Source organism: Lysobacter arenosi (genome assembly GCF_016613475.2).
GTDB classification, from domain to species: Bacteria; Pseudomonadota; Gammaproteobacteria; order Xanthomonadales; family Xanthomonadaceae; genus Lysobacter_J; species Lysobacter_J arenosi.
Map to the genome: position 1 here is coordinate 53,580 of NZ_CP071517.1, position 56,101 is coordinate 109,680.

Sequence of the window (56,101 nt, forward strand, 5' to 3'; positions counted from 1 at the left end):
CTGCGGCAGACGCTCGGAAGCTGACGCGCTAGCCGCCCAGCTGCGCATCCAGCGTAGCCAACCGCTCCGGCGTACCTACATCGGTCCAGCGATCACGGTGATGTTCACCGCTGATCAGGCCGTCGGGCATCGCCCGCTTCAGGATCGGTGCAAGCCGGAAGCGCGGCGGTTCCTCAGCGATGCCCGGTTCGGCTGCAACCGCCTCGCGCCAGTTCGCGAGCAATGCAGGCCGATAAATTCCCAGTCCCGCGTACGTCAGCAGGTTCGAACCATCGGCGCGGACATGGCCGCTGTCGTCGAGCGCGAAGTCGCCGTTGGTGGCATGGCCGGGGCGGTCGACCATCACCAGGTGGGCGAGGCCTGCCGGTTCGCGCGGCAGGCGGGCGAAGTCGTAGTCGGTCCAGATGTCGCCGTTGACCAGCAGGAACGGCTCATCACCCAGCAATGGCAGCGCATGCAGCATGCCGCCGCCGGTCTCCAGCGGCGTGGTGCCTTCGTAGGAATAGTGCAGGCGCAAACCCCAGCGGCTGCCGTCGCCCAGTGCCTGCGGGAACTGGTCCGCCAGCCAGCTGGTATTGATCACCACGTCACGCACGCCCATCGCGGCGAGCTTCTCCAGGTGCCAGACGATCAGCGGCTTGCCACCGGCGACCAGCAACGGCTTGGGCGTGTGGTTGGTCAACGGGCGCATGCGTTCGCCAAGACCGGCAGCGAATATCAACGCCTTCATGCGCGCACTCCCGCCATGGCCGGGCGGATGCGCGAATCGAGCAGGTCACGCAACGGCGACAACTCCGGATAGCGCGGCAGCACTTCGTCGAGATAGGCGATGAAGCGCGGGGCGTCGTCGATGTAGTGCGACTTGCCATCGCGATGGTGCAGGCGGGCGAAGATGCCCAGGATCTTGAGATGGCGTTGGATGCCGAGCCAGTCGGCGTCGCGGCGGAACTGCGCCAGCGGCGGCACCGGCACGCCGGCCGCGAGCGCGCGCGCGTGGTACTGCGCCAGCCATTCGTCGACGCGTGCCAGCGGCCAGCTCAGGAAGGCATCCTTGAACAGGCTGATGGCGTCATAGGCGACCGGGCCGCTGACGCAATCCTGGAAGTCGAGCACGGCAGGGCCATCGGGCACCGGCATCAGGTTGCGCGGCATGTAGTCGCGATGGGTCAGCACGCGCGCCTGTGACAAGGCGTTGTCCATCAACTGGCGCTGCACGAGTTGCAGGCGTTCGGCATCGCCGCAGTCGAGCTCGATGCCCAGGTGCCTGCGCAGGAACCACTCTTCGAACAAGCCGGCATCACGCTGCAGCAACGCCTCGCCGAACTCGCCCATGCCCGACGGAGGCGCAATCGCCTGCAGCTTCAGCAACTGCGAGATGGCCGCCGCGAAGTGCGCATCGGCGCTGTCATCGTCGATGACCTTGGCGAGGGTCGGGCCGCCGAGGTCCTCCATCAGCAGGAAGCCCGCCTCGACGTCCTCGACCAGCACCTTCGGTACACGCACGCCGCCGCCTTCGAGCAGCGTGCGCATGCGCAGCCACGGACGGACGTCCTCGAGGTCCGGCGGCGAATCCATGACGATGCGCGTGCCGGCGGCGGTGCTGGCGCGCCAATAGCTGCGGAAACCGGCGTCGACGGAGGCGCGTTGCAGCACCAGGTCGGGATCGCCGCTCGCGGCGCGCGCCCAGGCCAGACGCTCGGACTCGCGATCGGGCGCGGCGCCGTTGGGTGAGTCGGGTACTACGGGCATGCATTCTCCGGGCGGCAGGCGCCGCATGCGCACAGCGTAACGGGCCTGTGCGCGCGGGGGAATGCGGGTGAGGGCGGGGCGGCGCTTCAGGCCGCCACCGCCTCCTTGCCTTCCAGTTCGTCCAGCCACTCGTCATCCGAGCCTTCGGCCACGCCCTCGAACAGGAACGTCGACAGGTAGCGCTCGCCGGTATCGGGCAGCACCGCCAGCAGCACCGATCCTTCCGGCGCGCGCTCGGCCACCTTCAGCGCCGCCGCGACGGTGGCGCCGGCGGAAATGCCGACGAACACGCCTTCCTCCGCGGCCAGGCGCCTGGCGGTGTCGCGCGCCAGTACGTCGTCGACCGGCAGCACCTCGTCGGCGATCGTGCGACTGAGCACCTGTGGCAGGAAGTCCGGCGTCCAGCCCTGGATCTTGTGCGGCTGCCAGGTGTCGCCCGACAGCAACGCCGCACCCGCCGGTTCGCTGGCGATGATCTTCAGGTCGGGGCGCGCGAGCTTGAGTACTTCGCCGGCGCCGGTAATCGTGCCACCCGTGCCCCAGCCACTGACGAAGTAGTCCAGGCGCTTGCCGGCGAAGTCGCGCAGGATCTCCGGGCCGGTGGTGCTGCGGTGATAGGCCGGATTGGCTTCGTTCTCGAACTGGCGGGCGAGGAACCAGCCATGCTTCTGTGCCAGCTCGGCTGCGCGACGCACCATGCCGCTGCCGCGCTCGGCCGCGGGAGTGAGGATGACCTTGGCGCCATACGCGCGCATCAGCTTGCGTCGTTCCACCGAGAACGTTTCGGTCATCACCGCCACGAACGGATAGCCGCGCGCCGCCGCCACCAGCGCCAGGGCGATGCCGGTGTTGCCCGAGGTCGCCTCCACGATCGTCTGCCCGGGTTTGAGCAGGCCCTTGCGCTCGGCGTCGAGCACGATCGCCAGCGCGAGACGATCCTTCACCGAGCCGCCGGGATTGAACGACTCGACCTTGGCGTAGAGCGTGACGTGCGCCGGCGCGATGCGGTGGAGGCGGACGATGGGCGTGCTGCCGATGGTGTCGAGGATGCTGTCGTACAGGGCCATGGGTTTGCTCCAGTGAAATCAGAAGGGATGGCGGGGCGCAGGAGTCAGGCCGCCAATGCCAGCGCCGTGTCGCCGAGAGGCGCTTGTCCGAACCAGTGCAGCTTTCCCGCCAGCGCGGCGACTTCGCCGATGATCAGCAGTGCCGGCGACTGCACTTCGTAGTGCCGTGCCCGCTCGGCCAGGTCGGCCAGCGTGCCTGTCACCACGCGCTGCTCCGGCCGCGAGCCGTTCTCGACCAGTGCGAACGGTGTCGACGAAGCGCGGCCGTGCGCGATCAGGCGGTCGCGCAGGCCATCCAGGCCCGCCACGCCCATGTAGACCGCCAACGTCTGGCGTTCCAGCGCGAGCGATTGCCAGTCGAGCGTGTCGAGCGATTCCTTGCAGTGCGCGGTGACCAGTCGCACCGACTGCGCATGCTCGCGGTGGGTCAGCGGCACACCGGCATAGGCCGCGCATGCCAGCGCCGCGGTGATGCCAGGCACGACTTCGAAGTCGATGCCGTCGGCTTGCAGCACTTCGAGTTCTTCGCCTCCGCGCCCGAACACGAAGGGATCACCGCCCTTGAGCCGCACGACGCGCTTGCCGGCGCGCGCATGCTCCAGCATCAGCGCATGGATCTGCTGCTGGGTGGTGTGGTGGTTGCCGGCCTGCTTGCCCACTTCGATCCGCTGCGCATCGCGGCGCACCAATTGCAGGACCTCCTTGCTGACCAGGCGGTCGTGCAGGATCACGTCGGCCTCGTTGAGCACGCGCAGTGCGCGCAGCGTCAGCAGTCCCGGATCGCCGGGGCCTGCGCCGACCAGTGCGACCGATCCGCGTGAACCAGGTTCATTGCTTTCGCTCAACGCCGCGCTGAACTCGCGTTCGGCCGCCAACTTGCGCCGCTGACGCAGCAGGCCCGGCAGCGGGCCGGCCAGCAGGCGTTCGAAGAATCGTCGGCGCTGGCCCAGTTGCGGGAACCGTGCGCGGATGCGTGAGCGCTCGCGGCCGAGAAGCTCGGCCAACTCACCGACGGATTCGTCGAGTTCCGATTCCAGCTTCTCGCGCAGGTGGCGGGCGAGCATCGGCGCGCCGCCGCCGCTGGAAATGGCCACCTGCAGCGGGCCACGTTCGATCCGCGCCGGGATCTGCACGCTGGACGCATCGGCATCGTCGACCACGTTCACCCAGATGCGCCTGGCATTGCCGGCCTCGGCGACAGCGCGGTTGACGGCGTCGTCGTCGGTCGCCGCGATGGCCAGCCAGGCGCCATCGAGCCAGTACGCCTGGAAGGGGCCGGCAAGGTGCTCGATCCGGCCCTCGGCGACATGGCGGGCGAGGGCGTCGTTCAGGGTGGGGGCGCCGAGACGGACCCGCCCACCGGCCTCGAGCAGGGCCTCGGCCTTGCGCTGGGCCACCGTACCGCCGCCGACCACCAGCACATCACGGCCGCGCAGGTCGGCAAATACGGGAAACAGTGGACTGGCCATGGTGTCGAATGCGGGACGGGGCGGCGATACCGTGAACCTACCCACGCCCCCGCGGTGGCGGAAATGACGCCGTCCTCTGGCGGTATGTCATTTCGGAATGATGGCCGCGGTGCTGGACAGCGGGTCCGCGCCGCGGTAGTTTCTTTCCATCCCTTTATTCGCATCGAGCGATATATAGCCGCTCCGCCATGACCCTCACCCAGCTGCGCTACCTCGTTGCCATCGCCGACTCCGGGCTCAACATCACCCTGGCGGCCGAGCGCGTGCATGCGACCCAGCCGGGCCTGTCCAAGCAGCTCAAGCAACTGGAGGACGAGCTCGGATTCCAGCTGTTCACGCGCAAGGGCCGCAGCCTGGAAGCGATCGCTCCGGCCGGCGAGCGCGTGCTGATGCACGCCCGTCGCATCCTCGAGGAAGCCAGCAACATTCGCGCCTACGCCGCCAACGAGCGCGGCCAGCACAGCGGCCGCCTGGTCCTCGCCACCACGCACACCCAGGCGCGCTTCGTGCTGCCGGAAGTGATTGCGTCGGTGAAGCGCGAGTTTCCGCAGGTCAGCGTGCACCTGCAGGCGGCCGCCGATGGCGAAGTGCTCGAGCAGCTTGCGCGTGGCGAAGCCGACCTGGCCGTCATCAGCACCGCCGGCAGCGAACCCGAAGGTGGCGTAGCGGTGCCGTTGTTCCGCTGGCGCCGCGTCGTGCTGGTGCCGTTGACGCATCCGCTGGCGAAACTGGATCGCGCGCCGACGCTGGCAGAACTGGCCGCGCATCCGTTGATCAGCTACGAATCTTCGACCAAGCCCGAATCCTCGCTGCATCGCACCTTCGCCGCCGCCGGACTCGAGCCGCAGCTGGCGATGACCGCGCGCGATGCCGACCTGATCAAGACCTACGTGCGTGCCGGCCTCGGCGTTGGCGTGCTGGCGGAGATGGCGGTGGGCGTGCGCGACACCGACCTGAAGGCGTTGCCGGCGCCGGACGCATTGCCCGAATGCATCACCTGGGCCGTGATCCCCCGTGCGCGGGTGCTGCGTGAGTACGCATTGGCGCTGATGCACGGCATTGCGCCGCAACTGGACCGTCGCGACCTGCGGCGTGTGCTGGAAGGCAACCTGGAACCAAGCTGGCCGCAGGCGCCGGCATGGCGCGAGCTGAGTCAGCCGATCACGACCTGATCGCCGCCGTTATCCCGGCGAGCGCCGGGATCCATCCTGACGTTGCAGCTGCTCAAGCCGCATTCGACTCGCTGTCGAAATGCAGCCCGCACTCACGCTTCAGGCCGAAAAAACGCGTGTCCTCCTCATTCATTCCGGCCTCCAGCGGTCGCGTGGTGTGGATGTCGCCGATCGACACGTAACCCTGGTGCCAGAGCGGGTGGTAGGGCAGGTCGTGCTGCTGCAGGTACTGCCAGACTTCGCGATCGCCCCAGTCGGCGATCGGATGCAGCTTCCAGCGGCCGTCACGCAGTTCGAGGAAGTCGATGTTGGCGCGCGTACGCGCCTGGCTGCGGCGCAGTCCGGCGATCCAGGTGCGCACGCCCAGCTCATTGAGCGCGCGCTGCATCGGCTCGACCTTGCGCATGCGGTTGTAGCGTTCGATGCCGTCCAGTCCGCCTTCCCACAACTTGCCCAGACGCGCCTCCATCCAGGCGATGCCGATCTGCGGCCGATAGACCTTCAAGTTCAGGCCAAGGCGCTCGCTGAGCTGGTCGACGAAGCGGTAGGTCTCCGGGAACAGGTAGCCGGTGTCGATCAGGATCACCGGCATGTCCGGTTGCTGCTGCGTGGCAAGGTGCAGCGATACGGCTGCCTGCGCGCCGAAGCTCGACGACAGCGCGTGCGTTCCGGCCGTGTTCTCCAGCGCCCACGCAACGCGATCGGGTGCGCTGAGCTGGCCCAGCCAGTGGTTGAGTTCCGCCAGCGCCTGCGGCGATTCGGCGGCGGTAATCGGATCGGGAGGCGTGCTCATGCAGCGTTCTCACTACGCAGATGCAACGAAATCGGGGGCCTGGGTGGTGCAATCACGGCCGTGCGGACGAGGAAGTCACCGAAGCCTTCGTCGGTGAGTCGCTCGCCGGCATAGCGCGCAAACAGGGGATCGAGCTCGGCGAGGATCTGTGCCTCGGCGATGTTTTCGCGGTACAGGGTGTTCAGACGCTGGCCGCGATGATCGGCGCCAAGCATCAGGTTGTAGCGACCCGGTGCCTTGCCGACCAGCGCGATCTCGCCCAGGTACGGACGCGAGCAGCCGTTGGGGCAGCCACTGATGCGCAGATGGATCGGCGCGTCGTGCAGGCCGTGGCCGTCCAGCAGTGCCTGCACTTTCCCGGTCAGTTCCGGCAGATAGCGCTCGGCCTCGGCCATGGCCAGGCCGCAGGTCGGCAGCGCGACGCAGGCCAGCGCATTTCGCTGCAACGGGCTCGCGGTGCGGTAACCGTCCAGCCCGTACTGCGTTGCCAGCGCGTCGATGCGCGTGCGCAGGTCGGCGGGAACGCCGGCGATCACCAGGTTCTGGTTCGGCGTGAGGCGGAACTCCGCCGCATTGGCCGCCTCGTCCAGCACGCGCGCGATCTCGCGCAGGCCACTGAGGTGGAGGATGCCTTCGTGGTCCCAGATGCGCCCGGCCACGGTCCGCAGCGTCAGGTGCGCAAGGCCCTCATCGCCTTCGATCCAGCCGAAGCGATCGCCGTTGTGGACGAACGAGAACGCGCGTGCCGGCAGCAGGCTGAACCCGGCGCGTCGTTCGACCTCGGCCTTGAACCAGTCCAGGCCATGGTCATCGATGGTGTACTTCAGGCGCGCGCGCTTGCGCACGTTGCGATTGCCGAAGTCGCGCTGCGCTGTGACCACGGCCTCGCCGACGGCGATGACCTGGTCGGGCGAGACGAAGCCGATCACATCGCCCAGGCGCGGATACGTCTCCGGGTCGCCGTGCGTCGCTCCCATGCCACCGCCGACGCTGACGTTGTAGCCGGCGAGGGCGCCGTCATCGTCGAGGATGGCGATGAAGCCCAGGTCCTGCGCGAACACGTCGACGTCGTTGTAGGGCGGGATCGCGAAACCGATCTTGAACTTGCGCGGCAGGTAGGTCGGGCCATAGACCGGCTCGTCCTCGCTGCCGCTGCCCGCCACGCGTTCCTCGTCCAGCCAGATCTCGTAGTAGGCGCGGGTGTTCGGCAGCAGGTGTTCGGACAATGCCGCCGCCTGTGCATGCACCGCCGCATGCGCCTGCGACAGCAACGGATTGGCGGCAACGGCGACGTTGCGGTTGACGTCGCCGCAAGCGGCGAGGGTGTCGATCAGCGCGGCGCTGATCGCCTGCATGGTCGGCTTCAGCTCGGTCTTGATCACGCCGTGGAACTGGAATGCCTGGCGCGTGGTGATGCGCAGGCCGCGTTCGGCGAAGCGCGTGGCGACCGTGTCGAGCTTGAGCCACTGCGCCGGCGTGACAACGCCACCGGGCGTGCGCGTGCGGATCATGAAGCTGTAGGCCGGCTCGAGCTTGGCGACGCGGCGCTCCTCGCGGATGTCGCGATCGTCCTGCTGGTAGCTGCCGTGGTACTTGATCAGCGTCTGGTCGTCGTCGGCGAGCGCGCCGGTGACCGGATTGGCGAGCGACGCCAGCAGCGTCCCGCGCAGGCGGGCGCTTTCGTGCTTGATGTCCTCGACCGAGTGGTTGCTCATCGGTTCATGCCTTCAGTACACATCCCGTGCGTAGCGGCCCTGCTGCTGCAGGTCGTTGAGGTAGTCGTTGGCGTCGTCCGCGGACTTGCCGCCGTGTTCGGCGATGGCTTCGAGCAGTGCGGCGTGCACATCACGGGCCATGCGCGTGGCATCGCCGCAGACGTAGACGTGCGCACCGGCCTCGAGCCAGGCGAACAGTTCGCGGCCGTGCTCGCGCAGGCGGTGCTGGACGTAGACCTTGCGTTCCTGGTCGCGCGAGAAGGCCAGGTCGAGGCGGTGCAGACGACCGTCCTTGAGTGCCTGCTGCCACTCGACCTGGTAGAGGAAATCGGTGCGGAAGTGCGGGTTGCCGAACAGCAGCCAGTTTCGGCCCGGCGCGTCGATCGCCGCGCGTTCCTGCAGGAAGCCGCGGAACGGCGCGACGCCGGTGCCGGGGCCGATCATGATGACGTCGCGCGACGCGTCGGCAGGAAGGCGGAAGCGCTCGTTGTGCTCGATGAACACCGGCAGCCGCGCGCCCTCGGCGCTGGCGGCAAGCTGGTGCGATGCCGCGCCCCAGCGCGTGCCGTGGCCGTTGTCGTACTCGACATGGGCGACGGTGAGGTGGACCTCGTCGCCAACCTGCTTCTGGCTGGACGCAATCGAGTACAGGCGCGGCGTCAGCGGACGCAACGCCGCAACCAGTTCTTCGCCAGTCCAGTCGGCGCGGTACTGCGTCAGCAGGTCGATCACCTGCTGCTCGGCAAGCAGGCGGCTCAGCTGCACCTGCTGGCCCGGCGCCAGCAGGCCATTGAGTTCGTCATTGCGCGCCTGCGCGGCGAGCGTGGCAACAAACGGACGCGCCAGCTGGGTCAGTTCGCGCTTGTCGGTCAGCCAGGTCCGCAGCGGCAACTGCTGGCCGCCGGCGCTGACCTGATCGTTGCCGTCGAGTTGCAGCGTGGCCAGCACCGCATCGACCAGCGCAGGCGGGTTCGACGGCCACAGTCCGACCGCATCGCCGGGCTCGTAGTGCAGGCCCGAACCTTCCAGCGACAGCTCGATGTGGCGCACGTCCTTGTCGGGGCCGGGACGACCGACGCTGCTGGCGCGCGTGACCAGGCGCTGGTTGAGCAGAAGTTCGGCCGCAAAAGGGGCGTCGCGGCCATGCGCCGGAGTTGCCGGCAGCGGTCGCAGCGGCGTCACTGTCGCCAGTGGCGCGGTCGGCTTCAGCGCTTCCTTGGCCTTGGCCAGCGCCTGCGCCAGCCACGGGGTGGCGATCGTCTCGATGTCGAGGTCGGCATCGCCGCGCGGCAGCAGGCGGGTCGCGCCGAGTTCGGCCAGGCGCTCGTCGAGCTTCTGCCCGATGGCGCAGAACTGCGGGTAGCTGGAGTCGCCGAGGGCGAGCACGGCATAGCGCAGCTGCTTGAGCTGCGGTGCGCGCTTGCCGGCAATGAACTCGACCAGCGCACGGGCATCGTCCGGCGGATCGCCGTCGCCCTGGGTGCTGATGACCAGGTAGAGGTTGCGTTCGTCCTTCAGTTCGCGGGTCGGGTAGGCGTCCGCGCGCAGCAGGCGGACGGCCAGTCCGGCGGCCTCGGACTGGCGGGCGAGCTGCTCGGCCAGGCGCTTGGCGTTGCCGGTCTGGCTGCCGTAGACGATGGTCAGGCGCCCCGCCGCCTGGGCCTCGGCGACCGGGTGGGCAGTCGCGGCCGCCGTCCCGGCGGAGCGACTGGCCAGCCCAGCGGCGTAGCCCGACAGCCACCACAGGCCGCTCGCATCGAGACCGTCGGTGACGCGCGCGAGCGCCGCCAGCCGATCCTCGGGAAGGGGAGAACCGAGGGAGCTGCTGGCAAGCGGGCTTGAAGGTGAAGCCGACATCGGCACGTGACTGGGCGGCGGGGACCATTGCAGGCTAGGCCCCGCCGTCGTCCATATGAAAGGACGTTGGGTAATGCGCTCATGCCGGGGGCTTATTTCCGGGGCGGGCCTCCGCCGCTCCTACAATGTGGTCAGATAGCCGCGACCGTCGATAGCCGGTAGCTCCCGGCCCTGACGCCCGCCACCAACTTGCTGACGATGACCCTGCCTGTCGACCTGAGCCACCTCGATCGCCTCGAAGCCGAGAGCATCCACATCCTGCGCGAGGTCGCGGCCGAGTTCCGCAACCCGGTGCTGCTGTACTCGATCGGCAAGGACAGTTCGGTGCTGCTGCACCTGCTGCTGAAGGCGTTCGCGCCGGCGCGCAAGCCGCCGATCCCGCTGCTGCACGTCGACACCGGCTGGAAGTTCCGCGAGATGATCGCCTTCCGCGACCGTCGCGCCGGTGAAACCGGCGTCGAGCTGCGGGTGCACACCAATCCCGAAGGCGTGGCGCAGGGCATCGGCCCGATCAGCCACGGTGCCACCGTGCACACCGACGTGATGAAGACCCAGGCACTGAAGCAGGCGCTCGACCTGCACGGCTTCGACGCGGCCATCGGTGGCGCCCGTCGCGACGAGGAAAAATCGCGCGCGAAGGAACGCATCTTCTCCTTCCGCAACGACCAGCACCGCTGGGACCCGAAGAGCCAGCGTCCGGAACTGTGGAGCCTGTACAACACCCGCATCCACAAGGGCGAGTCGGTGCGCGTGTTCCCGCTGTCGAACTGGACCGAGCTCGACATCTGGCTCTACATCTATCGCGAGCGGATTCCCGTGCCGTCGCTGTACTTCGCCGCGCAGCGGCCGGTGGTCGAGCGCGACGGCGCCTGGATCCTCGTCGATGACGAGCGCCTGCCATTGCGCGAGGGCGAGTCGGCGCAGCTGCGCCAGGTGCGCTTCCGCACGCTGGGCTGCTATCCGCTGACCGGCGCAATCGAATCGCAGGCCGATACGCTGGAGAAGATCATCGCCGAGATGCTGGTCGCCACGACTTCCGAGCGCCAGGGCCGGGTGATCGATCACGATCCGACCGCGTCGATGGAGAAGAAGAAGCAGGAGGGGTATTTCTGATGGGCGCTCCGACCACCACCTCCGAAACCGCCGCCTCCGAGGTCGCCGCCTACCTGCAGCGCCACGAAACCAAGGGCCTGCTGCGCTTCATCACCTGCGGCAGCGTCGACGACGGCAAGAGCACGCTGATCGGGCGCCTGCTGTTCGAAAGCCGCGCGCTGTTCGACGACCAGCTGTCGGCGCTGGAGTCCGACAGCCGCCGCCACGGCACGCGCAACGGCGAGATCGACTACGCGCTGCTGCTCGACGGACTGTCGGCCGAGCGCGAGCAGGGCATCACGATTGATGTTGCCTACCGTTTCTTCAGCACCGACAAGCGCAAGTTCATCGTCGCCGACTGCCCGGGCCACGAGCAGTACACGCGCAACATGGCCACCGGCGCGTCCACGGCGGATGTGGCCGTGGTGCTGGTGGATGCTCGCAAGGGACTGCTCGCGCAGACGCGCCGGCACAGCTATATCGCCTCGCTGCTGGGCATCCGCCACGTGCTGCTGGCGGTGAACAAGATGGACCTGGTCGGCTTCGACTTCGCCGTGTTCGACGAGATCGTCGCCGGCTACCGCGAGCTTGCCGCGCAGCTCGGCATCGCCCACGTGCAGGCGGTGCCGCTGTCGGCGCTGCAGGGCGACAACCTGATGCAGCGCTCGGCGAATACACCGTGGTACGACGGTCCGAGCGTGCTCGAGTACCTGGAGAACGTCGACGCGACCCGCGGCGCTTCCGGCATCGGCTTCCGCTTGCCGGTGCAGTGGGTCAACCGTCCCGACCAGGATTTCCGCGGCTTTGCCGGCACCGTTGCCGCAGGTTCGGTGAAACCGGGCGACGACATCGTGGTGCTGCCTTCGGGTCGGCGTTCGAAGGTCGCGCGGATCGTCACTGCCGGCGGCGACCTCGACCTGGCCGGCGAAGGCCAGGCCGTGACGCTGACGCTGCAGGACGAACTGGACATCAGCCGCGGCGACGTCATCGCCGACGCGCATAAGCCGCCGCAGGTGTCCGACCAGTTCGCCGCGCACATGCTGTGGATGGGCGACCAGGCGCTGCTGCCGGGCCGGCCGTACTGGTTGAAGATCGGCACGCGCACGGTCAGCGCCAGCGTCACCGAGATCAAGCACAAGATCGACGTGAACACCCAAGAGCCGCTCGCCGCCAAGCACCTTGAGCTCAACGAAGTCGGTTACTGCAATCTCTACCTCGATCAGCCGGTGCCGTTCGAGGCGTATGCCGACAGCCGCACACTGGGCGGCTTCATCCTGATCGACCGCCAGAGCAACGCCACCGTTGCCGCCGGCACGCTCGAGTTCGCGCTGCGCCGTGCCGGCAACATCCACTGGCAGCACCTGGACGTCGACAAGACCGCGCGCGCCCGCATCAAGGGCCAGAAGCCGCGCGTGCTGTGGTTCACCGGTCTGTCGGGGTCGGGCAAGTCGACCATCGCCAACCTGGTCGACAAACGCCTGCACGGGTTGGGCTACCACACCTTCATCCTCGACGGCGACAACGTCCGCCACGGTCTCAACAAGGACCTGGGCTTCACCGACGAGGACCGCGTGGAGAACATCCGCCGCGTCGCGGAGGTGGCCAAGCTGATGGCCGACGCGGGATTGATCGTGCTGGTCAGCTTCATCTCGCCGTTCCGAGCGGAACGGCGCATGGCGCGCGAGTTGTTCGCTCCCGGCGAGTTCGTCGAGGTGTTCATCGATACGCCGCTGGCGGTGGCCGAGGAGCGCGATGTCAAGGGTCTGTACGCAAAGGCGCGCGCCGGCCAGCTGCGCAACTTCACCGGCATCGACTCGCCTTACGAGATCCCGGAGGCGGCCGAGCTTCAGCTCGATACCGTCAGCGACCCGGCCGAACACCTGGCGCAACGGGTCATCGACTTCCTGCTGGACTGAGGGTTCGTCGCAGGCAAACAAAAACCCCGGCCTTGGCCGGGGTTCTTGTCTTGGCTCGGGCAATCACGCCGTCGGTTTGGCTGTCTTGCTGCGGATGAACTCGTAGACAAAGAGCAGGACTACCGCGCAGATGATCGAGATCAGGAAGCCGATGAATCCGCCGCCGGCATAGAGCAGGCTGCCGATGTAGGCGCCGGCGATGCCGAGCAGGATGGTGAGGATCCAACCCATCGGGTCGGCACCGGGTTTGAAGAAACGCGCCAGGATTCCAATAACCGCACCAATGATGATCGTATAGACGATGCTGCCCATATCGCTCCCTCCTGAGTGGTTGGGTGACGCGAGCGCATCCTAGCACCGGGCCCCGGTGCGCAATCCCTCCCCCCTGGCGGGGAGGGACACGCCGCCTATGGCGGCCAGAGGGGAAGGGGAGGGCGAGGCCCTCAGCAGCAACCGTGGTCGCCGCGCTCCTGCCCACCGGCCACCGCCGCCACGCCGGTGGTCTCGCCGCGCTGGCTGGCCAGGTGATGCTCGGCGATCACGCGCGAGACGCAGGCGGTGACGCGCTTGCCCATCGGGATGTGCAGGAATTCGTTGGGGCCGTGCGCATTGCTGTGCGGGCCGAGCACGCCGGTGATCATGAACTGCGCGCCCGGGAACTTCTCGCCGAGCATGCCCATGAAGGGAATCGATCCGCCTTCGCCCATGTACATCGCCGGCTGGCCGAAGAAGTCACGGCTGGAGGCATCGATGGCCTTGGTCAGCCACGGTGACTGCGCCGGAGCATTCCAGCCGCTCGACGACTTCTCCAGGTCGAGGGTGACCTGGGCGCCGTTGGGCGGGTTGCTGAGCAGGACTTCCTTGAGCAGCTCGCCGGCGCGCTTGCCGTCCAGGGTCGGCGGCAGGCGCAGCGACAGCTTCACCGAGGTGTGCGGGCGCAGCACGTTGCCGGCCGAAGCCAGCGGCGGCATGCCGTCGACACCGGTGACCGACAGCGCCGGCCGCCAGGTGCGGTTGAGCACCAGCTCGGTCAGGTCATCGGCCATGGGCTTCATGCCCGGCAGCAACGGGAACTTGTCGAAGATCGCCGTATCCAGCACCTTCGCCGCCTCGCGCGCCTGCGCCATGCGCTCGGCCGGCACTTCGACGAACAGGTCTTCGATGCGGATCTTGCCGGTGTTCTCGTCTTCCAGGCGCGAGAGCAGCTGGCGCAGCAGGCGGAAGCTCGACGGCACGATGCCGGAGGCGTCGCCGGAGTGGACGCCTTCGCTGAGCACCTTGACGGTGAAGTTGCCGCCGGCCAGGCCGCGCAGCGAGGTCGTGCACCACAGCTGGTCGTAGTTGCCGCAGCCCGAGTCCAGGCACACCACCAACGACGGCTTGCCGATGCGGCCAGCAAGGTGGTCGACGTAGGCGGGCAGGTCGTAGCTGCCCGATTCCTCGCAGGCCTCGATCAGGATCACGCAGCGCGAGTGCGGCAGCTGCTGTTCCTGCAGGGCCAGCACGGCGGTCAGCGAGCCGAAGATCGCATAGCCGTCGTCGGCGCCGCCGCGGCCATAGAGCCGGTCGCCCTTGATGACCGGGGACCACGGGCCGAACTCGGGATCCCAGCCGGTCATCTCCGGCTGTTTGTCGAGGTGGCCGTAGAGCAGCACGCAGTCGTCGTTGCTGCCGCCGTTGCTTGCCGGCACTTCGATGAAGATCAGCGGCGTGCGGCCTTCCAGGCGCACCACCTCGACCTTCATGCCGGGGATCGGCTGCGCCTTGGCCCAGCGCTCCATCAGCGTGACCGCGTCCTCCATGTAGCCATGCTTGACCCAGTCGGCGTCGAACATCGGCGACTTGTTCGGGATGCGGATGTACTCGACGAGCTGGGGAACGATCTCGTCATCCCATTTGTCGGCGACGAAACGGTCGACCTTGCTGGTGTCCATGAAGGGGCCTCGGAGCAGGGGAAGGTATAGGGGAAGGAACACGGGAAAGACGCCAGTTTACGCCTCCCGGGCGGCCGATCCGATGCGCATTGGGGCCGCTTGGCCGCGATCTGGCGGGTCTGGCTGCCGATTTGCCGCAGACCGTAGGCCTATCCCCACCGCCAGTAGCGGCGTGCGCCGGGCAGGCCGCGAAGGCCGTGGCGATAGGCCGGGCCGGTGCCCGCGCCGAGACTTGGTGCCCGCGTTGTCCCCAGCCAGGGGCCGACGCGGCAGGAACGGAATCAAAAACCAACCCAAGGAGCCACACCGTGAAATCAACCGGATGGAGGGGCGTACCGCTGCTGCTGACGCTGTTGTTGGCAGCCGCGGTCAACGCCGCCGAGAAGGTCAACATCAACACCGCCGATGCCGCGACCATCGATCGCGTCATGGTGAACATCGGGCCGGGCAAGGCGGAGGCGATCGTGGCCTACCGCAAGGCGAACGGTCCATTCCGCAGCGCCGAGCAGCTGGCACTGGTCAAGGGCGTGGGCCTGAAGACGGTCGAGAAGAACCTTGACCGCATTGTCTTCACCGGCGGCGCCGCTCCTGCGAAGGTCGCGGCAACGAAGCCGGCTGCGACCGGCAAGCCTGCAACCAGGCCCGTCGCCAAGCCTGCCGCACCTGCCAGGGCAGCCAGCCGCTGAAGTCTCCTGCCGCCACCGACTGCGCGGCGACGGCAGGCGAACCGGCACGGATGCCCGAAGGGAGTCAGGGGAGTATCCCGGGACAGGAAGTACTGCCACTCCGCTGCAACGGACTGCGACGGGGTGGCGCCTTGCCAGGTGGCAGCCGCCGCTAGACTATCGGCCACGAGACTCCGCACAGGCGACCTCACTGGTGATGGCACCCGAACGCAGCAGCCGGTCCTGGGTAATCCCGGCCAACGAATACCGCCGCGAGCGCTGGCGCAACCAGATGGGCTGGACGCGCGAGATCCTCGCCCACGTTCCCGTCGCCGGCGCACCCTGGGACTGGCGCCTTTCAATCGCCGAGATCGAGAGTGACGCTCCGTTCTCCGCGTTTCCCGGAATCGACCGCGAGCTGGTCCTGCTGGCCGGCAACGGCCTGCGCCTGCGCTTCGACGATGGCGAAGTGAAGGAACTGCTGCCACCGCACGATCGGATGCGGTTTGCCGGCGAGCGCGGCGTGACCGGCGAGCTTGTCGATGGGCTCACCCACGACTTCAACCTGATGTGGCGCCGCGACCGCGTGCGCGCGAATCTGTGGCACCGCCCGCTGGTCGGGCCGATGGTGTTGTTCGCCGATCCGGAAAGCACTTGGATCGTGCACCTGATCGCAGGGCAGGCGCGGTTCGCCGATGACTCCGGCCTGCCGCCGTTGGCGGCGCAGGACACCGCGATCATCGCCGCCGGGTCGCAGCGCGTGCGGCATGTCCTCGATGGCGGCGGCGAAGTCCTGCTGATCCGGATCGAACCGCTGCCCTGAGGCTTGGGTTCTAGTAGACGTCGCGGCAATAGCGACCGGAAGCGGCCATGGTTTCCAGCACGTCGAGCCCGACCGCTTCGCGCAGCACCGCATCGACGTCCGGCGCCATGCCTTCGAGGCTGCCGCAGACGTAGACCGATGCTCCTTGCGCAATCCACGTGCGCAATTCCTCGATCCGCTCGCGCAATAGATGCTGCACGTAGGTTCGCCGGGATGGGTCATCACGCGAGAAGGCGAGATCGAGTTCCTGCAGGCGCCCTTCGAGCAGCCAGCCTTCGATCTCGTCGCGATAGTGGAAGTCGTGCCCGGCCTGGCGCTCGCCGAACAGCAGCCAGTTGCGATGGTGGCCCGCGGCGATGCGTGACTTGAGCAGTGCACGCAGCCCGGCCAGGCCCGTGCCGTTGCCGATCAACACCACCGGGCGATCGTCGGCCGGCGGATGGAAGGACGTATTGCGGCGGATGCGCACGTCGATGCGCGCGCCCGGCTCGGCGTGGGCGGTCAGCCAGCCGCTGCCGCTGCCGAGGCGACCGTCCGGGTGGCGCATCTGGCGCACGAGCAGTTGCAGGCTGCCGTCGCCAGGCAATGAGGCGATCGAGTATTCGCGGTGCGGCAATGGCTGCAGGCTGTCCGCCACGGTCTGTGCACCCTGGCCCAGCACATCGTGCGGGGATGGAAGCCGTGACCGCGCCAGCACCGTCGACAGTGGCTCGACCGAATCGCCAGACTTGACCGCAACGTTGCCATCGAGCCGGCAGTTGGCCAGCCAGTCGGCGACTGCATCGTCAGGATGACGCGGACCGATCTCGGCGATGTCGCCCGCGGTCCAGTCAAGGTGGGCGGCGTCCTGCGGCACCAGTGCGACGTGGTAGGCGGGACCGCCAACACTGCCCTCGTTCAACCAGCGGCGTTCGGCCAGGCGCCACGACTGGTAGGCCGGTGCACTCCAGTCGGCGAAGTCGGCACGGCCACTGAGCTGCCCGAGTCGATGCTGCCAATGACGCAGTGCGCCCGCGTCGCCGGCGTCGACATCGATGCGATCGAACAGCGGCTTGGCCCCATGGTGGTGCAACCACTGGTCGAGGCGACGGCCGAAACCGCAGAACTGGTCGTAGGCGCGATCGCCCAACGCCAGCACCGCGTATTCCAATCCTTCCAGCGTGATCGACTGGTCGAGCACATGGCGGGTGAAACCGAGCACGTGGTCCGGCGGGTCGCCTTCGCCGGTGGTGCTCGCGATGAACAGCGCGCGTCGATGGCTGCGCAGCACGTCGGCATCGACGCGATGCAGCGGCAGCGCACGCACCGCCATGCCCGCCGCGCGCAGCGCCTCGACCGTGTGTTCGGCCAATTGCTGGGCAAACCCGGTCTGGCTGGCCCAGGCCAGCAGGACCGCATCGGCGCCGCTGTCGCCGTCGCCGGTCGATGCCGACCGTGCCTGTGTTCTCGCGCTGGAAACAATCGCCGCGCATAGCCCGAGGTATGCCAGCACCACCAGCGCGGCGAGCAACCAGCTGCCGAGGCGTGGCGATGCCAGCCACCATGCATCGGTCTGCCACCGGCCGAATGCGAGCGCAAGTACCAGCAGGCCAGCCAGCACCAGTGCGTTGCCAAGCCATGCCCGGCGATTGGAGACAACCGCACTCATGCCTGCAGCAACTCCGCGAACGCCGGTGTCATGCGCTCGTCCTGGCCTCCGCTGGCGGACACGACGAATCGCGCTGCCAGATCGTGCCTGCACGCGAATGCGTGACCATCTTCTGCGCCCATCACCGTCAGCGCCGTGGCCCAGCCGTCGGCGAGCATGGCGCTGGCGGCGGCCACGGTAACCGCGGCCGGGGCGCCCAGTGCCGGGCGACCACTGCGCGGGTCGATGGTATGGCTGTAGCGCTGGCCGTCGCGTTCGACACGGTGCCAACGATCGCCCGAAGTCGCCACGGCCAGCCCGTCCAGATCGATCACGCGCGCCTGGTTGTCGTCATCCTCGTCGCCGGAACAGGCCTCGACGATCACGCGCCACGGCGTTCCATCGGGCTTGCGGCCGCGTCCGTACAGCTCGCCACCGACTTCGACCAGTGCGCTGTCGATGCCGTCGGACTGCAACTGCGCGGCCACCGCATCGACGGCGAAGCCCTTGGCGATCGCGCACAGATCCAGCTGCGTACCGCCCGGCTGCAATACACGGCGCGTCTGCGCGTCGACGACCAGGCGCTGCCAGCCGACCGAGTCGAGCACGTCCGCCGGCACGTCCTGCGGCATGTCACGGCGACCGGAGGGACCGAAGCCCCAGGCATCGGCGATGGCGCCAACGGTCGGGTCGTACGCGCCGTCGCTGGCGCGTGCGATATCGAGCGCACATGTCAGCACCGTCCAGAAGTCGTCGCGCAGCGGGTGCCAGCTTCCGGCCGCGGCGGCATTGAAGCGGCTCAGGTCGGAGTGGGCGGTCCAGTTGCTCATCTGTGCGATCACGTCATCCAGTCGTGCCTGGATGCGTGAGTGCAACGCGTGCAGGTCGGTGTGCGGGCGCGCGACCAGCTTCACCGACCAGGTGGTTCCCATGGTGGCGCCGCCGAGGATGTCGACGGCACCACGATCGTTGCCTGCAGCTTGCATCGCGCTTGCTTCTTCGTCCTGCGTCGTCGCCTTACTGCGGCAGCACTTCCAGCGTGGCGACGTAACCGATGCGACGCTGCTTGGCCTGCGGCACCGTCGTCTTCTTGTCCTCGCTGGTGGCTTCCAGCCAGTACATGCCGGCTTCCGGCCAGGTCACGGTGAACTCGCCCTTCGCGTCGGTCTTGACCTTGATCTCGTCCTGCGCGTTGCGGTAACGCGTGTTGCCGCGGACGATCTCGACATCGATGCCGGCCGCCGGCTTGCCGTCGACCTGCATGCGGAACTTCGCTTCGTCACCGGCGAACAGGTCGTTGGGATGCGTCACCGGCACCAGCTCCAGGCCCTTGCCGCTGGGCTTGAGCGCGGTGTCGTTGGGCGAGCCGTTGGTGACGAAGGTTTCCACGCGGCTGATCGACTGCGAGACCTGCAGGTTCTTCGCGCCCTTGGGCACTTCGGTGGCGAACGCCGCGGCAGTGCCGCGCCAGCGCTTGGGCTTGCCGTCTTCGTCCCACTGGCCGACCACGTAGTCGTTGAGCACGCCGATCTTGTAGGTGCCGGTCTGCTTGAGCTCGACGTCGAACACCGTGCGGTACTTGCCGGTGGCGCTGTTCTGCGCGGCGACCTGGCTGCCGTCGGGCGCGGTGATGGCGAGGTTGTCGGTCTTCAGCGGCACATGGTTGAAGTAGAACAGGTCGTTGGACACCGCTGCATCGACGGTCACCCACGGGTTGTTGCCGGCGAGCACCGTCTGCGACGGCTGCAGCCATGCCTTGTGGGCCTGCGCGGCCAGCGGCAGGGAAAGTGCGAGTGCGAGTGCGGCGAACTTGAGGGTCTGCTTCATGGGGAACACTCCAGCGGATCGAATGGGGGTGGTGACTGCGCGCGGCTCAGTGGGCAATCAGGGCTTGCTGGCCAGCGTGACCAGGCCGAGCTCGCTGCTGCCCTGCGCGCTGCCGTCGCTGGCGCCGCGCCACTTGAACGGAATCTTGAGAAGTTCGCGCCCGCCGACTTCGCGTGCGGCTTCCACCACCAGCGTGTAATCGCCAGCCGGCAGCGAGGCCAGCTCGGGGTGGCGATCGGTGAACTGCAACGCGTGCTTGCCGACCGGACGGGTCGGACCGGTGACGCCGTCGACCGGCACCTTCAGGGTGCGGCCGCTGCGCCGCCACCACTGGCGCAGGTCCGGCAGCCACTTGGTGCCGGCGCCTTCATTGGTCGCCTTCTGCTGGTACCAGACAGCGAGATTGGCGGCCGCCTTCTGATCCGGTCCCTCGACCCAGATCGCCACGTACGGCCGGTGGTACTCGGCGACGTTGAGCTGCGGGATCTGCAGGTTGAGGTTGATCTCCGCCGAATAGGCAGGCAGGGCGAGCAGGCCGCTCAGCGCAATGGTCAGTTGGACACGCATGGGATCTCCGGGGGAGGCGGTGTGACGGTCGAATCAGTGGATGAAAAGCAATGCCAGCAGCAGCGGCACCACCAGGCCCAGCACCACGTAGGGCCAGGTCGAAGGCCGCTGGCGCGCGTGCATCTGCAGCAGGAACAGGCCGGTGATGCAGAACACCAGGCAGGCGATGGCGAAGATGTCGATGAACCAGCGCCATGCGGCGCCGGCGTTGCGACCCTTGTGCAGGTCGTTGAGGTAAGCGATCCAGCCGCGCGAGGTGCGCTCGTATTCGACCGCGCCGGTAGCGCGATCGATGCTCAACCAGGCATCGCCGCCGGGACGCGGCAGCGACAGGTAGACCTCCTGCTCCGACCATTCCGCCGGCTGCTCGCCGATGGCAACCGGCAGCACGTCGTTGAGCCAGTCGCTGACGCTGCCAGGCAACGGCGCGCTGCCTTCCTCGCGCTTGCCCAGCGCCTTCAACATCGAAGCCGGCATGTCGACCGTGCGGTTGAGCGTCTGCGGCTTGGCCTCGATGACGCTGGAGTGATTCAGGGTGATGCCGGTGACGGAGAACAGCAGCATCGCCACCAGGCACACCGCCGAGCTGATCCAGTGCCACTGGTGCAGCGTGCGCAGCCAGAAGCCGCGGCGCTGCTGGCGTGCGGCGATGTCGGGCGCGGCGGAGGAGGCGCTCATCGTCTCAGGTCTCTGCCCAGCGCCGCAGCAGGTTGTGGTAGACGCCGGTCAGCTGCACGAGGGCAGGGTGATCGGGAACGTCCTGGGTCAGGCGCCGGATCGATACGTCCAGGTCGAACATCAGCCGGCGCTGCGCGTCCTCGCGCAGCAGGCTCTGGATCCAGAAGAACGAGGCGATGCGCTCGCCACGCGTCACGGGCGTGACCCGGTGCAGGCTCGTGCCCGGGTAGAGCACCATGTCGCCGGCACGCAACTTCACCTGCTGCACGCCGTAGGTGTCCTCGATGATCAGTTCGCCGCCGTCATAGTCTTCCGGCGCGCTGAGGAAGAGCGTGGCCGACAGGTCGGTGCGGACCGGTTCGGCGCCACCGCTGCTGCGGTCGTAGCGCACCGCGTTGTCGACGTGGAAGCCGAACGACTGGCCACCGCTGTAGCGGTTGAACAACGGCGGGTAGATCCGCTGCGGCAGCGCCGCGGAGAAGAACGTCGAGTTGCGTGCCAGCGCTTCCAGCACCAGCGCGCCGAGTTCGCGCGCGACCGGATCGTTCTCCGGCAACTGCGTGTTGTCCTTGGCCTGCGCCGACTGGTAGCCGGCGGTGATGCGACCGTCGGCCCAGCCGGCCTGCGCCAGCCGTGCGCGGCAATGCGCGACCTGATCGGCGGTGAGGACTTGCGGGACCTGCAGCAACATCGGCTAGCTCCTTCAATGCGACCGCCCGGCCAGGGCCGGGCGGCGCGGCGGACCCGTGAGGGCGGCCCCGTCAGGGCACACCCGTCCGGGACGGATTAGAACCTGTAGGCGGCACTCAATACCACCGAGCGGGTATCGCCCGGCGTCGACCAGCCATTGTTGCGGACGCGGGTGTAGTACTCCTTGTCGAACAGGTTGTTGGCATTGAGCTGCAGGCTCAGGCGCTCGTTGATGTCATAGCCGACCATCGCCCGGTGGGTGGTGTAGCCCTTGATGTCGCCGGCATTGGCGCCGACGCCGGTGTAGTACTCGTAGCCGCTCTGGTAGGTGATGCCGTAACCGAAGGTCCACTGGCTGAGGTCGTAGGTCGTCCACAGGCTGCCCGAGCGCTCGGGCGTGCCGCTGATCGGACGGCCCTCGAGCGGGTCGGGATTGGCCGCAGTGTTGCCGCAGGCGGTGCTCGGGTTGGCTATGCAGTTGTCGGAGACACCCTGCAGCACTTCGCTGTCGAGCCAGGTGACGTTGGCGAAGATCGACCAGTCATGCGTGATCTGGCCGGCGACGCCGAGGGTGACACCGTCCACGCGCGCTTCGCCATCGAGCTGCTGCTCGCCGCTGGGGTTGAGCGGATTGCCCGGGTCGGCGACCTTGAACTCCTCGCGATCGTTGCGGAACACCGACGCCGTCAGCGCCAGGCGGCTGCCGATGTCCCACTTGGTGCCGATCTCGTAGTTGACCGCGGTTTCCGGGTCGACGTTGCAGTTGGCGGTGCCGGTGGTGCTGGTCAGCGTGCACGAGCCGTTGACCGAGGCCTTCGACGGCGTCTTGCTGTTGGAGTACGACACGTAGATCGTGCCGTTCTCGCGCGGCTTGTAGACCAGGCCGGCGCGGTAGGAGAACAGATCATCCTCGTTGGCGGCCACGGGCGCGCGGCCGAGGACCGCGCCGATGTTGGTGTTGTCCGGACGCGGGTTGGCCGCCGTCGGCGCGGTGTAGGTCTTGATGTTCCAGATGGCGCTGTCGCCCTCGTTGTGCTCGTAGCGGGCGCCGAGGTTCAGCATCCACTGCTCGTTGAACTCGAGCGTGTCGAACACGTAGATGGCCTGGTTGTCCTGGGTGCCTTCGGTGCGGCCGACCAGGAACGGATTGATCGGGCCGGTCCACAGCGAGTCGGGGTTGGTCAGGCTCATGATCGGCGGGGTCACCGGTGTGCCGTCCGGGGTGCGCAGCAGGTTGACCGTGTCGAGGTCGAAGCTTTCGTGCGAGAACGAGATGCCGGCGACCAGGGAGTGCTGGACCGAACCGGTGGCGAAGCGCGAGGTCAGGTCGGTCTGGCTGATGGCGATGCCGTTGCGGGTGTCGCGCGAATGGCCGCGCGGACCGCTGGGCTGGTAAGTGTTGGGCGTGAGCGGACGCGGGCAGGCCAGGCCGGTGGCGGCGTTGATGCCGCCTTCCAGGCACCAGGTGCCCTGCGGCGCATCGACCACGGAGAGCTGGTCGACCTGCTGGAACCGGGCCAGGCTGCGCAGCGTCATGCGGTCGCTGAAGTCGTGTTCGAACACGCCGGTGAGCATGTCGACATCGATCTCCTGCTTGTCGATGTTGCGGTAGCCGTAGTAGTTGGACGGGTCGACGCCCGGCAGCGGACCGCCGAAGGCGCTGAAGTAGGGCACGCCGTACTGCGGGACGTTGTCGTCGCTCTGGTGGAAGTAGCTGACGGTGAAGCGGGTGTCGCTGCCCAGGCCGAAGGCCAGCGACGGGGCGATGCCCCAGCGCTCGAAGGTCTCGACATCGCGGCCGGGCGCGTCGTTCTGGTGGACCATCGCGTTGACGCGGAAGGCGGTGCCGTTGTCGAAATCGGTGTTGCTGTCGAGGGTGACGCGACCGTAGCTGTCGGTGCCGGCACCGGCCTGCAGCACGGTGAAATCACCCGCGCGCGCGGCCTTGCTGACCAGGTTGATGTTGCCGCCGACCGAGCCGGCGCCGGAATACACCGAGTTGGAACCGTTGATCAGTTCGATCGCATCGAGGTTGAAGCTGTCGGTGCGGGTGTACTGGGCGCTGTCGCGGACGTTGTCGGTGGTGATGTCGCTGTTGGCGTTGAAGCCGCGCAGGATGATGCTGTCGCCGTAACCGCCGCCGCCTTCGCCGGCACCGAAGGTGATGCCCGGCAGGGTGGACAGGACGTCGCGCAGGCCGATCAGGTTCTGCTGGTCCATCACGTCCTTGGTGACGACCGTAATGGTTTGCGGCGTGTCGAGCAGCGGCTCGGTGTACTTCACCGACGAGGGCTTATCGACGTACTGGCCATGCACTTCGATCTTGTCGAGGTCCTTCGCTTGCGGCTCGCCGGCCGGGTCAGCCAGCACGGGGGAGGAGACGACCAGGGCGGTGATGGCCATGGCGACTGCGCCGGCGAGCGGCGAAACGGCGAACTTCCTGTTGTACATGGGGGATCCTGAGAGTCGGAGTGCGGCGCGCTGCCGCTGCGATCGACAATGGTAATGAGAGCGATTCCCATTTGCAACGAAAACTGAACGCGATTTCGGCCAGACGGTCGGCTTTGGGCCGTCCGGGCAGGGCAAACGCCATCGTTGGCTGAGGGGCGCGAGCCCCGGAGCCAGTCGGATCAGCCAGTCAACGCAGGGGATTTGAAGCAGTCGATCCGCGAGGCTCAGCCGCGGTCGTCGCGGGTCCAGATCCCGCCGTCCTCGACCTTGACCGGGAACTTCAGCACCGGTTCGTAGGCTGGCGCGCACAGCGGTCGGCCATCGCGCACGTCGAACTTCGCGCCGTGCAGGACGCATTCGATCGTCGCCTCTTCGCCGTCGAAGGTGCCGGCGGACAGTTCGAAGTCCTCGTGCGAGCACTTGTCTTCGAGCGCGTAGTAATCGCCGTCGTAGTTGAGCACCAGGATCGGCGTATCGCCGTCCCAGGCAACGGTCGATTCGCCCGGAAGCAGCTGCGAGGTGGCGCAGACGAATACCCAGTCGCTCATGCCTTACAGCGCCTTTTCCAGGATCTCGAAACGCAGGTCGTCGCGCTTGGGTTCGCCGAAGCGCGCGTCGCCGTAGGGGAACGGCTTCTTGATGCCGGTGCGGTGGTAGCCGCGGCGCTCGTAAAAGGCGATCAGCTCCTCACGCACGTCGATCACCGTCATGCGCATGGCGGCCATGCCCCAGTCCTCGCGGACCAGGCGCTCGGCCTCGTTGATGACGACCTTGCCGATGCCGCCGCCCTGCAGGGTCGGGTTGACCGAAAACATGCCGAAGTAGCCGGCGCCGTGCTCGACGGCGACGTGGGCGCAGGCGAGCAGTTCGCGGCGACCGTCGGCGGCATCGCGCTCGGCAATGAGGATCACGCTCCGCGGGCGATCGATGCAGGCCTGGATGTCGTCGGCGCCGGTGCGGCGGCCGCCGAGCAGGTCGGCTTCGGTGGTCCAGCCCTGCTTGCTGGCATCGCCGCGGTAGGCCGACTCGACCAGCGCGACCAGCGCGTCGATGTCGGCGTGGGTGGCGTGGCGGAACACGATGGCGGGCGCGGCGGCCGCCGAGGCTTGGAGGGCAGTCATGCGAGCAGTTTACGTACCTTGCGCAGCGCCGCAACGAAGGCCTCGACCTCGTCGTGCGTGTTGTAGAAGGCCAGCGAGGCGCGGCAGGTCGCGGCGACGCCGAAGTGGTGCATCAGCGGATGCGCGCAATGGTGGCCGGAGCGGATCGCCACGCCTTCCAGGTCGAGCAGGGTGGCCAGGTCGTGCGCGTGCGCGCCCTCGACCAGGAAGCTGATCACCGCCGCCTTCTCCTTGGCCTCACCGAAGATGCGCAGGCCCTCGACCTTCGACAGCTCCTCGGTGGCATGGGCGAGCAACGCCTGCTCGCGCGCCTCGACGTTGTGCATGCCCAGCGACGACAGGTAGTCGACCGCCGCGCCGAGGCCGATGAAACCGGCGATGTTCGGCGTGCCGGCCTCGAACTTGTGCGGCGGGTCGTTGAAGACCGTGCCTTCGAAGCGCACTTCCTTGATCATCTCGCCGCCGCCGATGAACGGCGGCATCGCGGCCAGGTGCTCGCGACGCGCCCACAGCGCGCCGGTGCCGGTCGGGCCGGACATCTTGTGGCCGGTGATGGCGTAGAAGTCGCAGCCGACCGCGGCGATGTCGAGCACGCGATGCGGCGCCGCCTGAGAACCGTCGACTACCGTGACGATGCCGCGCTTGCGGGCCTCGCGGCAGATCTCGCGCACCGGGTTGACGGTGCCCAGCACGTTGGAGACGTGGGCCAGCGACAGCAGCTTCACTTCCGGCGTGAGCAGCGCGTACAGGCGCTCGAGGTCGAGTTCACCGCGTTCGTTGAGCTCGGCGACCTTGATCGTGGCGCCGGTGCGCTGGGCCACCAGCTGCCACGGCACGATGTTGGCGTGGTGCTCCATGCGCGTGAGCACGATCGCATCGCCGGGCTGCAGACGCGGCAGCGCCCACGAATAGGCGACCAGGTTCAGCGCGAACGTGGTGCCGCTGCACAGCACCAGTTCGTCGCCGCGCACGTTGAAGAACTTGGCCAGCTTGTTGCGCGCGCCCTCGTAGGCATCGGTCGCCTCGGTACCCAGTGCATGCACGGCGCGGCTGACATTGGCGTTGTGATGGCGGTAGAAGTCGTCGACCGCGGCGATCACGGTCTCCGGCTTCTGCCCGGTGTTGGCCGAGTCGAAGTAGATCAGCGGCTTGCCGTGGACCTGGCGGGTCAGCAGCGGGAAGTCGGCGCGGACCCGGGCCCAGTCGATGGTGCTGTCGAGGGAGGCGTTCATGCGGTCTCCAGCGTTGCCAGCGCGGCATCGAGGCGGGCGGTCAGGGTCTCGCGCAGGACGCGATCCTCGAACACGGCCAGGGTCTCGCGGCAGAACGCCGCGGTCAGCAGAGCCCGCGCCTGTTCGGCCGGCACGCCGCGGCTGCGCATGTAGAACAGCGCGGTCGCGTCGAGCTGGCCCACGGTGGCGCCGTGCGCGGCCTGCACTTCGTCGGCATGGATCTCGAGCACCGGCTGGGTGTCGATCTCGGCGCCTTCGCTCAGCAGCAGGTTCTTGTTTGAGAGGTTGGCGGCGGTGCCGTCGGCGCCTTCGCGGATCAGGATGCCGCCATGGAAGGCGGCCTTGGCGCGACCGGCGCCGAGACCGCGCCAGGTCAGGTCGCAGCTGCTGTCACGGCCGACGTGGTCGATGCCCAGGCGGGTGTCGAGGTGGCGCTTGCCGGTGGCGAGCAGGACGCCGTTGGCATGCAGCTTCGCGCCGTCGCCGTGCAGGGCGACGTTGAGTTCGTGGCGCGACAGACCGGCGCCGAGCTCGAGGTCGAGGCGGCGATACTCGGCCGACTTCGCCATCACCGCATCGGTGCGCGAGATCAGCGTGGCGGTGGCGCCTTCGTCCTGCACGCGGGCATGGTTGAGCGTCGCGTTCGGACCCAGGTGCACGTGGGTCACGGCGTTGGCCAGGTGGCTGTGCGCACCGGCGCCGAGCTGATGCTCGACCACGGTCAGGGTCGCGCCTTCGCGCAACTCGATCAGGCTGCGCAGGTGCCAGGCGCGGTCGCCATTGCTGGCGGCGCCAATGAAAACGAGGTGCAGGGGCACCGCGGCGTGCGCGCCGGCTTCGGCACGCAGCACGATGCCGTCGTCGGCCAGCGCCGAGTTGAGGCGGGCGAAGATCTCGTCGGCGCGGTCGAAGCGGCGGGCGAGGAAGTTGGCATCGCGCGGTTCGCCTTCGCGCAGCACCTGCGAGAGCGGTTGCAGCGTGATGCCGGCGCCGAGCCCGGCGATGTCGCTGTGGGCGGTGTCGAGACGGCCATTGACGAAGACGATGCGCGGGGCCGGGATGCCATCGAGCAATGCGACGTCGTAGGCCGCCACGGTGGTGTCACTGGCGACGAAGCTGCGCCGCTCCAGCGAACGCAGTGGCGTGTACTTCCACGCTTCGACGCGGGCATGCGGGATGCCGTCGCGCATTGCCGCGTCGAGCGCGGCCTTGCGGCTTTCGCCGAGGCCGGCGGCGTCGCGCGCGGCCAGCGAATCGAAAGCAGTGGCGAAGGAGTCGAGCAGGGCGCTCATGTCAGACCGCCGCCTGCGGTGCGATGCGATCCTTGACCCAGGCGTAGCCGTGCTCTTCCAGCTGCAGGGCCAGTTCCGGTCCGCCGGTCTCGACGACGCGGCCGTCGGCAAGCACGTGGACGACGTCGGGCTTGATGTAGTCGAGCAGGCGCTGGTAGTGGGTGATCACCAGGAACGCACGGCCGGCGTCGCGCAGCGCGTTGACGCCGTCGGCGACGGCCTTGAGCGCGTCGATGTCCAGACCCGAGTCGGTCTCGTCAAGGATCGCAAGGCGCGGTTCGAGCAGGGCCAGCTGGAAGATCTCGTTGCGCTTCTTCTCGCCGCCGCTGAAACCTTCGTTGACGCCGCGATGCAGCAGCTCGTCCTTGAGGTGCAGGACGGCCAGCTTCTGCCGGACCAGCTTGAGGAACTGCATCGAATCCAATTCCGCCTCGCCGCGCGCCTTGCGCTGGGCGTTGAGGGCGGTGCGCAGGAAGTAGGTGTTGTTCACGCCCGGGATTTCGACCGGGTACTGGAAGGCCAGGAAGACGCCTGCCGCGGCGCGCTCTTCCGGCTCCAGCTCGAGCAGGTCGCGGCCGTCGAAGCTGACAGTGCCGGCGGTGACTTCATAGCCTTCGCGACCGGCCAGGATGTTGCCCAGGGTCGACTTGCCGGCGCCGTTGGGACCCATGATCGCGTGCACCTGGCCGGCCTGGACGTCGAGCGACAGTCCCTTGAGGATTTCCTTGCCGGCGACGGATACGTGGAGGTTTTCGATCTTGAGCATGGTTGTTTCCGGTTTGTTCTTGCTACTCCCGCCCAGCGGGAGAAGAGGGGCAGATGTCAGCCGACGGAGCCTTCCAGGCTCACTTCCAGCAGCTTCTTGGCTTCCACCGCGAATTCCATCGGCAGTTCGCGGAACACCGACTTGCAGAAGCCGTCGACGATCATCGACACCGCGTCCTCCGCGCCGATGCCGCGGCTGCGGCAATAGAACAGCTGGTCGTCGCTGATCTTCGACGTCGTCGCTTCATGCTCGACGGTTGCGGTCGGGTGCCTGACCTCGATGTACGGGAAGGTGTGGGCGCCGCATTTCTTGCCGATCAGCAGGCTGTCGCACTGGGTATGGTTGCGCGCGCCCTCGGCGCCACCGAGCACCTTGACCAGGCCGCGATAGGTGTTCTGGCCGCGGCCGGCGCTGATGCCCTTGCTGATGATCTTGCTCTTGGTGCGCTTGCCGACGTGGATCATCTTGGTGCCGGTGTCGGCCTGCTGGCGGTGGTGGGTCAGCGCGACCGAGTAGAACTCGCCGGTCGAGTCGTCGCCGAGCAGCACGCACGAGGGGTACTTCCAGGTGATCGCCGAACCGGTTTCGACCTGGGTCCAGGAGATCTTCGAGCGCGCACCGCGGCATTCGCCACGCTTGGTGACGAAGTTGTAGATGCCGCCGACGCCGTTCTCGTCACCCGGGTACCAGTTCTGCACCGTCGAGTACTTGATCTCGGCATCGTCCAGCGCAACCAGCTCGACCACCGCCGCGTGCAGCTGGTTCTCGTCGCGCATCGGCGCGGTGCAGCCTTCCAGGTAGGAGACGTAGCTGCCTTCCTCGGCAATGATCAGGGTGCGCTCGAACTGGCCGGTGTTCATGGCGTTGATGCGGAAGTAGGTGCTCAGCTCCATCGGGCAGCGCACGCCCTTGGGGATGAACACGAAGCTGCCGTCGGAGAACACTGCCGAGTTGAGCGCGGCGAAGTAGTTGTCGCCGGTCGGCACGACGCTGCCCAGGTACTGCTTCACCAGTTCCGGGTGGTCGTGGATGGCTTCCGACAGCGAGCAGAAGATCACGCCCTTCTCGGCCAGTTCCTTGCGGAAGGTGGTGCCGACCGAAACCGAGTCGAACACCGCGTCCACCGCGACGCCGGCCAGCTTGGCGCGCTCGTGCAGCGGCACGCCGAGCTTCTCGTAGGTGTCGAGCAGCTCCTGCGGCACTTCGTCGAGCGAGGCGTACTTGGCCTTGGGCGCGGAGTAGTAGCTCAGCGCCTGCAGGTCGATCGGGGCGATGTTGAGCTTGGCCCAGTGCGGCATCGGCATCGTCAGGAAATGCCGGTACGCAGCCAGGCGCCACTCGGTCATCCACTCCGGCTCGTCCTTCTTGGCCGAGAGCGCGCGGATGATGTCCTCGTTCAGGCCGGGCGGCAGGCTGTCGGATTCGATGTCCGTGACGAAGCCGGCCTCGTACTTGCGGCCGAGCTGCTCATGGATCTCTCTGTTCTGAGAGGATGTGGTGTCGATTACTTCGGTGGCCATTGGGCTGCCTACAGGATTCGTTGTTGCATGGCGGGCGCGGCCCGCTACGCGTTGGCCAGGCGCAGGTCGATGCGCTTGGCCGTTGATTCGGGAGGTGGTGGCGGCGCCAGCATCTGCGCCAGCGTCACGCCGCGCAGGGCGTCGATCACCACGTCGTTGATGCGGCGCCAGTTGGCGCGCACGCCGCACGACTGCTCGATGCCGCAGTTGCCGGCATGGACGCTGCACTCGGTCATGCCGAGCGGCCCTTCCATGGCGATCACGATCTCCAGCAGGCCGATGTCCTCGGCGCGGCGGGCGAGACGGTAGCCGCCGTTGGCACCGCGGAAGCCTTCGACCAGCCCGGCCTGGGCCAGCGGCTTGAGCACCTTGGACACCGTCGTGGCTTCGAGACCGGCGCGCTCTGCCAGTTCCGAGGCGCTGAGGACAGCGTCGGAACGGTGTGCGAGCACGGTCATGACGACCGTGGCGTAGTCAGTGAGCTTGGTGACGCGGAGCATGGGGGCAGGCCGGTCGGGTTAATCCGTACCGGAATTGTACGGTTTCGGCCCCGCGCAGCCAACAACCGGGGCGGAACGCTCAGGTTCCGCCCTTGGAACGCCCCATTCAGGCGACCCGCTCAGCCATCCCGTTCAGGATCCGCTGGCAGTCGCGCTCGCGGCCACCGGCGGCGCGGCAGGCAGCACCAGGTCGAAGTAGGGCGGCTGCGGGTTCTGTCCCGGCGGAATGAAGGCCGGCGCCGGCTGCCCGGCTGGGCCTAGCGAGCGCACGAACTGGTAGATCGCCCGGCGGTCCTCGAGGGTCATGTCGCGGAGGGCGAAATCGGGCATCAGCGGGCGCGTGCGCAGCTTGGCGCTGTAGTCCAGCCACTGCGTCTCGGTCATGGTCGACAGCTTCAGGCGCAGGTTGGTCGGATAGGTCGTGCCCCACGGCCCGCGGAAGCCGACCGGCGAGCCGACCAGCCACTGGGCCTTGTCGACCGCGCCCTGGCTCTCGGCATAGCCAGGCGTGTGGCAGTCGTTGCAGCCTGCCGTCCGGGCCAGGTATTCGCCACGTGCGAGCAGGTCCTTCTGCGCCGGCGCCTTGTGGTCAGTGCTGGCGTGGCGTGCGTGCTCGCCTTGCTGACAGGCTGCAAGGGACAGGAGGGCGGTCACTGCGAGGGCTGATCGGATCATCTTCATCGTTCGTGCACATCGGGAGGTGACCCACGCCAACGCAGCGATCGCCACGAACCGGCCAGGTGCGATGGCGCGACGCGACCGATCCGGGCCAGAATGTCCGCCTCCCGAAATGACTACCGGATTCCGCATGCCGCGCAAGATCGCCGCCCGTCGCTCCGCCATCCATGGCAACGGCGTATTCGCCGTCCAACCGATCGCCAAGGGCGAGCGCGTCATCGAATACAAGGGCCAGCGCCGCACCCACGAGGAAGTCGATGCCGGCGAGAGCGGCGACATCGACACCGGCCACACGTTCCTGTTCACGCTCAACGACGAGTACGTCATCGACGCCAACTTCAAGGGCAACGACGCGCGCTGGATCAACCACAGCTGCATGCCGAACTGCGAAGCGGTGCTGGAAGAGGACGAGGGCAAGGATCGCCGCCTCGACAAGGTCTTCATCGAGGCGATCCGCGACATCGCCCCGGGTGAGGAGCTGTCCTACAACTACGGCATCACGCTGGCCGAGAAGCACACCAGGGAACTGAAGAAGATCTGGGAGTGCCGCTGCGGGTCGCCGGGCTGCACCGGCACGATGCTGCAGCCGAAGTCGGACAAGAAGAAAAAGAAGCAGGAAAAGAAGAAAGAGAAGCTGGCTGGCGAGGCGAAGCGGGCAAAGTTGGCCTGACGTACCTTCGGGCAATGGTGCCTTGCCCGTTCGAGCGGCCACACTTGAGGCAACGCGCGCGACCAATACCGGCGCGCCCACCTGTATCCAAGGAGTCCCCATGAGCCTCGAAGGCAAGGTCGCCATCGTCACCGGTGCCGCCAGCGGCATTGGCAAGGAAATCGCGTTCGAACTGGCGCGTGCCGGCGCGGCGATCGCCATCGCCGATCTCAATGCCGATGGCGCGCAGGCCGTCGCGGCTGAAATCGCAGGCAAGGGCGGCCGCGCGCTGGGCCTGGCGATGGACGTCACCGACGAAGCCGCGGTCAATGCCGGCGTCGCCCGCGTGGTCGCCGAGCTGGGCGGTGTCGACATCCTGGTCTCCAACGCCGGCATCCAGATCGTCAACCCGATCGAGCAGTTCGCCTACGCCGACTGGAAGAAGATGCTGGCGATCCACCTCGACGGCGCCTTCCTGACCACCAAGGCCGTGCTGCCGCACATGTACGGCGCCGGTGCGGACGGCAAGTCGCGCGGCGGCACCGTGATCTACATGGGCTCGGTCCACTCGCACCTGGCCTCGCCGCTGAAATCGGCCTACGTCACCGCCAAGCACGGCCTGCTGGGCCTGTCGCGCACGCTGGCCAAGGAAGGGGCGAAGCACTCGGTCCGCAGCCACGTCGTCTGCCCGGGCTTCGTGCGCACGCCGCTGGTCGACAAGCAGATTCCCGAGCAGGCGAAGGAACTGGGGATCAGCGAAGCCGAAGTGGTGAGCCGGGTCATGCTCGGCAACACGGTCGATGGCATCTTCACCACCGTCGAGGACGTCGCCCAGACCGTGCGCTTCCTGGCCGAGTTCCCCAGCGCGGCGCTGACGGGCCAGAGTTTCGTGGTCAGCCACGGCTGGCACATGCAGTAACCCGGAAGGGCGGCCGGCCCGTGCGAAAGCGGGCCACATAGGCGTGATGCGCGTCGGGGAAATTTGGTTGCAATGACTTCCGCCAGTCTGGCGCAGGGCACGACTGCGTATAGGCTGTGCTCCGCTCGGGTACCACGGTGCCCTTGAACGAGCCCAGCAAGGACGATCTGGTCGGATGGCCGCCTTCGATGGCGGCGGTTGCGGCGGGGGATACCGAACTGGCAACCCCGACTTCCGAGATTCCCCCTGCATGCACGGCACGCGCGCTACGTTGACTTTGGCCATCCTCGCCGCCCTGGCTTTCCCGGTGATGTCCACCCCGGCAATGGGCGTGGAAATCGACGGTCGCATCGATCCGGCCGAGTGGCAGGGGGCGCGCGAGATCACCGACTTCCGCAAGGTGCAGCCGCTGAGCCGCGAGCCGGCGACGCTGCAGACCAAGGTGTGGGTGATGGCGACGCCCGAGGGCCTGGCGGTGGCCTTCCGCAACAACCAGCCGGTCGAGACGCGGACCCGGCAGAAGGTGCAGCGCGACTTCGAGGCCCAGGTCGACCGCGTCAACCTGATGATCGACTACGACGGCGACGGCCGCACCGGCTACAACTTCACGGTCTCCTCCACCGACGGCATCGCCGATGCGGTGATCAGCAACGAAACCCAGTTCAACGACGACTGGGACGGCAACTGGCAGCACGCGGTCAGCGAGGACGACACCGGCTGGAACGTGGAGATGCTGATCCCGTGGTACATCGCGCCGATGCGCAATGGCAGCGATGGCATGCGCACGGTCAAGGTCTACTTCGATCGCGTCATCGGCTCCACCGGCGAGCGCTCGGCGTGGCCGGCGGCGAGCTTCGAGCGCCCGCGCTTCCTCTCCGATTTCGAGCCGATGCAGATGGCGCAGTACAGCCAGTCGCTGCTGGCGGTCACGCCGTATGCGTCCGGCCTGTACGACAACGTCGGCGGTGACAGCGATTTCGACGGCGGCGCCGACATCTTCTGGAAGCCAAACGGCCAGTTCCAGCTGTCGGCGACGATCAATCCCGACTTCGGCCAGGTCGAGAGCGACGACCTGGTGGTGAACTTCAGCGCCACCGAAACCTTCATCAGCGACAAGCGCCCGTTCTTCACCGAGAACCAGGGCATCTTCGAATTCACCACGCCGTCGGACTTCAGCCAGCTGCTTTACACCCGTCGTGTCGGTGGCCCGGCCGATGACGGCAACGGTGCCGGCGACATCACCGCGGCGGTCAAGCTCAACGGCAGCGTCGGCGCCACCAAGTACGGTGTGTTCGCCGCCGACGAGGCCGACGAGGTCGGACGCACCTTCGGCGCCTTGCGCGTGGTGCGCGACTTTGCCAGCCAGAACCTCGGTGTGATGCTGACCCAGGTCGACCGCCCGTTCCTGGATCGCGAGGCATCGGTGATGGGCGTGGACCACAACTGGCGTCCGAACCAGCACGTCAGCGTCGAGACGCGCGTCATCGGCAGCCAGATCGACCAGGACGGCCGCACCAGCGACGACACCGGCGCGACCATGTGGGTCAATTACGAAATGGAAGACGGCTGGCGCCAGCAATGGTTGGCGATGCATTTCGGCGAAGAGCTGCAGATCAACGACTTCGGCTATCTCTCGCGCGCCAACCTCAACTACCTCAACTGGCAGGTGATGCGCCGCTTCACCGACCAGCCGGCCGAGTCGCGCTATGCCTCCAAGGACTGGCGTGGCCGCATCAGCGGCACCGACAACGACCACGGCCAGCGCCTGCAGAGGCAGCTGCGCATCAGCCGCCAGGGCAACCTGCGCAACGGCAGCTTCGAGTACGCGCAGATCAACATCAACAGCGCCTTCGTCGACGACCTGCTCACGCGCGGCAACGGCAACGTCAACCTGCCGCCGAACTTCAATGCCTACCTGGAGTACGAGCGCCCGCGCAAAGGCAACTGGTCGTGGGAGCTGGAGGCCGACGCCTTCAGCGGTGGCCTGGCCGGCAACGACAGGATCGGCTTCGACATCCGCCTGCAGCCGACGTACTTCTTCAATGACGCCTTCAGCGTCTACCTCGGCGCGTACTACGAGCAGATTCCGAGCTGGCTGGTGTGGCAGAACGACAACCTGATCGGCGAGTTCGACGAGAAGATGATGCAGATCAGTGCCGGCATGGACTGGAACATCGGCAGCAAGCAGGAGCTGCGGGTCAAGCTGCAGGCGCTGGGACTGGATGCGCCGTTGCGACAGGCGTACCGCGTCGATGGCGGCGGCAATTCGATCGCCAGTGCCGATGCGGTCGACGACTTCAACGTGCAGAACCTGGGGTTCCAGATCCGCTATCGCTACGAGCTGGCGCCGCTGTCTTACCTGTACGTGGTCTACGGGCGCGGCGGGTACCAGCAGGAGCCGTTCTCGGAAGACACCGGCGAGCTGGTGCGCGACAGCCTGGAGCTGCGTGACGACGAGCAGCTGCTGGTCAAGCTGAGCTATCGCTTCGAGATCTGAGCCGTCATCCCGGCGAACGCCGGGATCCACCTTGACGTTTCTTACAGCGTCCAGGCATCCGGCAACAGGATCTCGAACAACCCATCACGCCGCGTGCGACGCGCCAGCACCAGAAGCGCGTCGTCGCGGCTGAGCAGCCAACGGGCGCCGCAGGCATGCGCCAGGTGCAGGAACTTCTGGTCGTCGGGGTCGGCGCAGCGCGGCAGCACACCTTCCGGCACGGCGGCCGTGGGCAGCAACTGGACCTGTGCGTCGAATGCGGCAATGGCGGCCACGCGTGCCGCCTGATCCAGTCGCAGCTGCGGGTACTCCAGCACGCGCAGCCATTCCTCGCGGCACCCCATGTCGGTTACCGCGACCACGTCGCCCGATTGCAGCGCGGCGCGCAGCGTCGCCACGCGCGGGTCGCCGAACACGAACAGGTCCAGGCAGACGTTCGTATCGAGGACGACCCGGGGGCGGACGCTATCCAACGAAGCCGTGGTCCGACGGATCAGGGCGTCGTGACTTCGCGGATGTCGGCCGAGCCGATCCGCCACGCACGCTGTTCGGCGGTGGCGCCGTCCACGACCGCACGACGCAGGGTATAGGCGCCGACGAACTTGCGCTGGCTGCCATCGGCGGCGGTGGCAGTCATCGCCACCGGTACTTCGATGAAGCGCGAACCCGCCGCGGCATCGACTGCGCCCGGTGCGAGGATCTCGACCGAGACGCCGCTGGTGTCCTTGAAGCCGTCGGCGAATTGCTGCGAGGTCTGGCCGCTGGCACGTCCGCTGTCGGACCACAGTGCGTAGGCACGGTCGAAGTCGCGGCCGTTGATGGCGGCGTAGTAGTCGCGGACCACGGCCATCGCGTCCTGTGCGGTCGGTTCGCTCGTCGCGGCGCCATCCGGCGCTACGTCGGTACCGGGGATCGGCTGACCGGTTTCGTCGGTCGGCACGATCGGATTTCCCTGGTCGTCGAGCACGACCTCTTCGATGGCCTGCGGCGGCGGTCCGATCTGGCCCGGCCCGGGCTGGTCGGGCATGCCGGTCACGCTGCCTGCGGCCTTGCCGGAAGGCGCGGGCAGCGCTTCGGCGCTGTCGCCACCGCGCTGCCCTTGTGGCTTGTCATCGCTGCACGCGGCCAGCGATGCCACCACCGCCAGGCAGGCGATCAGGTTTCGAAACGTGGACATGTCACTGGTCCAGGTGCACGACGACGGTGCCGCTCTCGATAGCGGTCGTGCCGATCCGGCGCGAGCCCAGCTTGTCGAGCAGGCTGTTGTCGAAACGGTAGATCGGTTCCTCGCGCGAGTACTCGCCCAGCCAGGAATTGAGCAGGGCACGCGAGCTGCCTGTCATCGCACCACCCAGGGTGGGCACGTCGACCTGTTCGATGCGCGGATCCTGCAGGTGCAGGCCGCGTGTGCCCGGGTCGTAGCGCAGCGCGCTGGTCAGCGCGAAGTGGCCGGCCGGCCGGCTGCTGTCGCTGCCCAGTGCGCCCAGGCCCAGGTCGAAGTCGACGCGCAGTCGGTTCGAACCTTGCGGAATCGTCAGGCGCGGATTCAGCAGCGTCAGCGACACCAGGCCGCCGAGCTTGTCGTAATGCTTGGGAAAGTTGCGGTCGAGCGAGGCCTGCAACTGCATCGGCGTGAACCGGACCTCGTTGCCCAGCAATGCGCCCAGACCATTGAGCGTCGAACAGGCGGCAAGCACGAGGGCGAGGGCGGCCACGGCGAGGCCGCGCCAAACATTGCGAGAATCATTGAGCGAGCTGCGCGAGGACATCCAGAACTCCACGGGTAATGCCCGCGACGATACCCGTGCGGCATGAATGAGAGAAGTCTCAGGCCGGCGACCGGTTCACGGCGTCTTCGGGGGTTCCTTGACGGGAGGGGGCTTGGATGGCGCCTTGGGCGGCGGAGTGACGGCCGGGGGCGTCGTCGAACTCGCGGGCTTGCCACGCGCCACCAGCGGCAGCGGCGGCGGAGCCCGGGTGCTGGAGGAGTAGCGGGCGTAGTCGCGGTACAGCTGCTGCACGGTCGGCGTACCGTCCAGGTCGTGCTTCGGCGCCGAACCCTGGCGCGGCTTGAGCACCGCAAACCAGCGGTGGGCACCGATGATGTCGCGGTCCGTCAGCGGTTGACCCTTGCCGTCGATCGCGATCACCGACAGCGTCACCGCATGATTGACGTTGCCGCCGATGGCGAACAGGCGGCGGCGCTCGAGGTCGGTCTTGACCACCAGGTCGCAGTGCAGCGACAGCGAGTCGCTGATGCCGCGGCGCACATCGGCGATCGAGGTGAACGTGGCATTGCCGCGCGAAGTGCACAACAGGTCGCCGGCCGCGGGCACGGCTTCGGTCAGGTCGTAGGCGACGTAGATGTGCGAGGGGTCCTCGCCGTCGCGCGCACGCACCGCGGCGCGCACGTACTCGTAATGCGCGCCACTGCGGCGGAACTGCTCCGTGGACAGCCCGGCCTCGCACGCCAGCCAGGAAATGAATGCCGCCGACCATGGCATCGCCCAGCCCGCCTCGTGCCAGCCGTAGTTGACGATGCTCTGCACGCGCAGGGCTTCCTCGTTGCCCGTGGCTGCCCAGTAGCCGGCGATGGTGCCTTGCACGGGTGAGTCGTCTTCCATCAGGCCCAGGCGCGGAGCCTGGCGCAGCACGCGATTGCCGATCGAGGCGTTGCGGCCGGGAGCGATGATGTCGACCACGCCGGCAGCCTGCGGCATGCGCGGCACGATCGCCTGCGGCTCCACCGCCATGTCCAGCACCGGCAGGCCGAAGTACGCCCATTCGGCGGTGGCCAGGTCGATCATGCGCGTGGTCGCACTGCCGCCGCGGTCGGGGATCGACGGACACGACGACATCGCGATGTGGTAGCCGGCGGCGCGCGCCGGCGTATAGCCGTTGCCATCGCGCCGGTACAGCGGCTCGAACGAATTGGGTCCGGTACGCACCATCATCGGCGGCGCGTCGCTGCCGCGCGCGTACTCCACGCGAAATGCCGGATCCGGGAATCCGGGCGGGCGCGCGAAATTGGGGATGGAGCGGCTGTTGCCCGCCTGCGCCCAGGCAGGGGCGGCGGGGGCGAGCATGAGGATCACCAGCACAGCGTGCAGCACGACTCCGGGCCCATGGCGCATGTGTGCTTCCTGTGCGGGGGAAGCCACAGCTTGGGTCAGGGCATGTGAAGCCCGCATCTGTGTTGGAGCGGGCTTGCCCGCTCCAACGCAAGCGCAGGATCAGTCCTCGTCCTGCCGGGGCTTGTAGGCCTCCACCAGCTTCTGCTGCACATTGGCCGGCACCGGCTCGTAGTGGCTGAAGTCGAGCGAGTAGCGCCCGCGTCCGGCAGTCACCGACTTGAGCTCTGCGGCATAGCCCTCCAGCTCCGACAGCGGCACCTGCGCCTTCACCACGATCTCGTTGCCACGCACGCTGTCGGTGCCACTGATGCGCGCGCGCTTGCTGGCCAGGCCACCGCTGACGTCGCCCATGTGCTGCTCGGGCGCGTTGACCTCCAGTTCGACGATCGGCTCGAGCACCTGCGGACGCGCCTTGCCGATCGCATCGAGGAAGGCCTTCTTGCCCGCGGCGACGAACGCGACCTCCTTGCTGTCGACCGGATGATGCTTGCCGTCATAGACGATCACGCGCACGTCCTGGATCGGATAGCCGGCGACGGCGCCGCTGCCCAGCACCTGGCGCACGCCTTTCTCCACTGCCGGCATGAACTGGCCCGGGATGGTGCCACCCTTGACCTCGTCGACGAACTCGAAGCCGCCGCCGCGCGGCAACGGTTCGATGCGCAGGAACACTTCTCCGAACTGGCCGGCGCCACCGGTCTGCTTCTTGTGGCGATGATGGCCTTCGGCCTTGCCGCTGACCGTTTCCCGGTAGGCGATGCGCGGCGGACGCGATTTCACTTCGACGCCATAACGATCCTTCAGGCGTTCCAGGTTGATGCGCAGGTGCAGGTCCGACAGGCCGCGGATCACCGTCTCGTTGGTCTCGGCCTCGTGCTCGACGACGAAGCACGGATCCTCCTCGGCCAGTTTGTGCAGGGCGGTGGCGAGTTTCTGCTCCTGGCCCTTGCTGGCCGCATCCACTGCCAGGCCGAACATCGGCTTCGGAAAATCCAGCGGCGCCAGGCGTATCTGGTCCTCGTCGTGGCTGTCGTGCAGCACGGCGTCGAAGTGCAGCTCGTCGACCTTGGCCACCGCTGCGATGTCGCCCGGCAGCGCCTGGTCGATCTCGACGTGATCCTTGCCCTTGAGCTTGAACAGGTGGCCGACCTTGAACGGTTTCTTGCCGTCATCGATGAACAGCTGCGTGTCCTTCTTCACCAGTCCCTGGTACACCCGGAAGATGCCGAGCTTGCCGACGAAGGGGTCGTTGATGATCTTGAACACGTCGGCGACGACGTGGGCCTTCTGGTCAGGTACCGCCTGGAAACGCTGGCGATCGGCGCCGCGTTCGAACGGCGGCGGATTGGCTTCGGCCGGGTTGGGGAACCATTGCTCGGCGATGTCGAGCAGCTTCCTCACGCCGACGTTGTTGCGCGCCGAGCAGAACAGCACCGGCACCAGGTGGCCTTCGCGCATGCACTGCTCGAAGGCGTCGTGCAGTTCGTCGCCCGACAGTCCACCTTCGCCCACGTCGAGGTAATGCTCCATCACCGATTCGTTGATCTCGACGATCTGGTCGATGATCTTCTGGTGCCAGTCGGCGACCGGCCCCAGGTCGCTGTCGCCGGTGGTGTTGCCGAGGCAATCGATGACCTTCTTGCCGCCGTCGGCGGGAAGGTTGAGCGGCAGGCATTCCGGGCCGAAGGTGTCGCGCAGGTCGGCCAGCACGCGCTCCACCGATGCGGCTTCGTGGTCGATCTTGTTGATCACCAGGGCCCGGCACAGGTTTCGCCCTTTGGCGTACTCCATCATCCGGCGCGTGCCGTATTCGACGCCGCTGTCGGCATCTACCACTATGACCACCGTCTCCACCGCGCCGAAGGCCGACAGTGCCGGGCCGCGGAAATCCGGGTAGCCGGGGGTGTCGATCAGGTTGAGATGGATGATCTGGCCGTTGGCCGCGGCGTGGTCGATGCTGGCGATCGCCGAATCGATCGAATGGCCGCGCTGCTTCTCGATGGCATCGAAGTCGGACACCGTGCTGCCGCGCTCGATGCTGCCTGCCGTCTGGATTGCGCCGCCGGCCTGCAGCAGGGCTTCGAACAAGGTGGTTTTGCCGGCGCCGGGGTGGCCTGCCAAGGCCACGTTGCGGATGGATTGTGTGCTGTAGGACATGAGCGGACTTCTCCCGATGCTGAGGAGGGAAGGCCGTCATGGCTGTCCGCGCTTCGCGCCGAAGCGTTGGGCGCTCGGCGGGCGGTCATGGCGGGTGCCGGCGGGGAGCCGGGAGGGCAAGCCTCGCGCAAGGGGCTGGGTGGGTCAAGCCTGTCGAACGCCAGCCGGGTCAAGGAAAGGCGCGCGCCCGCGATGCAGCGCTAACGTTCCCGACGGTAGGCTGTGCGCTCTCGTACGCAGACGGAGCAATGAAATGGCCTTCAAGCGTTTCGCCGAAGCGGTCTGGCAGGGCGACCTGCAGTCCGGCAAGGGCGCGATGAGCACGCCGCAAAGCGGTCTGTTCGCCGACCAGAACTACTCCTTCAAGACGCGCTTCGGCGACGAGAAGGGCACCAACCCCGAAGAACTGCTGGCCGCGGCGCATGCCGGCTGCTTCTCGATGGCGCTTTCAGCCGTGCTGGGCAAGTCCGGATTCACGCCCGAGCGGATCCAGACCCGCGCCGAAGTCACGATGGACCCGGGCATGGATCCGGGGCCGACGATCACCGGCGTGCAGCTGATCCTCACCGCCAAGGTGCCAGGCCTCAGCGCCGAGCAGTTCCAGCAGATCGCCGAGGCGGCCAAGGCCGGCTGCGTGATCTCGCGCGCACTGTCGGTACCGGTGACGCTGTCGGCAACGCTGGGCTGACGGCGCCGATGCCGCCCGCGCAGGTGCACGACGCCGTGCTGGTGCACGGCGCCGGTGGCGGCGGCTGGGAATGGGATATCTGGCGACGCGTGCTCCAGGCGCGCGGCATCGCGTGCGCTTGCATGGACCTGGAGCCGGTGGCTGCGGGACTGTCCGCCACCACTTTCGACGACTACCGGGCCCAGGTGCAGATCGCGCTGGACGCACTGCCGCGACCGCGCGTGCTGATCGGCGCCAGCCTGGGCGGGCTGCTGGCGGCAAGTTGTGCCGCATCGGCCGATGCGCTGGTACTGGTCAATCCGCTGCCGCCGGAGCCCTGGTCGGCGCAGTTGCCACAACGAGAGTGGCCGGATGTCGTGCCCTGGCGCCGCGACGCCCGGCTGGCTTCGACGCGGCGCGCGCTGGCCGACGCCGACGATGCGACCGCGTTGTTCGCCTTCCGGCGCTGGCGCGACGAGTCCGGGGCGGTGCTGCGCCAGGCGCAGTCGGGCGTGGCGGTCGCCGTCCCGCAATGCCCGGTGCTGGTGATCGCCTCGGAGCTGGATGAGGACGTGCCGGCGGAGGTCACCGCGACGGTGGCGGAAGCCTGGGGCGCCAGCCTGCTGCGGATGCCGGGTTCAACCCATGTCGGCCCTTTGCTGGGACGGGATGCGGCGAGCGTGGCCGCACAGGTGGTCGACTGGCTGAAAGGGTGATGGCCTGGGTCAAACAGGATCCGGGGTGTTCGCCGGGACGACGGTGACGGCTCAGGCCCAGTCGATCGTGCCGCGGACCACATTGCAGATCTGGCCCCCCGACCAGACCTCGCCATCCCCGTCCACGCGCAGCTCCAGCCGCGCATCGAAGCCGACTTCCCGGCCCTGGCTGACGGTGTAGCGGTGGCCGCCGTCGTCCTGTGGACGGCCGGGCAGGGCGTGGTTGTGGCTGAGCCAGGCCGCCAACGTCGCATTGGCGGCGCCGGAAGCGGCATCCTCGAAACGCGCCGGAGCGCCTACGAAGGCGCGAACGACCAGGTCGTAGTCGCGCCCGGCATCGGCACGGGCAAAGGCGCACAGGCCCATGGACGCCGTGCCTTCGGCCAGCGCCGCGATCGCGTCCCAGTCCGGGTTGGCCCCGCGCAGGGCCGATTCGCTGGCCATTTCGGCCAGCCACCAGCGCCGGCCACCGTCCATCAGTGCCGGTGGCAGCGCCCCCAGGGTCAGGCCGGACAGCGCCGGCTGCAGGCGCGGGTCGCTGCCATCGGCGATCTCGACCACCCGCGCCTTCGGCGTGCGCACGGCAATCGTGCGCGACGCGCCATTGCCGTTGACGGCCAGCGGCAACAGGCCGGCCACGCCTTCCTGGATCAGCTGGCCGCCGCTGGCTTCGGCCAGCCCGGCCTCGAGCACCACGTGCGCGGTGCCGACGCTCGGATGCCCGGCAAAGGGCACTTCGCGGCGCGGACTGAACATGCGGATGCGGTAGCTGGCGCCGGCCTGGGTCGGAGCGAAGACGAACGTGGTCTCCGGCAGCCGGGTCCAGCGGGCGATGGCCTGCATCCGGTCATCGTCGAGGCCATCGGTGTCCAGCACCACGGCCAAGGGATTGCCGGCGCCGGGGCGGTCGGCGAACACATCCAGTTGCAGGTAGCGGCGAAGCGTCATTCGGCGGGGGTCCGAGGTAATTAATTCGACTAGAATCGTCGTTCTTTGTGGCCATGCCGGGGCATCAGCCCGCAACTGGCGCGCCATTCTAGGTTCTGTAGGGGCAGCTTGCCCGTACGGTTGCAGTCGAAATTACTTGTCAATCCTGAACATCACTCACATCCATCCTCAGAGGGCAGTTGCGGTGGCGGAAGCGAATCGCTGGGTAGTACTCAAGTTCGGCGGCACATCAGTGTCTCGCCGCAATCGTTGGGACACCATCGGACGCCTCGCCGGAAAACGCATGGCCGAGGACGGTGTGCGCGTGCTGGTCGTGGTTTCGGCGCTGTCGGGCGTGACCAACGAACTGCAGGCGATTGCCAATGGCGATGGCATCGACGCGCGCATTGCCGCGCTGGTCGAGCGTCACCGCGCATTCTGCGCCGAACTCGATCTCGATGCCGACGCGGTGCTGGGCGAGCGCCTGGCGCTGCTGCAGGCGCTGGCGACCGACGCCCGCGCCGGCGAGCGCACGCTCGACTGGCAGGCCGAGGTGCTGGCGCAGGGCGAGCTGCTCTCGTCCACGCTTGGCGCCGCCTACCTGCGCACGCAGGGGCACGACTTCGGCTGGTGCGATGCACGCCACTGGCTCGATGCGGTGTCGCTGCCCAATGCCAACGCCTGGTCGCAGCGCCTGTCGGTGAACTGCAGGATCGACGGCGACGGCGCGCCCGGTGAAGCGACGTTCCGCGCGCGCTTCTCGGCGCAGGCAGCGCCGATGCTGATCACCCAGGGATTCATCTCGCGCCATGGCGACGGCGGCACGGCGATCCTCGGTCGTGGTGGCTCCGATACCTCGGCGGCGTACTTCGGCGCATTGCTGCAGGCGCAGCGCGTGGAAATCTGGACCGACGTGCCGGGCATGTTCAGCGCCAACCCGCGCGACGTGCCCGAGGCGCGCCTGCTCACCCGCCTGCACTATGCCGAAGCGCAGGAAATCGCCACCACCGGCGCCAAGGTGCTGCACCCGCGTTCGATCGCGCCGTGCCGCGATGCCGGCGTGCCGATGGCGATACTCGACACCGAGCGCCCGGACCTGCCGGGCACGCGCATCGATGCCACCGCGGCGACCGTGCCGGGCGTGAAGGCGATCAGCCGCCGCAACGGCATCGTGCTGGTGTCGATGGAAAGCATCGGCATGTGGCAGCAGGTCGGCTTCCTCGCTGACGTGTTCGAACGCTTCAAGCGCCATGGCCTGTCGATCGACCTGATCGGCTCGTCGGAAACCAACGTCACCGTCTCGCTCGATCCGAGCGAGAACCTGGTCACCACCAACGTCCTCGAAGCGCTCAGCGCCGACCTCGCCGAGGTGTGCCGGGTCAAGGTGATCGCGCCGTGCGCGGCGATCACCCTGGTCGGTCGCGGCATGCGTTCGCTGCTGCACCGGTTGTCCGACATCTGGGCGACGTTCGGGCGCGAGCGCGTGCACCTGATCTCGCAGTCGTCCAACGACCTCAACCTCACATTCGTCATCGACGAGGCCGATGCCGACGGCCTGCTGCCGCACCTGCACGCCGAGCTGATCCGCTCGCGGGCAATGCCGGTGCGCGATGCCAGCGTGTTCGGCCCGAGCTGGCGCGAGATCGCGCACGGCAAGCCGCAGCGTGCGCCGGCGTGGTGGCGTGGCCGCCGCGAGCAGTTGCTGGCACTGGCCGCGCAGGGCACGCCGCGTTACGTCTACGACCTGGCGACGGTGCGCGAGCGCGCCCGTTCGCTGACCGCCACGGTCGCGGTCGACCGCTGCTTCTATGCGATCAAGGCCAATCCGCACCCGGCGATCCTCAAGGCGATCACCGGCGAAGGTTTCGGCCTGGAGTGCGTGTCGCAGGGTGAGTTCGTGCACGTGTTCGCCGCGCTGCCCGAGTTGTCGCCGGGTCGCGTGCTGTTCACGCCGAGCTTCGCACCGCGACGCGAGTACGAGGCCGCGTTCGCACGCGGGATCATCGTCACCCTCGACAACATCGAGGCGTTGCAGCGCTGGCCGGAGGTGTTCCGCGGCCGCACGATCTGGCTGCGCATCGACCTTGGGCCACGGCGAAGGCCATCACGAGAAGGTCCGCACCGGTGGCGTGGCAGCCAAGTTCGGCCTGCCGATGACGCGCTTCGATGCCTTCATCGAGGAGGCGCGCAAGCTTGGCGTGCGCATAAGCGGCCTGCATGCTCACCTGGGCAGCGGCATCGAGGATCCGCAGCACTGGCGCGGCGTCTATGCGCACCTGGCCGGGCTGGCCGATAGCGTCGGCACCATCGAGACGATCGACATCGGCGGCGGCCTGCCCATCCCGTACACGCCGGAAGCGCCCGATTTCGATCTCGCGCTGTGGCGCAGCGGCCTGGAGGAGATCAAGTCGGCGTACCCGCGCTACGGCCTGGTGATCGAGCCGGGTCGTTACCTGGTCGCCGAGAGCGGCGCGCTGCTGTTGGCGGTCACCCAGGTGATCGAGAAAGACGGCGTACTGCGCATCGGCTGCGATGCCGGAATGAACGCGCTGATGCGCCCTGCCATGTACGAGGCCTACCACGGCATCTTCAACCTGAGCCGCCTCGACGATGGCGAGACCGCGGCGTTCGACGTCGTCGGCCCGGTCTGCGAGAGCAGCGATGTGCTCGGCCGCGGCCGCACGCTGCCGGTCGATACCGTCGAAGACGACGTGATGCTGGTCGCCGACGCCGGTGCTTACGGCATGGCGATGGCCAATACCTACAACCTGCGGGCACTGCCGGCAGAGGACGTAATCGAATGAGTGAGTGGAAATTCAAACGTGACGCCATCCGCGCGTTCCGGTTCGTGCGCTGCGAGTTCGATGCGCAGACCGGCGTGGCGCAGTTGGTGTATGCCTTCGACGATGGTCCGGAGCTGATCGAAACGGTCACGGTTCCCGGCGCGCCGTTCGTGCTCGAAGGCGAGCGCGCGGCGGCGGTCGAACGCGCGCTGCGCCTGCTGCACCTGTTCACCGGCGTGAGCTACTACAAGGCGGCAGTACCCGAACAGATCCTGATCGACAGCTACGACATCGACGCCGACACGGCAGCGCTGCTGGAACTGCTGTACGTCAACGGCCTGGGCGAGTTCGCTTACCGCAACGGCCTGAACCTGCACGGCAGGATCAAGTTCCCGGTGGGCGGAGCTTCTGCTCCCGCCGCACCGGCGCTTGGCCTGCGTCACCACGCCCTCGTCGCCATCGGCGGCGGCAAGGACTCGTTGGTCAGCATCGAGGCGCTGCGCGCGCTGGGCGTGGAGCAGACCGTGACCTGGATCGGCGGTTCGCAGCTGATCCGCGCCTGCGCCGAGCGCACCGGCCTGCCGACGTTCAACATCGGTCGCTCGCTGGCTCCGCAGTTGTTCGACTACAACCGCGAAGGCGCCTGGAACGGCCACATCCCGGTGACGGCGATCAACTCGATGATCATGCTGTTCGCCGCGCTGCTGCTGGGCGTCGACCAGGTGGTGTTCTCCAACGAGCGTTCGGCCAGCTACGGCAGCCTGATCGAAGGCACCGGCGAAGTGAACCACCAGTGGTCCAAGGGCTGGGCGTGCGAGTCGGCGATCGGCGACCACGTGCAGCGGCACATCGCCGCCGACCTGCATTACTACTCGCTGCTGCGACCGCTCAGCGAACTCGCCGTGGCCCGGCAGTTCACCCGCACCGATCGCTACGACGCGCATTTCAGCAGCTGCAACCGCAACTTCCACATCCTCGGCGAACGCCCGGCCAACCGCTGGTGCGGCGTCTGCCCGAAGTGCCATTTCGTCTTCCTGGCGCTGGCGCCGTTCATGCCCAAACCGCGACTGATGGGCATCTTCGGCCGCAACCTGCTCGACGATCCGGCGCAGACGGCCGGCTACGATGCACTGCTCGAGTACCAGGACCACAAGCCGTTCGAATGCGTCGGCGAAGGCCGCGAATCGCGCGCCGCCATGGCCGCACTGACCGTGCGTCCGGAGTGGCGCGAGGACGCCCTGGTCGAGCGCTTCGCCACCGAGATCCGTCCGCAGCTCGATGCGGAAGACCTGCGCATCGAACCGCTGCTGGTGATCGACGACGAGCAGCGCATTCCGCCCGCGTTGTGGGAACGCCTGCGTGCGCATCTCGCAGCTTGAAGGCCGCAGGGTCGCGTTGTGGGGCTGGGGCCGCGAGGGCCGCGCGGCCTACCACGCGATCCGTTCGCGCCTGACACAGCTGCCGCTGACGCTGTTCTGTTCGCGCGATGAGGCCGCCGAGGTCGCTGCGCTGGCAGACCCGGCGCTCACCACCGAAACCGAGGCCAGCACCGAGCGCCTGTCGGCATTCGACGTGGTGGTGAAGTCGCCGGGCATCAGTCCCTACGGCAACGAAGCCAGCGCTGCCGCCGCGCGCGGCACCCGCTTCATCGGCGGCACCGCGCTGTGGTTCGGCGAGCATGCGCGCAGCGACGGCGTGGTCGCCGGCTCCATCTGCGTGACCGGGACCAAGGGCAAGAGCACCACCACCGCGCTGCTGGCGCACCTGCTGCGCTGCGGCGGTCATGTCACCGCGCTCGCCGGGAACATCGGCATGCCGCTGCTGGAGGTGCTCGATCCGAAGCAGTCGCCCGAGTTCTGGGCGATCGAGCTGTCGAGCTACCAGACCGGCGATGTCGCCGCGAGCGGCGCGCACCCGCAGGTCGCGGTGGTGCTGAACGTGTTCCCCGAGCACCTGGACTGGCACGGCTCGCACGAGCGTTACGTCGAGGACAAGCTGCGCCTGCTGACCCATGCCGCGCCTGCGATCGCCGTGCTCAACAGCAACGACGCGCGACTGGTCGCTGCCGGCGTCGCCGCCAGTCGCGATGCCGGCACCGACGTGCGCTGGTTCGGCGATCGCAACGGTTGGCACCTGCGCGAAGACGCGCTGTACCGCGGCGACACCTGGGTGATGGACACGCGCAGCTTGCCGCTGCCCGGGCGCCACAACCGCGGCAACCTCTGCGCCGTGCTGACGGCGATCGAAGCGCTGGGCCTGGATGCGGTGGCACTTGCTCCGCACGCCGCCGATTTCCAGCCGCTGCCACATCGCCTGCAAACGATTGGCACGCGTGACGGCATCACCTACGTCAACGATTCGATCAGCACCACGCCGCACGCCAGCCTGGCCGCGCTCGACTGCTTCGGCGATCGCCGCGTGGCACTGCTGGTGGGCGGGCACGATCGCGGTCTGCCGTGGGAGGAGTTCGCCGAGGCGATGCGCATGCAGGCGCCGGCGGCAGTGATCACGATGGGCCAGAACGGACCGCGCATCCATGCGCTGCTGGCCGCCATCGCCAGCGAGTCCGGCTTCCATCTCAGTGCCGCGGTCGACCTGGCCGATGCGATGGCGCAGGCACGCGCGGTGTTGGGCGAGGAGGGCGTCGTCCTGCTTTCGCCGGGAGCGCCGAGCTTCGGCCCCTATCGCGACTACGTCGCGCGCGGTCGCCATTTCGCCGAGTTGGCCGGCTTCGATCCGGACATGATCAGCGCCATAGCAGGGATAGGCGTTTCCTGAACCTTCATCCCCTTGGCTTCACGCGTCGAGGACAGGCGCGGGGTAGGCTCGCGCGGCAGTCTCCGCTGATGCGGCGACGTCCAACGCAAGGGGAGAGTCCAGATGCAACGCCTGATGCTCGCTGCTGTCCTGTCGCTTTGCTCGCTGCCTGCCATGGCAGCGATGGTCGAGAAGCCGGTTGACTGGACGATCGGCAAGGACACGTTCACCGGTGTCCTCGTCTACGACGGCACCAACGCGATCAAGCGCCCGGGCCTGGTGATGGTGCCGAACTGGAAAGGCATCAATCCGGCCGCGATAGAAAAGGCCAGGCAGATCGCCGGCGACGATTACGTCGTGCTGGTGGCCGACGTCTACGGCAGCAAGATCCGGCCGACGACCGATGAAGAGGCGGGCAAGGTTGCCGGACCGCTGCGGGAGGATCGTGCGACGTTGCGCGCACGGGCCGAGAAGTCGGTCGCAGTGTTGAAGGAGCAGGCCGGAAAGGTCCCGCTCGATGCAACGCGGATCGGTGCGCTCGGCTTCTGCTTCGGCGGCACGACCGCGCTCGAACTGGTGCGCGGCGGCGACGAGCTGGCCGGCGTGGTCAGTCTGCACGGCGCGCTTGCCACGCCGGTGCCGACGAAGGATGACGGTGCGCGCACGCCGGTGCTGGTGCTCAATGGCGCCGACGACCGCAGCGTCACCGACGAGGACATCGCCGCATTCGAGAAGGAGATGGATGCGGCCGGCGCCGACTGGCAGTTCGTCAATTTCAGCGGCGCGGTGCACTGCTTTGCCGAGCCCGAAGCGAACAATCCGCCGGGCTGCGCCTACAACGAGCGCGCCGCCAAGCGCGCCTACGAGATGATGTTCGACTTCTTCCGCGAGCGCTTCGCCGCGAAATGACGCCGCGCGGTCAGTGGTCGCGGCTGACCGCGTACCGCGCCAATCCGCGCAGCGCTGCCGTGTAGTCGTTGTCTTCCAGGCCGTCGAGCGCACGCTCGGCGGCCTGCGCGTATTCGCTGGCGCGGCGGCGGCTGTAGTCGAGGCCGCCGGTGGCGTGGATCGCTGCCAGAACCTGCGGCAGTGCACCGGTATCGCCCTGTTCGATGGCGGCGCGCAGCAACGCCCGCGTCGCCTCGTCGCTGTGGGCGATGGCGTGGATCAGCGGCAGCGTTGCCTTGCCCTCGGCCAGGTCGTCGCCGAGGTTCTTGCCCAGGGTCTGCGCATCGGAGGCGTAGTCGAGCACGTCGTCGGCAATCTGGAAGGCATAGCCCAGGTTGAGGCCGTAGTCGTGCATGGCATCGCAGGTCGCCTCGTCGGCGTCGCAGAGCAGCGCGCCGAGCCGCGTCGCTGCGGCGAACAGCACCGCCGTCTTGCGCTCGATCACGCGCAGGTAGGCGGCTTCGTCGGTGTCGGGGTTGCGCACGTGCAGCAGTTGCAGCACCTCGCCTTCGGCGATGCGATTGGTGGTGTCGGCGAGGATCTGCATGACCGGCATGCGCTCCAGCTCGACCATCAGCTGGAAGCTGCGCGAATACAGGAAGTCGCCGACCAGCACGCTGGCGGCATTGCCCCACACCGCATTGGCGGTGCGACGGCCACGGCGCAGGTCCGACTCGTCGACCACGTCGTCGTGCAGCAGCGTCGCGGTATGGATGAACTCGACCACGGCCGCCAGCTGGTGCGCGTCGGCGCCGATGCCCTCGCCATTGCGACCGCCCAGGGCGCCCGTGGCGAGCAATAGCAGCATCGGCCGCAGGCGCTTCCCGCCCGCGCCAACGATGTATTCGGCGACCTGGTTGATCAGGACCACGTCCGAGGCGAGCCGGCGCCGGATCAGCGCATCGACGGCCGCCATGTCCTCGCGGGCCAGGGCCTGGATGGCGACCAGGTCGGGGACGGCCAGGAGCGTGGGGCTGGATTGCATGGGCGGACCGCGTCAGTTGGGCCTGGGATTATAAGGGGCGGGTCGCAAATTCCGTGGTCACGCGGGCGTGATGGGCGGGCTTGCCGCCCCCGTCGGGCATTGGGCCGATGCGGATATTCAGACGATTCTGATGTCCGACCCCGGTCGGCGTGCCCAAGCTGGGCGCCTTCTGTGATGTGACAGCTGTCGCTTTGACGGCCAGACCGGGAGGGGTTTCGCGATGCAGGATTTCAATTGTGACGTGGCGTTGGGGCTGTCCGTGCCGGGTGCCATGCCGCCAGGTGCGGGAACGGGGGCGCCTGTTGCGTTGCCGGTCTGGCCGGGGCGGCGGTTCGTTGACCTGGTCAGCGACAGCCTGCGCGACGTTGCCGGACGCGATTGCGATGCGCTGTACCAGTTGATGGCCAACGCGATCGTGCAGCACCTGGCGGCAGAAGTGCAGGGCGATGACGCCAGGCGCCTGGCCGAAGAGGCGATGGATCGTGTGCTGAGCCTGGTGTCGAAGGATCTGCAACGCCAGATCGCCGGTGCGAGGCAGGCTGCGGAGCCCAGGCACTTCGTCCGCGGTGCCTGACAGCCTGGGCACGGCAGCAACGCTATTGGGATGGCGGGCCGGATTCTTGCTCCGGCCTGGCAACGATCGCTATTTTCTCGACGCTTGAGGCAGCCATGGAAGAGGTCAGGACGATCACGACAACCGGCCAGGAGAGCCTCGTCGAGGCTCTCGCCATGCCCAAAGGGGTCGAGGCCGACCCCGCTTCGTTCGAGATTCTTCGCTTGTGGGTGGCCAATGGCCGCCTGTCCATGAACCTGCGCCACGATATCGAGGGCGAAGCGGAGGATTTCGGGATCCTGCTGGCCGACCTTTTCAGCCACGCCTGCTGCAAGTACGCCCAGCGCAGTGGTCGGTCCCTTATGGAATGCCGGGAAGGGATGCTGCTGGGATTTCTCCAGCACACCCACGCCCGCATCCGCTGCGGCGGCCTGACCGGGCACTGACGCCCCGGACGCGGCTCCCGGGCGGCGCGGGTATGGCCACCCTCCTGACCCGGCCCCGGCTGGCCACGGCGAGGGCGCTGCTGCGCTCGGGACCCCTCGGGCAGACTGCTATGATGGCCAACGTTCCGGCGGCGCCCGACCCTCGTGGGTGGCGACAGCCGGCGCAACCTATTGATTGAACATTCCATACGAGAGGGCACGCATACCCATGGCACGTGGCATCAACAAGGTGATCCTGGTCGGCAATCTCGGTGACGATCCGGAAACCAAGTACACCCAGGGCGGCATGGCCGTGACGAAGGCCCGCCTGGCCACCACCAGCGTGCGCAAGGACCGTGAGGGCAACACCCAGGAGCGCACCGAATGGCACCGGGTGACCTTCTTCGGAAAGCTTGGCGAGATCGCCGGCGAGTACCTGCGCAAGGGTAGCCAGGTCTACGTCGAAGGCTCGATCCGCTACGACAAGTACACCGGCCAGGACGGTGTCGAGCGTTACTCCACCGACATCATTGCCGACGAGATGCAGATGCTCGGTGGCCGTGGTGAAGGCGGCGGTGGCGGCGGTGGTGCCGGCCGCGGTGAGTTCCGCGGTGGCGGCGATCGCAGCGAGCGTCCGGCCCGCGCGCCGGCGCGGCAGGAATCGGCACCGCGTCGCGAGGCGCCGGCCGCCAAGTCCAACGACTTCGCCGATGATTTCGCCGACGACGATATCCCGTTCTGAGCCGGGCCGGTCTTGACCTAGTACCCTCTGCAGTTCGACATGGAGTTCCTGTAGTGCCCACCTGGCTTGTAACCGGCGGCGCCGGTTTTATTGGCGGAAATTTCGTTCTTGAGGCAGTGAGGCAGGGCATCCGGGTCGTAAACCTGGATGTTCTGACGTATGCCGGCAACCTGGATACCCTCAAGTCCATCCAGGGCGATGCCAATCACGTCTTCGTGCAGGGCGACATCGGCGACGCAGGGCTGGTCGAAAGCCTGCTGAGCGAGCATCGTCCCGATGCCGTCATCAACTTTGCCGCCGAAAGCCACGTTGATCGTTCCATCGACGGCCCCGCGGCATTCGTGCAGACCAATGTCGTGGGCACGCTTGCGTTGCTCGAGAAGGTGCGCGACTACTGGAAGACACTGAGCGGCGCGGCCAGCGATACGTTCCGCTTCCTGCACGTCTCGACCGACGAGGTCTATGGAACGCTGGGCGAGACCGGCAAGTTCACCGAGCAGACACCGTTTGCGCCCAACTCGCCCTACTCGGCGTCGAAGGCCGCGTCAGACCACCTGGTGCGCGCCTTCCACCACACTTACGGCCTGCCGGTCCTGACGACCAACTGCTCGAACAACTACGGTCCTTACCAGTTCCCCGAGAAGCTTATTCCGCTGGTGATCGCCAAGGCGCTCGCCGGCGAGTCGCTGCCGGTCTACGGCGACGGACGCAACGTGCGCGACTGGCTGTTCGTCACGGATCACTGCGCGGCGATCCGCCGCGTGCTGGAAGCCGGTCGCATTGGCGAAACCTACAACGTCGGCGGTGATGCCGAGCGCGAGAACATCGTCGTCGTCAAGACGATCTGCAAGCTGCTCGACGAGCGCAACCCGCTGGCCGATGGCCGCAGCCGCGAGACGCTGATCAAGTTCGTGCCGGATCGCCCGGGCCATGATCGCCGCTATGCGATCGACGCGTCCAAGCTGCATTCCGAACTGGGCTGGTATCCGACGGTGACGTTCGAACAGGGCATGGCGCAAACAGTCGAGTGGTACCTGCAGAACCAGCCATGGGTCAGTCGCGTGCTGGACGGCAGCTATCGCCTCGAACGAATCGGCCAGGCCTGAGGAATCAGACATGAACCGCAAGGGCATCATCCTGGCCGGAGGCTCGGGAACCCGGCTATATCCGATCACCCAGGGCATCAGCAAGCAGCTGCTGCCGGTATACGACAAGCCGATGATCTACTACCCGCTCAGCGTGCTGATGCTGGCGGGTATCCGCGAAGTACTCATCATCAATACCCCGCACGAGCAGGCGTTGTTCCGCAGCCTCCTTGGTGATGGTTCGCAGTGGGGCATGCAGATCGAGTACGCAGTGCAGCCCAGTCCGGACGGGCTGGCGCAGGCTTACCTGATCGGGCGGGATTTCGTGGCGGGCCATCCCAGCTGCCTGGTGCTCGGTGACAATATTTTCCATGGTCCCGGCCTGACGGCGATGCTCAAGCGCGCCCATGAAAGGGAGCGGGGTGCCACCGTGTTCGGATACTGGGTCAGCGATCCGGAACGCTATGGCGTGGCCGAATTTGACCAGTCCGGCAAGGTCATCGGTCTCGTCGAAAAGCCTGCACAACCCAAGTCCAATTACGCCGTGACCGGCATGTATTTCTACGATGGGCGAGCCTGCGATTTCGCATCCGAGCTCAAGCCGTCCGCGCGCAACGAGCTGGAGATCACCGACCTCAATCGCATGTATCTCGAGGACGACTCGCTGCACGTGGAGCTGCTGGGCCGAGGTTATGCATGGCTCGACACCGGTACGCACCAGTCGCTGCTGGAAGCTTCCAATTACATCGGCACGATCGAGGCGCGGCAGGGGTTGCGTGTGTGCTGCCCGGAAGAAATTGCCTGGCACAATGGCTGGATCGACGCCGATCGTCTGAGCGAACTGGCGGCGCCCCTGTCCAAGAATGGCTACGGCCAGTACCTGCTCAGCCTGGCCAAACGTGGTCATGTTCCGTGAAGATCGTTGAAACCGACTTGCCCGGGTGCCTGGTCGTCGAGCCGCGGGTGTTCGAGGACGACCGGGGGTACTTCTTCGAATCGTTCAATGCGGACAAGTTCGCGGAACTGGGCCTCACGCCCAACTTCCTGCAGGGCAACGTCTCCTCGTCCAAGCGTGGCGTGCTCCGCGGTCTCCACTACCAGTGGCCAAACCCGCAGGGCAAGTTTGTTTCGGTGCTCGAGGGCGAGGTTTGGGACGTTGCCGTCGACATCCGCCGCGGCTCGCCCCATTTCGGTCGCTGGACTGCGGTGCTGCTCAGCGCGGCGAACATGCGCCACCTGTGGATCCCGGAGGGATTCGCACATGGTTTCGTTACGCTGAGCGAGCGTTCGGTCTTCACCTACCTGTGCACAGCCACCTACGACGCACAGGCCGACGCCAGCATCCGCTGGAACGACGCGAGTCTGGCGATCGACTGGCCGGTGACCGATGTATCGCTGTCGGCCAAGGATGCACGGGCTCCATTCCTTGATGAGATTGCCGAGGATCGCCTGCCGGTCTACGTGCCATGAAGATGCTCGTGCCTGGCGCGAACGGTCAGGTAGGGCATGCATTACTGCGCAGCCTGGCGACGCTTGGCGAGGTCGCCGCGACGACGCGTAGTGGCCGGTTGGAGGATGGCACTGGCTGCGAGAAGTTTGACCTGGCCGACCTTGACGCAATCGCGTCGCTGCTGGATCGCACGCGCCCCGATGTCGTCGTCAACGCCGCGGCCTACACTGCGGTCGACCGCGCCGAGGACGACATCGAAGCCGCTTTCCGGACCAATGCCGAAGGACCTCGCCGGCTCGCGGTGGAGTGCGCCGCGCGCGGCATCTCACTGGTGCACTACTCGACCGACTACGTCTTCGACGGGCAGGGAAGCCGCCCGTACCGGGAAGACGATGCAACCGCTCCCATCGGTGTCTATGGCCACAGCAAGCTGGCCGGCGAACAGGCGATTGCCGACAGCGGCGCGCGTCACCTGATCCTGCGCACGGCGTGGGTCTATGGCCTGCACGGTGCCAACTTCCTGCGCACGATGCTGCGTGTCGGCGCCGAGCGCGACGAACTGCGCGTGGTCGCCGACCAGCGTGGCACGCCAACGCCGGCCTGGCTGATTGCCGACGCAACCGCCGACATCCTGCGCAATGGCTTCCCGGAATCGGGCATCGTCCACCTCGTCGCCGACGGGGAAACCACGTGGCATGGCTTTGCCGAGGCGATCTTCGACGAGGCCATGTCGGCCGGCCTGATTTCGCGGCGTCCGGTTGTGACGGCCATCACGACTGCAGACTACCCGACGCGCGCCAGCCGCCCGGCCTATTCCGTGCTCGATACCACCCGGCTGCAGCAGCAATTCGGCATCGAACCGCCCTCGTGGCGCCAAGCGCTGCAAACCCTCGCTGCCGCAAGGACATAATTTCCCGGTGGAGCCGTGAACCCGGGATCGGGTAGGCTCCTTTTGCGCGCCTTGGGGACCAGCCGGTCGGGGTGCGCCAACGACCTTGGGGAAGGAAAATGAAGCGAGTTGCATTGCTGGCAGCGCTGGTTGCGCTGATGCCGGTCGCGCCTGTGATGGCCGCCGATGGCGGGATCGACGTTGGCGACTACGTCAAGAAGGACGAGTTCACCGACGTGAAACTCTCGCCCGGTGGCGAGTACTACGCGGCAACCGTGCCGTTGGCTGACCGCACTGCACTGGCGGTCATCGAGCGCGGCACCAACAAGATCACCGGGTCGTTCAAGCTCGGGCGTAACGCGCACGTCGCCGACTTCGACTGGATCAGTCGCGATCGCCTGCTGATCAGCCTCTCCGACCGCTTCGGTGAGCTGGAGCAGCCGCTGATGACCGGCGAGCTGATCGCGATGAACGCCGACGGCAGCAAGACCGAGATGCTCGCCGGCTTCCGGGTCGACGATGGCGGCCTGGGCACGACGATCAAACCCAAGAAGGGCAGCGACAGCATCGGCGCATTCCCGATCGCTGCACCGTACAAGGAAAGTCGAACCGCACTG

Annotated in this window: 52 protein-coding genes and 2 pseudogenes (2 of these 54 only partly in view); 23 read left to right on the forward strand and 31 right to left on the reverse strand. The window is 67.5% G+C overall.

The window, feature by feature from the left end:
• Positions 1-24: the final stretch of a DnaA regulatory inactivator Hda gene (gene hda, locus HIV01_RS00295; RefSeq protein WP_200604303.1), read on the forward strand. Its footprint begins 678 nt before the window's first position; 24 of the gene's 702 nt are visible here — the last part of the coding sequence; the start codon falls outside the window, past its left edge; its stop codon occupies positions 22-24.
• Positions 25-28: 4 nt separating this feature from the next.
• Here the strand turns inward: hda and murU are convergent, their stop codons facing one another.
• The 4 genes from murU to cysG all read right to left on the reverse strand — a co-directional run bounded on the left by murU (position 29) and on the right by cysG (position 4,285).
• Positions 29-730, reverse strand: a complete 702-nt coding sequence (gene murU / locus HIV01_RS00300) for an N-acetylmuramate alpha-1-phosphate uridylyltransferase MurU (protein ID WP_200604304.1) — start codon at positions 728-730, stop codon at positions 29-31.
• Positions 727-1,749 carry an aminoglycoside phosphotransferase family protein gene (locus tag HIV01_RS00305; protein WP_200604305.1) on the reverse strand — a complete coding sequence of 341 codons (1,023 nt, stop codon included), beginning with the start codon at positions 1,747-1,749 and terminating at the stop codon, positions 727-729. Before HIV01_RS00305 ends, murU begins: the two co-directional genes overlap by 4 nt.
• Positions 1,750-1,835: 86 nt before the next feature.
• Complete coding sequence (gene cysK, locus HIV01_RS00310) at positions 1,836-2,816, reverse strand: cysteine synthase A (protein WP_200604306.1); 981 nt, start codon at positions 2,814-2,816, stop codon at positions 1,836-1,838.
• 44 nt (positions 2,817-2,860) lie between these two features.
• A complete protein-coding gene (gene cysG, locus HIV01_RS00315) occupies positions 2,861-4,285 on the reverse strand; it encodes a siroheme synthase CysG (protein WP_200604307.1) in 1,425 nt (474 codons plus the stop codon).
• Positions 4,286-4,473: 188 nt separating this feature from the next.
• Here cysG and HIV01_RS00320 point away from each other — a divergent pair, with 188 nt between their 5' ends.
• Complete coding sequence (locus tag HIV01_RS00320) at positions 4,474-5,457, forward strand: LysR family transcriptional regulator (protein WP_200604308.1); 984 nt, start codon at positions 4,474-4,476, stop codon at positions 5,455-5,457.
• A gap of 52 nt (positions 5,458-5,509) precedes the next feature.
• Here HIV01_RS00320 and HIV01_RS00325 read toward each other — a convergent pair whose 3' ends face one another.
• Genes HIV01_RS00325 through HIV01_RS00335 form a run of 3 tightly spaced genes read right to left on the reverse strand, consistent with a single transcriptional unit; the run spans position 5,510 to position 9,822 of the window.
• Positions 5,510-6,250 carry a phosphoadenylyl-sulfate reductase gene (locus HIV01_RS00325; protein WP_200604309.1) on the reverse strand — a complete coding sequence of 247 codons (741 nt, stop codon included), beginning with the start codon at positions 6,248-6,250 and terminating at the stop codon, positions 5,510-5,512.
• On the reverse strand, positions 6,247-7,965 hold the full coding sequence (gene cysI, locus HIV01_RS00330) for an assimilatory sulfite reductase (NADPH) hemoprotein subunit (RefSeq protein ID WP_200604310.1): 1,719 nt from the start codon (positions 7,963-7,965) through the stop codon (positions 6,247-6,249). The genes HIV01_RS00325 and cysI overlap by 4 nt, the downstream gene beginning before the upstream one ends.
• A gap of 12 nt (positions 7,966-7,977) precedes the next feature.
• Positions 7,978-9,822 carry an assimilatory sulfite reductase (NADPH) flavoprotein subunit gene (locus HIV01_RS00335; RefSeq protein ID WP_200604311.1) on the reverse strand — a complete coding sequence of 615 codons (1,845 nt, stop codon included), beginning with the start codon at positions 9,820-9,822 and terminating at the stop codon, positions 7,978-7,980.
• A gap of 198 nt (positions 9,823-10,020) precedes the next feature.
• Here HIV01_RS00335 and cysD point away from each other — a divergent pair, with 198 nt between their 5' ends.
• Together cysD and cysN are read left to right on the forward strand one after the other, a co-directional pair.
• Entirely contained in the window at positions 10,021-10,935 is a 915-nt protein-coding gene (gene cysD / locus HIV01_RS00340) for a sulfate adenylyltransferase subunit CysD (protein WP_200604312.1), read from the forward strand.
• The gene (gene cysN, locus HIV01_RS00345) at positions 10,935-12,830 is read left to right on the forward strand and encodes a sulfate adenylyltransferase subunit CysN (RefSeq protein WP_200604313.1); all 1,896 of its coding nucleotides are present in this window, start codon (positions 10,935-10,937) and stop codon (positions 12,828-12,830) included. The genes cysD and cysN overlap by 1 nt, the downstream gene beginning before the upstream one ends.
• 63 nt (positions 12,831-12,893) lie before the next feature.
• Here the strand turns inward: cysN and HIV01_RS00350 are convergent, their stop codons facing one another.
• Both HIV01_RS00350 and HIV01_RS00355 read right to left on the reverse strand, forming a co-directional pair.
• Entirely contained in the window at positions 12,894-13,142 is a 249-nt protein-coding gene (locus tag HIV01_RS00350; protein ID WP_200604314.1) for a GlsB/YeaQ/YmgE family stress response membrane protein, read from the reverse strand.
• Positions 13,143-13,273: 131 nt separating this feature from the next.
• A complete protein-coding gene (locus tag HIV01_RS00355; RefSeq protein ID WP_200604315.1) occupies positions 13,274-14,764 on the reverse strand; it encodes a M20 family metallopeptidase in 1,491 nt (496 codons plus the stop codon).
• A 308-nt stretch (positions 14,765-15,072) separates the two neighbouring features.
• On the opposite strand from HIV01_RS00355, the gene HIV01_RS00360 reads away from it, so the two are divergent.
• A complete protein-coding gene (locus tag HIV01_RS00360; RefSeq protein WP_200604316.1) occupies positions 15,073-15,450 on the forward strand; it encodes a ComEA family DNA-binding protein in 378 nt (125 codons plus the stop codon).
• A gap of 196 nt (positions 15,451-15,646) precedes the next feature.
• Positions 15,647-16,252, forward strand: coding sequence for a HutD/Ves family protein (locus HIV01_RS00365; RefSeq protein WP_200604317.1), 606 nt, complete (start codon positions 15,647-15,649; stop codon positions 16,250-16,252).
• Positions 16,253-16,262: 10 nt separating this feature from the next.
• Here the strand turns inward: HIV01_RS00365 and HIV01_RS00370 are convergent, their stop codons facing one another.
• The 15 genes from HIV01_RS00370 to HIV01_RS00440 all read right to left on the reverse strand — a co-directional run bounded on the left by HIV01_RS00370 (position 16,263) and on the right by HIV01_RS00440 (position 31,198).
• Complete coding sequence (locus tag HIV01_RS00370; protein ID WP_200604318.1) at positions 16,263-17,900, reverse strand: sulfite reductase subunit alpha; 1,638 nt, start codon at positions 17,898-17,900, stop codon at positions 16,263-16,265.
• On the reverse strand, positions 17,897-18,865 hold the full coding sequence (locus tag HIV01_RS00375) for an FAD:protein FMN transferase (protein WP_200604319.1): 969 nt from the start codon (positions 18,863-18,865) through the stop codon (positions 17,897-17,899). Before HIV01_RS00375 ends, HIV01_RS00370 begins: the two co-directional genes overlap by 4 nt.
• 31 nt (positions 18,866-18,896) lie before the next feature.
• Positions 18,897-19,706, reverse strand: coding sequence for a DUF4198 domain-containing protein (locus HIV01_RS00380; RefSeq protein ID WP_200604320.1), 810 nt, complete (start codon positions 19,704-19,706; stop codon positions 18,897-18,899).
• Positions 19,707-19,763: 57 nt separating this feature from the next.
• Positions 19,764-20,273, reverse strand: a complete 510-nt coding sequence (locus tag HIV01_RS00385; RefSeq protein WP_200604321.1) for a DUF2271 domain-containing protein — start codon at positions 20,271-20,273, stop codon at positions 19,764-19,766.
• A 33-nt stretch (positions 20,274-20,306) separates the two neighbouring features.
• Positions 20,307-20,951, reverse strand: a complete 645-nt coding sequence (locus HIV01_RS00390) for a PepSY-associated TM helix domain-containing protein (protein ID WP_200604322.1) — start codon at positions 20,949-20,951, stop codon at positions 20,307-20,309.
• A gap of 4 nt (positions 20,952-20,955) precedes the next feature.
• A complete protein-coding gene (locus HIV01_RS00395) occupies positions 20,956-21,642 on the reverse strand; it encodes a Fe2+-dependent dioxygenase (RefSeq protein ID WP_200604323.1) in 687 nt (228 codons plus the stop codon).
• Positions 21,643-21,737: 95 nt separating this feature from the next.
• Complete coding sequence (locus HIV01_RS00400; protein ID WP_200604324.1) at positions 21,738-24,092, reverse strand: TonB-dependent receptor; 2,355 nt, start codon at positions 24,090-24,092, stop codon at positions 21,738-21,740.
• 224 nt (positions 24,093-24,316) lie between these two features.
• On the reverse strand, positions 24,317-24,640 hold the full coding sequence (locus HIV01_RS00405) for a non-heme iron oxygenase ferredoxin subunit (RefSeq protein ID WP_200604325.1): 324 nt from the start codon (positions 24,638-24,640) through the stop codon (positions 24,317-24,319).
• 3 nt (positions 24,641-24,643) lie between these two features.
• On the reverse strand, positions 24,644-25,213 hold the full coding sequence (locus HIV01_RS00410) for a GNAT family N-acetyltransferase (RefSeq protein ID WP_200604326.1): 570 nt from the start codon (positions 25,211-25,213) through the stop codon (positions 24,644-24,646).
• Positions 25,210-26,445, reverse strand: a complete 1,236-nt coding sequence (locus HIV01_RS00415) for a cysteine desulfurase (protein WP_200604327.1) — start codon at positions 26,443-26,445, stop codon at positions 25,210-25,212. The genes HIV01_RS00410 and HIV01_RS00415 overlap by 4 nt, the downstream gene beginning before the upstream one ends.
• Positions 26,442-27,737, reverse strand: coding sequence for a Fe-S cluster assembly protein SufD (gene sufD, locus HIV01_RS00420; protein WP_200604328.1), 1,296 nt, complete (start codon positions 27,735-27,737; stop codon positions 26,442-26,444). The genes HIV01_RS00415 and sufD overlap by 4 nt, the downstream gene beginning before the upstream one ends.
• A 1-nt stretch (position 27,738) precedes the next feature.
• Positions 27,739-28,503 (reverse strand): Fe-S cluster assembly ATPase SufC, encoded by a 765-nt coding sequence (gene sufC, locus HIV01_RS00425; RefSeq protein WP_200604329.1) that lies wholly within the window; start codon positions 28,501-28,503, stop codon positions 27,739-27,741.
• 56 nt (positions 28,504-28,559) lie between these two features.
• On the reverse strand, positions 28,560-30,023 hold the full coding sequence (gene sufB / locus HIV01_RS00430; RefSeq protein ID WP_200604330.1) for a Fe-S cluster assembly protein SufB: 1,464 nt from the start codon (positions 30,021-30,023) through the stop codon (positions 28,560-28,562).
• A 44-nt stretch (positions 30,024-30,067) separates the two neighbouring features.
• Positions 30,068-30,523, reverse strand: a complete 456-nt coding sequence (locus tag HIV01_RS00435) for an SUF system Fe-S cluster assembly regulator (protein WP_200604331.1) — start codon at positions 30,521-30,523, stop codon at positions 30,068-30,070.
• A gap of 132 nt (positions 30,524-30,655) precedes the next feature.
• Positions 30,656-31,198: a cytochrome C gene (locus HIV01_RS00440; RefSeq protein WP_200604332.1), complete on the reverse strand. Its 543-nt coding sequence runs from the start codon at positions 31,196-31,198 to the stop codon at positions 30,656-30,658.
• Positions 31,199-31,331: 133 nt separating this feature from the next.
• Here HIV01_RS00440 and HIV01_RS00445 point away from each other — a divergent pair.
• The 3 genes and pseudogenes from HIV01_RS00445 to HIV01_RS00455 all read left to right on the forward strand — a co-directional run.
• Positions 31,332-31,793 (forward strand): annotated as a pseudogene (locus tag HIV01_RS00445) (SET domain-containing protein); the annotation flags it as partial.
• A gap of 178 nt (positions 31,794-31,971) precedes the next feature.
• Positions 31,972-32,769 carry a 3-hydroxybutyrate dehydrogenase gene (locus HIV01_RS00450; protein WP_200604333.1) on the forward strand — a complete coding sequence of 266 codons (798 nt, stop codon included), beginning with the start codon at positions 31,972-31,974 and terminating at the stop codon, positions 32,767-32,769.
• Positions 32,770-33,040: 271 nt separating this feature from the next.
• Complete coding sequence (locus HIV01_RS00455) at positions 33,041-35,266, forward strand: DUF5916 domain-containing protein (protein WP_245156875.1); 2,226 nt, start codon at positions 33,041-33,043, stop codon at positions 35,264-35,266.
• Positions 35,267-35,307: 41 nt separating this feature from the next.
• Here HIV01_RS00455 and HIV01_RS00460 read toward each other — a convergent pair whose 3' ends face one another.
• The 5 genes from HIV01_RS00460 to fusA all read right to left on the reverse strand — a co-directional run bounded on the left by HIV01_RS00460 (position 35,308) and on the right by fusA (position 40,557).
• Complete coding sequence (locus HIV01_RS00460) at positions 35,308-35,739, reverse strand: putative toxin-antitoxin system toxin component, PIN family (RefSeq protein WP_200604334.1); 432 nt, start codon at positions 35,737-35,739, stop codon at positions 35,308-35,310.
• A 20-nt stretch (positions 35,740-35,759) separates the two neighbouring features.
• Entirely contained in the window at positions 35,760-36,443 is a 684-nt protein-coding gene (locus HIV01_RS00465; protein WP_200604335.1) for a hypothetical protein, read from the reverse strand.
• Between the two features lies 1 nt (position 36,444).
• A complete protein-coding gene (locus tag HIV01_RS00470) occupies positions 36,445-37,035 on the reverse strand; it encodes a YceB family lipoprotein (RefSeq protein ID WP_200604336.1) in 591 nt (196 codons plus the stop codon).
• Positions 37,036-37,110: 75 nt separating this feature from the next.
• Positions 37,111-38,400 (reverse strand): DUF2272 domain-containing protein, encoded by a 1,290-nt coding sequence (locus HIV01_RS00475; protein ID WP_200604337.1) that lies wholly within the window; start codon positions 38,398-38,400, stop codon positions 37,111-37,113.
• Positions 38,401-38,499: 99 nt separating this feature from the next.
• Positions 38,500-40,557 carry an elongation factor G gene (fusA, locus tag HIV01_RS00480; protein ID WP_200604338.1) on the reverse strand — a complete coding sequence of 686 codons (2,058 nt, stop codon included), beginning with the start codon at positions 40,555-40,557 and terminating at the stop codon, positions 38,500-38,502.
• A 253-nt stretch (positions 40,558-40,810) separates the two neighbouring features.
• On the opposite strand from fusA, the gene HIV01_RS00485 reads away from it, so the two are divergent.
• Together HIV01_RS00485 and HIV01_RS00490 are read left to right on the forward strand one after the other, a co-directional pair.
• Positions 40,811-41,245 (forward strand): OsmC family protein, encoded by a 435-nt coding sequence (locus HIV01_RS00485; RefSeq protein ID WP_200604339.1) that lies wholly within the window; start codon positions 40,811-40,813, stop codon positions 41,243-41,245.
• 8 nt (positions 41,246-41,253) lie between these two features.
• Positions 41,254-41,940, forward strand: coding sequence for an alpha/beta fold hydrolase (locus HIV01_RS00490; RefSeq protein ID WP_200604340.1), 687 nt, complete (start codon positions 41,254-41,256; stop codon positions 41,938-41,940).
• Between the two features lie 51 nt (positions 41,941-41,991).
• Here the strand turns inward: HIV01_RS00490 and HIV01_RS00495 are convergent, their stop codons facing one another.
• Complete coding sequence (locus tag HIV01_RS00495; protein ID WP_200604341.1) at positions 41,992-42,888, reverse strand: PhzF family phenazine biosynthesis protein; 897 nt, start codon at positions 42,886-42,888, stop codon at positions 41,992-41,994.
• Between the two features lie 184 nt (positions 42,889-43,072).
• On the opposite strand from HIV01_RS00495, the pseudogene HIV01_RS00500 reads away from it, so the two are divergent.
• The 4 genes and pseudogenes from HIV01_RS00500 (at position 43,073) to HIV01_RS00515 (ending at position 49,316) form a co-directional block, all read left to right on the forward strand.
• Positions 43,073-45,671: pseudogene (locus HIV01_RS00500) on the forward strand (bifunctional aspartate kinase/diaminopimelate decarboxylase).
• On the forward strand, positions 45,668-47,029 hold the full coding sequence (gene murL / locus HIV01_RS00505) for a UDP-N-acetyl-alpha-D-muramoyl-L-alanyl-L-glutamate epimerase (protein WP_200604343.1): 1,362 nt from the start codon (positions 45,668-45,670) through the stop codon (positions 47,027-47,029). Before HIV01_RS00500 ends, murL begins: the two are co-directional and overlap by 4 nt.
• A complete protein-coding gene (murD, locus tag HIV01_RS00510; protein ID WP_200604344.1) occupies positions 47,010-48,428 on the forward strand; it encodes a UDP-N-acetylmuramoyl-L-alanine--D-glutamate ligase in 1,419 nt (472 codons plus the stop codon). Before murL ends, murD begins: the two co-directional genes overlap by 20 nt.
• Positions 48,429-48,530: 102 nt before the next feature.
• A complete protein-coding gene (locus tag HIV01_RS00515) occupies positions 48,531-49,316 on the forward strand; it encodes a dienelactone hydrolase family protein (protein WP_200604345.1) in 786 nt (261 codons plus the stop codon).
• 10 nt (positions 49,317-49,326) lie between these two features.
• Here HIV01_RS00515 and HIV01_RS00520 read toward each other — a convergent pair whose 3' ends face one another.
• Positions 49,327-50,340 (reverse strand): polyprenyl synthetase family protein, encoded by a 1,014-nt coding sequence (locus HIV01_RS00520; RefSeq protein WP_207527035.1) that lies wholly within the window; start codon positions 50,338-50,340, stop codon positions 49,327-49,329.
• Between the two features lie 220 nt (positions 50,341-50,560).
• Here HIV01_RS00520 and HIV01_RS00525 point away from each other — a divergent pair, with 220 nt between their 5' ends.
• The 8 genes from HIV01_RS00525 to HIV01_RS00560 form a co-directional block, all read left to right on the forward strand.
• Positions 50,561-50,914 (forward strand): hypothetical protein, encoded by a 354-nt coding sequence (locus HIV01_RS00525; protein ID WP_200604347.1) that lies wholly within the window; start codon positions 50,561-50,563, stop codon positions 50,912-50,914.
• Positions 50,915-51,009: 95 nt separating this feature from the next.
• Positions 51,010-51,339, forward strand: a complete 330-nt coding sequence (locus tag HIV01_RS00530; RefSeq protein WP_245156876.1) for a DUF5076 domain-containing protein — start codon at positions 51,010-51,012, stop codon at positions 51,337-51,339.
• Between the two features lie 208 nt (positions 51,340-51,547).
• Positions 51,548-52,060 carry a single-stranded DNA-binding protein gene (gene ssb, locus HIV01_RS00535; protein WP_200604348.1) on the forward strand — a complete coding sequence of 171 codons (513 nt, stop codon included), beginning with the start codon at positions 51,548-51,550 and terminating at the stop codon, positions 52,058-52,060.
• 53 nt (positions 52,061-52,113) lie between these two features.
• On the forward strand, positions 52,114-53,166 hold the full coding sequence (rfbB, locus tag HIV01_RS00540) for a dTDP-glucose 4,6-dehydratase (RefSeq protein ID WP_200604349.1): 1,053 nt from the start codon (positions 52,114-52,116) through the stop codon (positions 53,164-53,166).
• A 10-nt stretch (positions 53,167-53,176) separates the two neighbouring features.
• The gene (rfbA, locus tag HIV01_RS00545) at positions 53,177-54,061 is read left to right on the forward strand and encodes a glucose-1-phosphate thymidylyltransferase RfbA (protein ID WP_200604350.1); all 885 of its coding nucleotides are present in this window, start codon (positions 53,177-53,179) and stop codon (positions 54,059-54,061) included.
• On the forward strand, positions 54,058-54,615 hold the full coding sequence (gene rfbC / locus HIV01_RS00550; RefSeq protein WP_200604351.1) for a dTDP-4-dehydrorhamnose 3,5-epimerase: 558 nt from the start codon (positions 54,058-54,060) through the stop codon (positions 54,613-54,615). Before rfbA ends, rfbC begins: the two co-directional genes overlap by 4 nt.
• Complete coding sequence (gene rfbD, locus HIV01_RS00555) at positions 54,612-55,505, forward strand: dTDP-4-dehydrorhamnose reductase (RefSeq protein ID WP_207527036.1); 894 nt, start codon at positions 54,612-54,614, stop codon at positions 55,503-55,505. Before rfbC ends, rfbD begins: the two co-directional genes overlap by 4 nt.
• A gap of 98 nt (positions 55,506-55,603) precedes the next feature.
• Positions 55,604-56,101: the start of an alpha/beta hydrolase family protein gene (locus HIV01_RS00560; RefSeq protein WP_200604353.1), read on the forward strand. It continues 1,497 nt past the right edge of the window; only the first 498 of its 1,995 coding nucleotides appear in the window; the start codon lies at positions 55,604-55,606; its stop codon lies beyond the right edge, outside the window.

What these genes read in the sequence shown, in the direction of transcription:
- HIV01_RS00470 (WP_200604336.1), bottom strand. Translation starts at nt 37,035, where the DNA reads ATGTCCTCGCGCAGCTCGCTCAATGATTCTCGCAATGTTTGGCGCGGC.
- sufB (WP_200604330.1), bottom strand. Translation starts at nt 30,023, where the DNA reads ATGGCCACCGAAGTAATCGACACCACATCCTCTCAGAACAGAGAGATC.
- HIV01_RS00305 (WP_200604305.1), bottom strand. Translation starts at nt 1,749, where the DNA reads ATGCCCGTAGTACCCGACTCACCCAACGGCGCCGCGCCCGATCGCGAG.
- HIV01_RS00375 (WP_200604319.1), bottom strand. Translation starts at nt 18,865, where the DNA reads ATGCAAGCTGCAGGCAACGATCGTGGTGCCGTCGACATCCTCGGCGGC.
- HIV01_RS00440 (WP_200604332.1), bottom strand. Translation starts at nt 31,198, where the DNA reads ATGATCCGATCAGCCCTCGCAGTGACCGCCCTCCTGTCCCTTGCAGCC.
- cysK (WP_200604306.1), bottom strand. Translation starts at nt 2,816, where the DNA reads ATGGCCCTGTACGACAGCATCCTCGACACCATCGGCAGCACGCCCATC.
- cysN (WP_200604313.1), top strand. Translation starts at nt 10,935, where the DNA reads ATGGGCGCTCCGACCACCACCTCCGAAACCGCCGCCTCCGAGGTCGCC.
- HIV01_RS00530 (WP_245156876.1), top strand. Translation starts at nt 51,010, where the DNA reads ATGGAAGAGGTCAGGACGATCACGACAACCGGCCAGGAGAGCCTCGTC.
- HIV01_RS00465 (WP_200604335.1), bottom strand. Translation starts at nt 36,443, where the DNA reads ATGTCCACGTTTCGAAACCTGATCGCCTGCCTGGCGGTGGTGGCATCG.
- HIV01_RS00370 (WP_200604318.1), bottom strand. Translation starts at nt 17,900, where the DNA reads ATGAGTGCGGTTGTCTCCAATCGCCGGGCATGGCTTGGCAACGCACTG.
- HIV01_RS00405 (WP_200604325.1), bottom strand. Translation starts at nt 24,640, where the DNA reads ATGAGCGACTGGGTATTCGTCTGCGCCACCTCGCAGCTGCTTCCGGGC.
- sufC (WP_200604329.1), bottom strand. Translation starts at nt 28,503, where the DNA reads ATGCTCAAGATCGAAAACCTCCACGTATCCGTCGCCGGCAAGGAAATC.
- HIV01_RS00415 (WP_200604327.1), bottom strand. Translation starts at nt 26,445, where the DNA reads ATGAACGCCTCCCTCGACAGCACCATCGACTGGGCCCGGGTCCGCGCC.
- cysI (WP_200604310.1), bottom strand. Translation starts at nt 7,965, where the DNA reads ATGAGCAACCACTCGGTCGAGGACATCAAGCACGAAAGCGCCCGCCTG.
- cysD (WP_200604312.1), top strand. Translation starts at nt 10,021, where the DNA reads ATGACCCTGCCTGTCGACCTGAGCCACCTCGATCGCCTCGAAGCCGAG.
- cysG (WP_200604307.1), bottom strand. Translation starts at nt 4,285, where the DNA reads ATGGCCAGTCCACTGTTTCCCGTATTTGCCGACCTGCGCGGCCGTGAT.
- HIV01_RS00490 (WP_200604340.1), top strand. Translation starts at nt 41,254, where the DNA reads ATGCCGCCCGCGCAGGTGCACGACGCCGTGCTGGTGCACGGCGCCGGT.
- HIV01_RS00525 (WP_200604347.1), top strand. Translation starts at nt 50,561, where the DNA reads ATGCAGGATTTCAATTGTGACGTGGCGTTGGGGCTGTCCGTGCCGGGT.
- HIV01_RS00450 (WP_200604333.1), top strand. Translation starts at nt 31,972, where the DNA reads ATGAGCCTCGAAGGCAAGGTCGCCATCGTCACCGGTGCCGCCAGCGGC.
- HIV01_RS00485 (WP_200604339.1), top strand. Translation starts at nt 40,811, where the DNA reads ATGGCCTTCAAGCGTTTCGCCGAAGCGGTCTGGCAGGGCGACCTGCAG.
- HIV01_RS00350 (WP_200604314.1), bottom strand. Translation starts at nt 13,142, where the DNA reads ATGGGCAGCATCGTCTATACGATCATCATTGGTGCGGTTATTGGAATC.
- HIV01_RS00395 (WP_200604323.1), bottom strand. Translation starts at nt 21,642, where the DNA reads ATGTTGCTGCAGGTCCCGCAAGTCCTCACCGCCGATCAGGTCGCGCAT.
- sufD (WP_200604328.1), bottom strand. Translation starts at nt 27,737, where the DNA reads ATGAGCGCCCTGCTCGACTCCTTCGCCACTGCTTTCGATTCGCTGGCC.
- HIV01_RS00495 (WP_200604341.1), bottom strand. Translation starts at nt 42,888, where the DNA reads ATGACGCTTCGCCGCTACCTGCAACTGGATGTGTTCGCCGACCGCCCC.
- HIV01_RS00355 (WP_200604315.1), bottom strand. Translation starts at nt 14,764, where the DNA reads ATGGACACCAGCAAGGTCGACCGTTTCGTCGCCGACAAATGGGATGAC.
- ssb (WP_200604348.1), top strand. Translation starts at nt 51,548, where the DNA reads ATGGCACGTGGCATCAACAAGGTGATCCTGGTCGGCAATCTCGGTGAC.
- HIV01_RS00380 (WP_200604320.1), bottom strand. Translation starts at nt 19,706, where the DNA reads ATGAAGCAGACCCTCAAGTTCGCCGCACTCGCACTCGCACTTTCCCTG.
- HIV01_RS00325 (WP_200604309.1), bottom strand. Translation starts at nt 6,250, where the DNA reads ATGAGCACGCCTCCCGATCCGATTACCGCCGCCGAATCGCCGCAGGCG.
- HIV01_RS00520 (WP_207527035.1), bottom strand. Translation starts at nt 50,340, where the DNA reads ATGCAATCCAGCCCCACGCTCCTGGCCGTCCCCGACCTGGTCGCCATC.
- HIV01_RS00435 (WP_200604331.1), bottom strand. Translation starts at nt 30,523, where the DNA reads ATGCTCCGCGTCACCAAGCTCACTGACTACGCCACGGTCGTCATGACC.
- murL (WP_200604343.1), top strand. Translation starts at nt 45,668, where the DNA reads ATGAGTGAGTGGAAATTCAAACGTGACGCCATCCGCGCGTTCCGGTTC.
- fusA (WP_200604338.1), bottom strand. Translation starts at nt 40,557, where the DNA reads ATGTCCTACAGCACACAATCCATCCGCAACGTGGCCTTGGCAGGCCAC.
- rfbD (WP_207527036.1), top strand. Translation starts at nt 54,612, where the DNA reads ATGAAGATGCTCGTGCCTGGCGCGAACGGTCAGGTAGGGCATGCATTA.
- HIV01_RS00515 (WP_200604345.1), top strand. Translation starts at nt 48,531, where the DNA reads ATGCAACGCCTGATGCTCGCTGCTGTCCTGTCGCTTTGCTCGCTGCCT.
- rfbA (WP_200604350.1), top strand. Translation starts at nt 53,177, where the DNA reads ATGAACCGCAAGGGCATCATCCTGGCCGGAGGCTCGGGAACCCGGCTA.
- HIV01_RS00475 (WP_200604337.1), bottom strand. Translation starts at nt 38,400, where the DNA reads ATGCGCCATGGGCCCGGAGTCGTGCTGCACGCTGTGCTGGTGATCCTC.
- HIV01_RS00385 (WP_200604321.1), bottom strand. Translation starts at nt 20,273, where the DNA reads ATGCGTGTCCAACTGACCATTGCGCTGAGCGGCCTGCTCGCCCTGCCT.
- HIV01_RS00365 (WP_200604317.1), top strand. Translation starts at nt 15,647, where the DNA reads ATGGCACCCGAACGCAGCAGCCGGTCCTGGGTAATCCCGGCCAACGAA.
- HIV01_RS00335 (WP_200604311.1), bottom strand. Translation starts at nt 9,822, where the DNA reads ATGTCGGCTTCACCTTCAAGCCCGCTTGCCAGCAGCTCCCTCGGTTCT.
- murU (WP_200604304.1), bottom strand. Translation starts at nt 730, where the DNA reads ATGAAGGCGTTGATATTCGCTGCCGGTCTTGGCGAACGCATGCGCCCG.
- HIV01_RS00410 (WP_200604326.1), bottom strand. Translation starts at nt 25,213, where the DNA reads ATGACTGCCCTCCAAGCCTCGGCGGCCGCCGCGCCCGCCATCGTGTTC.
- HIV01_RS00320 (WP_200604308.1), top strand. Translation starts at nt 4,474, where the DNA reads ATGACCCTCACCCAGCTGCGCTACCTCGTTGCCATCGCCGACTCCGGG.
- HIV01_RS00390 (WP_200604322.1), bottom strand. Translation starts at nt 20,951, where the DNA reads ATGAGCGCCTCCTCCGCCGCGCCCGACATCGCCGCACGCCAGCAGCGC.
- HIV01_RS00400 (WP_200604324.1), bottom strand. Translation starts at nt 24,092, where the DNA reads ATGTACAACAGGAAGTTCGCCGTTTCGCCGCTCGCCGGCGCAGTCGCC.